This window comes from Bacillus sp. JK62 (assembly GCF_053663455.1).
This window is the reverse complement of sequence record NZ_JBSJQA010000006.1, coordinates 281,865-337,566: the sequence shown is the minus strand read 5'-3', so window position 1 is coordinate 337,566 and position 55,702 is coordinate 281,865. Positions and strand designations below refer to the sequence as shown.

At 42.5% G+C, this 55,702-nt stretch carries 66 protein-coding genes and 1 pseudogene (1 of these 67 running past the window's edge); 46 read left to right on the top strand and 21 right to left on the bottom strand.

Annotated elements, in window-relative coordinates; translation table 11 throughout:
- Positions 1-138: 138 nt before the first annotated feature.
- The 3 genes from ACWJJ4_RS15245 to ACWJJ4_RS15235 all read right to left on the bottom strand — a co-directional run bounded on the left by ACWJJ4_RS15245 (position 139) and on the right by ACWJJ4_RS15235 (position 3,699).
- A complete protein-coding gene (locus ACWJJ4_RS15245) occupies positions 139-675 on the bottom strand; it encodes a hypothetical protein (RefSeq protein ID WP_017417867.1) in 537 nt (178 codons plus the stop codon).
- Between the two features lie 285 nt (positions 676-960).
- The gene (locus ACWJJ4_RS15240) at positions 961-1,113 is read right to left on the bottom strand and encodes a hypothetical protein (protein WP_172614378.1); all 153 of its coding nucleotides are present in this window, start codon (positions 1,111-1,113) and stop codon (positions 961-963) included.
- 168 nt (positions 1,114-1,281) lie between these two features.
- Positions 1,282-3,699, bottom strand: a complete 2,418-nt coding sequence (locus tag ACWJJ4_RS15235; protein WP_102422680.1) for a peptidase G2 autoproteolytic cleavage domain-containing protein — start codon at positions 3,697-3,699, stop codon at positions 1,282-1,284.
- A gap of 376 nt (positions 3,700-4,075) precedes the next feature.
- Here ACWJJ4_RS15235 and ACWJJ4_RS15230 point away from each other — a divergent pair, with 376 nt between their 5' ends.
- From ACWJJ4_RS15230 to ACWJJ4_RS15215, 4 genes are all read left to right on the top strand, one after another.
- Positions 4,076-4,510: a dUTP diphosphatase gene (locus tag ACWJJ4_RS15230; protein ID WP_003154017.1), complete on the top strand. Its 435-nt coding sequence runs from the start codon at positions 4,076-4,078 to the stop codon at positions 4,508-4,510.
- A gap of 276 nt (positions 4,511-4,786) precedes the next feature.
- Positions 4,787-5,608 (top strand): poly-gamma-glutamate hydrolase family protein, encoded by an 822-nt coding sequence (locus ACWJJ4_RS15225; RefSeq protein WP_102422678.1) that lies wholly within the window; start codon positions 4,787-4,789, stop codon positions 5,606-5,608.
- Positions 5,609-5,716: 108 nt separating this feature from the next.
- Positions 5,717-5,866 carry a hypothetical protein gene (locus ACWJJ4_RS15220; protein WP_003154013.1) on the top strand — a complete coding sequence of 50 codons (150 nt, stop codon included), beginning with the start codon at positions 5,717-5,719 and terminating at the stop codon, positions 5,864-5,866.
- Positions 5,853-6,683 (top strand): prohibitin family protein, encoded by an 831-nt coding sequence (locus tag ACWJJ4_RS15215; RefSeq protein WP_003154011.1) that lies wholly within the window; start codon positions 5,853-5,855, stop codon positions 6,681-6,683. Before ACWJJ4_RS15220 ends, ACWJJ4_RS15215 begins: the two co-directional genes overlap by 14 nt.
- A gap of 27 nt (positions 6,684-6,710) precedes the next feature.
- On the opposite strand, the gene ACWJJ4_RS15210 is transcribed toward ACWJJ4_RS15215, so the two are convergent.
- Positions 6,711-7,160, bottom strand: a complete 450-nt coding sequence (locus ACWJJ4_RS15210) for a YndM family protein (RefSeq protein ID WP_003154009.1) — start codon at positions 7,158-7,160, stop codon at positions 6,711-6,713.
- A gap of 141 nt (positions 7,161-7,301) precedes the next feature.
- Between ACWJJ4_RS15210 and ACWJJ4_RS15205 the strand changes: the two genes are divergently transcribed.
- A complete protein-coding gene (locus ACWJJ4_RS15205; RefSeq protein ID WP_070081879.1) occupies positions 7,302-7,730 on the top strand; it encodes a hypothetical protein in 429 nt (142 codons plus the stop codon).
- 339 nt (positions 7,731-8,069) lie between these two features.
- Here ACWJJ4_RS15205 and lexA read toward each other — a convergent pair whose 3' ends face one another.
- A complete protein-coding gene (gene lexA, locus ACWJJ4_RS15200) occupies positions 8,070-8,690 on the bottom strand; it encodes a transcriptional repressor LexA (RefSeq protein ID WP_003154004.1) in 621 nt (206 codons plus the stop codon).
- 156 nt (positions 8,691-8,846) lie between these two features.
- On the opposite strand from lexA, the gene yneA reads away from it, so the two are divergent.
- The 6 genes from yneA to ACWJJ4_RS15170 all read left to right on the top strand — a co-directional run bounded on the left by yneA (position 8,847) and on the right by ACWJJ4_RS15170 (position 13,198).
- Positions 8,847-9,158: a cell division suppressor protein YneA gene (gene yneA, locus ACWJJ4_RS15195; RefSeq protein WP_003154001.1), complete on the top strand. Its 312-nt coding sequence runs from the start codon at positions 8,847-8,849 to the stop codon at positions 9,156-9,158.
- A gap of 15 nt (positions 9,159-9,173) precedes the next feature.
- Positions 9,174-9,824 (top strand): YneB family resolvase-like protein, encoded by a 651-nt coding sequence (locus ACWJJ4_RS15190; RefSeq protein ID WP_003153998.1) that lies wholly within the window; start codon positions 9,174-9,176, stop codon positions 9,822-9,824.
- Between the two features lie 68 nt (positions 9,825-9,892).
- Positions 9,893-10,126 (top strand): DUF896 domain-containing protein, encoded by a 234-nt coding sequence (locus ACWJJ4_RS15185; protein WP_003153997.1) that lies wholly within the window; start codon positions 9,893-9,895, stop codon positions 10,124-10,126.
- A gap of 166 nt (positions 10,127-10,292) precedes the next feature.
- Positions 10,293-12,296 (top strand): transketolase, encoded by a 2,004-nt coding sequence (tkt, locus tag ACWJJ4_RS15180; protein ID WP_101563055.1) that lies wholly within the window; start codon positions 10,293-10,295, stop codon positions 12,294-12,296.
- A 151-nt stretch (positions 12,297-12,447) separates the two neighbouring features.
- Positions 12,448-12,894, top strand: coding sequence for a sporulation inhibitor of replication protein SirA (gene sirA, locus ACWJJ4_RS15175; RefSeq protein WP_003153995.1), 447 nt, complete (start codon positions 12,448-12,450; stop codon positions 12,892-12,894).
- Between the two features lie 85 nt (positions 12,895-12,979).
- Positions 12,980-13,198: a YneF family protein gene (locus ACWJJ4_RS15170; protein ID WP_003153994.1), complete on the top strand. Its 219-nt coding sequence runs from the start codon at positions 12,980-12,982 to the stop codon at positions 13,196-13,198.
- Positions 13,199-13,271: 73 nt separating this feature from the next.
- Here the strand turns inward: ACWJJ4_RS15170 and ACWJJ4_RS15165 are convergent, their stop codons facing one another.
- Complete coding sequence (locus ACWJJ4_RS15165; RefSeq protein ID WP_012117647.1) at positions 13,272-13,445, bottom strand: aspartyl-phosphate phosphatase Spo0E family protein; 174 nt, start codon at positions 13,443-13,445, stop codon at positions 13,272-13,274.
- A 201-nt stretch (positions 13,446-13,646) separates the two neighbouring features.
- On the opposite strand from ACWJJ4_RS15165, the gene ACWJJ4_RS15160 reads away from it, so the two are divergent.
- From ACWJJ4_RS15160 to ACWJJ4_RS15150, 3 genes are all read left to right on the top strand, one after another.
- Entirely contained in the window at positions 13,647-14,354 is a 708-nt protein-coding gene (locus tag ACWJJ4_RS15160; protein ID WP_088056486.1) for a cytochrome c biogenesis protein CcdA, read from the top strand.
- Positions 14,355-14,438: 84 nt separating this feature from the next.
- Positions 14,439-14,801 (top strand): response regulator, encoded by a 363-nt coding sequence (locus ACWJJ4_RS15155; protein WP_007410327.1) that lies wholly within the window; start codon positions 14,439-14,441, stop codon positions 14,799-14,801.
- A 79-nt stretch (positions 14,802-14,880) separates the two neighbouring features.
- Positions 14,881-15,372 (top strand): CcdC family protein, encoded by a 492-nt coding sequence (locus ACWJJ4_RS15150; RefSeq protein ID WP_088005392.1) that lies wholly within the window; start codon positions 14,881-14,883, stop codon positions 15,370-15,372.
- Between the two features lie 27 nt (positions 15,373-15,399).
- Here the strand turns inward: ACWJJ4_RS15150 and ACWJJ4_RS15145 are convergent, their stop codons facing one another.
- From ACWJJ4_RS15145 to sspO, 4 genes are all read right to left on the bottom strand, one after another.
- Positions 15,400-15,828, bottom strand: a complete 429-nt coding sequence (locus ACWJJ4_RS15145; RefSeq protein ID WP_003153987.1) for a DUF2621 domain-containing protein — start codon at positions 15,826-15,828, stop codon at positions 15,400-15,402.
- A gap of 233 nt (positions 15,829-16,061) precedes the next feature.
- Positions 16,062-16,433: an Hsp20/alpha crystallin family protein gene (locus tag ACWJJ4_RS15140; RefSeq protein ID WP_102422677.1), complete on the bottom strand. Its 372-nt coding sequence runs from the start codon at positions 16,431-16,433 to the stop codon at positions 16,062-16,064.
- Positions 16,434-16,527: 94 nt separating this feature from the next.
- Positions 16,528-16,674, bottom strand: coding sequence for a small acid-soluble spore protein P (locus ACWJJ4_RS15135; protein WP_003153984.1), 147 nt, complete (start codon positions 16,672-16,674; stop codon positions 16,528-16,530).
- 29 nt (positions 16,675-16,703) lie between these two features.
- The gene (gene sspO / locus ACWJJ4_RS15130) at positions 16,704-16,850 is read right to left on the bottom strand and encodes an acid-soluble spore protein SspO (protein WP_003153982.1); all 147 of its coding nucleotides are present in this window, start codon (positions 16,848-16,850) and stop codon (positions 16,704-16,706) included.
- Between the two features lie 231 nt (positions 16,851-17,081).
- Between sspO and acnA the strand changes: the two genes are divergently transcribed.
- The 7 genes from acnA (at position 17,082) to ACWJJ4_RS15095 (ending at position 21,878) form a co-directional block, all read left to right on the top strand.
- On the top strand, positions 17,082-19,808 hold the full coding sequence (gene acnA, locus ACWJJ4_RS15125; protein ID WP_003153981.1) for an aconitate hydratase AcnA: 2,727 nt from the start codon (positions 17,082-17,084) through the stop codon (positions 19,806-19,808).
- A 61-nt stretch (positions 19,809-19,869) separates the two neighbouring features.
- Positions 19,870-20,379: a TlpA family protein disulfide reductase gene (locus tag ACWJJ4_RS15120; protein ID WP_003153980.1), complete on the top strand. Its 510-nt coding sequence runs from the start codon at positions 19,870-19,872 to the stop codon at positions 20,377-20,379.
- A gap of 78 nt (positions 20,380-20,457) precedes the next feature.
- A complete protein-coding gene (locus tag ACWJJ4_RS15115) occupies positions 20,458-20,583 on the top strand; it encodes an FbpB family small basic protein (protein WP_012117651.1) in 126 nt (41 codons plus the stop codon).
- Between the two features lie 63 nt (positions 20,584-20,646).
- A complete protein-coding gene (locus tag ACWJJ4_RS15110) occupies positions 20,647-20,793 on the top strand; it encodes an acid-soluble spore protein N (RefSeq protein WP_003153977.1) in 147 nt (48 codons plus the stop codon).
- A gap of 24 nt (positions 20,794-20,817) precedes the next feature.
- Entirely contained in the window at positions 20,818-21,060 is a 243-nt protein-coding gene (tlp, locus tag ACWJJ4_RS15105) for a small acid-soluble spore protein Tlp (protein ID WP_003153975.1), read from the top strand.
- Positions 21,061-21,146: 86 nt separating this feature from the next.
- Entirely contained in the window at positions 21,147-21,563 is a 417-nt protein-coding gene (locus ACWJJ4_RS15100) for a YbgC/FadM family acyl-CoA thioesterase (protein ID WP_077722385.1), read from the top strand.
- Between the two features lie 15 nt (positions 21,564-21,578).
- A complete protein-coding gene (locus tag ACWJJ4_RS15095) occupies positions 21,579-21,878 on the top strand; it encodes a hypothetical protein (protein WP_007611759.1) in 300 nt (99 codons plus the stop codon).
- Positions 21,879-21,908: 30 nt separating this feature from the next.
- Here the strand turns inward: ACWJJ4_RS15095 and ACWJJ4_RS15090 are convergent, their stop codons facing one another.
- Together ACWJJ4_RS15090 and plsY are read right to left on the bottom strand one after the other, a co-directional pair.
- A complete protein-coding gene (locus ACWJJ4_RS15090) occupies positions 21,909-22,196 on the bottom strand; it encodes a HesB/YadR/YfhF family protein (RefSeq protein ID WP_007410318.1) in 288 nt (95 codons plus the stop codon).
- A gap of 88 nt (positions 22,197-22,284) precedes the next feature.
- Positions 22,285-22,866, bottom strand: a complete 582-nt coding sequence (gene plsY / locus ACWJJ4_RS15085; protein ID WP_454021781.1) for a glycerol-3-phosphate 1-O-acyltransferase PlsY — start codon at positions 22,864-22,866, stop codon at positions 22,285-22,287.
- A 151-nt stretch (positions 22,867-23,017) separates the two neighbouring features.
- Here plsY and ACWJJ4_RS15080 point away from each other — a divergent pair, with 151 nt between their 5' ends.
- The 3 genes from ACWJJ4_RS15080 to parC all read left to right on the top strand — a co-directional run bounded on the left by ACWJJ4_RS15080 (position 23,018) and on the right by parC (position 28,243).
- On the top strand, positions 23,018-23,425 hold the full coding sequence (locus ACWJJ4_RS15080; protein WP_007410316.1) for a CoA-binding protein: 408 nt from the start codon (positions 23,018-23,020) through the stop codon (positions 23,423-23,425).
- A gap of 424 nt (positions 23,426-23,849) precedes the next feature.
- Positions 23,850-25,817, top strand: coding sequence for a DNA topoisomerase IV subunit B (gene parE, locus ACWJJ4_RS15075; protein ID WP_014305073.1), 1,968 nt, complete (start codon positions 23,850-23,852; stop codon positions 25,815-25,817).
- A 2-nt stretch (positions 25,818-25,819) separates the two neighbouring features.
- Entirely contained in the window at positions 25,820-28,243 is a 2,424-nt protein-coding gene (gene parC, locus ACWJJ4_RS15070; RefSeq protein ID WP_032858581.1) for a DNA topoisomerase IV subunit A, read from the top strand.
- A gap of 51 nt (positions 28,244-28,294) precedes the next feature.
- Here the strand turns inward: parC and ACWJJ4_RS15065 are convergent, their stop codons facing one another.
- A complete protein-coding gene (locus ACWJJ4_RS15065; protein WP_003153957.1) occupies positions 28,295-28,420 on the bottom strand; it encodes a hypothetical protein in 126 nt (41 codons plus the stop codon).
- Positions 28,421-28,444: 24 nt separating this feature from the next.
- Positions 28,445-28,798 carry a hypothetical protein gene (locus ACWJJ4_RS15060; protein ID WP_065180810.1) on the bottom strand — a complete coding sequence of 118 codons (354 nt, stop codon included), beginning with the start codon at positions 28,796-28,798 and terminating at the stop codon, positions 28,445-28,447.
- A 376-nt stretch (positions 28,799-29,174) separates the two neighbouring features.
- Between ACWJJ4_RS15060 and ACWJJ4_RS15055 the strand changes: the two genes are divergently transcribed.
- From ACWJJ4_RS15055 to ACWJJ4_RS15000, 12 genes and pseudogenes are all read left to right on the top strand, one after another.
- Positions 29,175-30,593, top strand: coding sequence for an alanine/glycine:cation symporter family protein (locus ACWJJ4_RS15055; RefSeq protein ID WP_071391774.1), 1,419 nt, complete (start codon positions 29,175-29,177; stop codon positions 30,591-30,593).
- A 203-nt stretch (positions 30,594-30,796) separates the two neighbouring features.
- On the top strand, positions 30,797-31,753 hold the full coding sequence (locus tag ACWJJ4_RS15050) for a sugar kinase (protein ID WP_076851240.1): 957 nt from the start codon (positions 30,797-30,799) through the stop codon (positions 31,751-31,753).
- Positions 31,754-31,782: 29 nt separating this feature from the next.
- The gene (locus ACWJJ4_RS15045; protein ID WP_454021780.1) at positions 31,783-32,802 is read left to right on the top strand and encodes a zinc-binding alcohol dehydrogenase family protein; all 1,020 of its coding nucleotides are present in this window, start codon (positions 31,783-31,785) and stop codon (positions 32,800-32,802) included.
- A gap of 13 nt (positions 32,803-32,815) precedes the next feature.
- Positions 32,816-33,451: a bifunctional 2-keto-4-hydroxyglutarate aldolase/2-keto-3-deoxy-6-phosphogluconate aldolase gene (locus ACWJJ4_RS15040; protein WP_454021779.1), complete on the top strand. Its 636-nt coding sequence runs from the start codon at positions 32,816-32,818 to the stop codon at positions 33,449-33,451.
- Between the two features lies 1 nt (position 33,452).
- On the top strand, positions 33,453-34,529 hold the full coding sequence (gene uxuA, locus ACWJJ4_RS15035) for a mannonate dehydratase (RefSeq protein WP_032858591.1): 1,077 nt from the start codon (positions 33,453-33,455) through the stop codon (positions 34,527-34,529).
- Positions 34,526-35,362 (top strand): SDR family oxidoreductase, encoded by an 837-nt coding sequence (locus tag ACWJJ4_RS15030; RefSeq protein WP_032858593.1) that lies wholly within the window; start codon positions 34,526-34,528, stop codon positions 35,360-35,362. The genes uxuA and ACWJJ4_RS15030 overlap by 4 nt, the downstream gene beginning before the upstream one ends.
- Before the next feature lie 83 nt (positions 35,363-35,445).
- Positions 35,446-36,447, top strand: coding sequence for a substrate-binding domain-containing protein (locus ACWJJ4_RS15025; RefSeq protein ID WP_454021778.1), 1,002 nt, complete (start codon positions 35,446-35,448; stop codon positions 36,445-36,447).
- A 66-nt stretch (positions 36,448-36,513) separates the two neighbouring features.
- On the top strand, positions 36,514-37,785 hold the full coding sequence (locus ACWJJ4_RS15020; RefSeq protein ID WP_441394750.1) for an MFS transporter: 1,272 nt from the start codon (positions 36,514-36,516) through the stop codon (positions 37,783-37,785).
- Between the two features lie 118 nt (positions 37,786-37,903).
- A complete protein-coding gene (locus ACWJJ4_RS15015) occupies positions 37,904-38,719 on the top strand; it encodes a hypothetical protein (protein WP_454021777.1) in 816 nt (271 codons plus the stop codon).
- A 34-nt stretch (positions 38,720-38,753) separates the two neighbouring features.
- Positions 38,754-39,131, top strand: a pseudogene (locus tag ACWJJ4_RS15010) (YndJ family protein); the annotation flags it as partial.
- Positions 39,132-39,657: 526 nt separating this feature from the next.
- A complete protein-coding gene (locus ACWJJ4_RS15005) occupies positions 39,658-39,945 on the top strand; it encodes an MFS transporter (RefSeq protein WP_454021821.1) in 288 nt (95 codons plus the stop codon).
- Between the two features lie 471 nt (positions 39,946-40,416).
- The gene (locus tag ACWJJ4_RS15000; RefSeq protein ID WP_060674251.1) at positions 40,417-41,019 is read left to right on the top strand and encodes a hypothetical protein; all 603 of its coding nucleotides are present in this window, start codon (positions 40,417-40,419) and stop codon (positions 41,017-41,019) included.
- A 121-nt stretch (positions 41,020-41,140) separates the two neighbouring features.
- On the opposite strand, the gene ACWJJ4_RS14995 is transcribed toward ACWJJ4_RS15000, so the two are convergent.
- Positions 41,141-41,476, bottom strand: coding sequence for a hypothetical protein (locus ACWJJ4_RS14995; RefSeq protein ID WP_156734966.1), 336 nt, complete (start codon positions 41,474-41,476; stop codon positions 41,141-41,143).
- A gap of 265 nt (positions 41,477-41,741) precedes the next feature.
- Here ACWJJ4_RS14995 and comI point away from each other — a divergent pair, with 265 nt between their 5' ends.
- The 5 genes from comI (at position 41,742) to ACWJJ4_RS14970 (ending at position 44,253) form a co-directional block, all read left to right on the top strand.
- Positions 41,742-41,885: a competence inhibitor ComI gene (comI, locus tag ACWJJ4_RS14990; RefSeq protein ID WP_219622380.1), complete on the top strand. Its 144-nt coding sequence runs from the start codon at positions 41,742-41,744 to the stop codon at positions 41,883-41,885.
- A gap of 363 nt (positions 41,886-42,248) precedes the next feature.
- Positions 42,249-43,346 carry a response regulator aspartate phosphatase gene (locus ACWJJ4_RS14985; RefSeq protein ID WP_454021776.1) on the top strand — a complete coding sequence of 366 codons (1,098 nt, stop codon included), beginning with the start codon at positions 42,249-42,251 and terminating at the stop codon, positions 43,344-43,346.
- On the top strand, positions 43,343-43,486 hold the full coding sequence (locus ACWJJ4_RS14980) for a hypothetical protein (RefSeq protein WP_197517094.1): 144 nt from the start codon (positions 43,343-43,345) through the stop codon (positions 43,484-43,486). Before ACWJJ4_RS14985 ends, ACWJJ4_RS14980 begins: the two co-directional genes overlap by 4 nt.
- Before the next feature lie 172 nt (positions 43,487-43,658).
- Positions 43,659-43,937, top strand: coding sequence for a hypothetical protein (locus ACWJJ4_RS14975; RefSeq protein ID WP_156734963.1), 279 nt, complete (start codon positions 43,659-43,661; stop codon positions 43,935-43,937).
- A 25-nt stretch (positions 43,938-43,962) separates the two neighbouring features.
- A complete protein-coding gene (locus ACWJJ4_RS14970; RefSeq protein WP_454021775.1) occupies positions 43,963-44,253 on the top strand; it encodes a hypothetical protein in 291 nt (96 codons plus the stop codon).
- Between the two features lie 74 nt (positions 44,254-44,327).
- Here ACWJJ4_RS14970 and ACWJJ4_RS14965 read toward each other — a convergent pair whose 3' ends face one another.
- Positions 44,328-45,086, bottom strand: a complete 759-nt coding sequence (locus ACWJJ4_RS14965) for a DUF2325 domain-containing protein (RefSeq protein WP_454021774.1) — start codon at positions 45,084-45,086, stop codon at positions 44,328-44,330.
- 314 nt (positions 45,087-45,400) lie between these two features.
- On the opposite strand from ACWJJ4_RS14965, the gene ACWJJ4_RS14960 reads away from it, so the two are divergent.
- The 4 genes from ACWJJ4_RS14960 (at position 45,401) to ACWJJ4_RS14945 (ending at position 48,859) form a co-directional block, all read left to right on the top strand.
- Entirely contained in the window at positions 45,401-45,757 is a 357-nt protein-coding gene (locus ACWJJ4_RS14960) for a lactococcin 972 family bacteriocin (RefSeq protein WP_454021773.1), read from the top strand.
- 96 nt (positions 45,758-45,853) lie between these two features.
- Positions 45,854-48,019, top strand: coding sequence for a DUF1430 domain-containing protein (locus ACWJJ4_RS14955; protein WP_454021772.1), 2,166 nt, complete (start codon positions 45,854-45,856; stop codon positions 48,017-48,019).
- Positions 48,016-48,636 (top strand): putative bacteriocin export ABC transporter, encoded by a 621-nt coding sequence (locus ACWJJ4_RS14950; protein ID WP_156734956.1) that lies wholly within the window; start codon positions 48,016-48,018, stop codon positions 48,634-48,636. Before ACWJJ4_RS14955 ends, ACWJJ4_RS14950 begins: the two co-directional genes overlap by 4 nt.
- A 13-nt stretch (positions 48,637-48,649) precedes the next feature.
- A complete protein-coding gene (locus ACWJJ4_RS14945) occupies positions 48,650-48,859 on the top strand; it encodes a bacteriocin-like WGxF protein (RefSeq protein ID WP_454021771.1) in 210 nt (69 codons plus the stop codon).
- 884 nt (positions 48,860-49,743) lie between these two features.
- On the opposite strand, the gene ACWJJ4_RS14940 is transcribed toward ACWJJ4_RS14945, so the two are convergent.
- Both ACWJJ4_RS14940 and ACWJJ4_RS14935 read right to left on the bottom strand, forming a co-directional pair.
- Positions 49,744-50,880 carry an alpha/beta hydrolase gene (locus tag ACWJJ4_RS14940; RefSeq protein ID WP_454021770.1) on the bottom strand — a complete coding sequence of 379 codons (1,137 nt, stop codon included), beginning with the start codon at positions 50,878-50,880 and terminating at the stop codon, positions 49,744-49,746.
- A gap of 195 nt (positions 50,881-51,075) precedes the next feature.
- Entirely contained in the window at positions 51,076-52,575 is a 1,500-nt protein-coding gene (locus tag ACWJJ4_RS14935; protein ID WP_454021769.1) for a cellulase family glycosylhydrolase, read from the bottom strand.
- Positions 52,576-53,035: 460 nt separating this feature from the next.
- Between ACWJJ4_RS14935 and ACWJJ4_RS14930 the strand changes: the two genes are divergently transcribed.
- On the top strand, positions 53,036-53,347 hold the full coding sequence (locus ACWJJ4_RS14930) for a DUF4870 domain-containing protein (RefSeq protein ID WP_070081898.1): 312 nt from the start codon (positions 53,036-53,038) through the stop codon (positions 53,345-53,347).
- Positions 53,348-53,396: 49 nt separating this feature from the next.
- Here ACWJJ4_RS14930 and ACWJJ4_RS14925 read toward each other — a convergent pair whose 3' ends face one another.
- The 3 genes from ACWJJ4_RS14925 to ACWJJ4_RS14915 form a co-directional block, all read right to left on the bottom strand.
- The gene (locus ACWJJ4_RS14925; protein WP_278071887.1) at positions 53,397-54,797 is read right to left on the bottom strand and encodes a sensor histidine kinase; all 1,401 of its coding nucleotides are present in this window, start codon (positions 54,795-54,797) and stop codon (positions 53,397-53,399) included.
- A gap of 2 nt (positions 54,798-54,799) precedes the next feature.
- Positions 54,800-55,507, bottom strand: a complete 708-nt coding sequence (locus tag ACWJJ4_RS14920; RefSeq protein WP_102422665.1) for a response regulator transcription factor — start codon at positions 55,505-55,507, stop codon at positions 54,800-54,802.
- A gap of 141 nt (positions 55,508-55,648) precedes the next feature.
- Positions 55,649-55,702, bottom strand: the 3' end of a protein-coding gene (locus ACWJJ4_RS14915) for a glycoside hydrolase (protein WP_146276874.1). The gene runs 1,218 nt beyond the window's last position; only the last 54 of its 1,272 coding nucleotides appear in the window; its start codon lies off the right edge, out of view — the gene reads right to left on this strand; its stop codon occupies positions 55,649-55,651.

Here is a 55,702-nt window from a genome sequence, read left to right as displayed (position 1 = left end):
ATACCCTCACTTTGAAAGACTTACCGGGGCTGCGATCGGAGCCCGCACTTCAAGTATAGTCGTTATAACGGTGAAAAATGTGCAGTATCCCGTTATTAAAATAAAAACTTGCGGGCGCTGCCGCAAGTTTTCTCTGTATTAAGGTCTGTGGAATTCAATATGCTGATTATCACGATCGAACCATCCTCTGAATGCCCAATTGATCCAGCCCCCGTCTCCTTTGTTATCAAAGGAACCGTCTTCGAAGACCCAGATTCCGTAAGTAATGCCGTCATAAACGGCTGATCCGTAAAATTGAACGCCGTTAAAGCGGTCTTCATATTCTTGATTTAAATTGAACACCATGACGTTGTACTTCTGTCCTGATGCGTAAAATGTTGTTTCCATGACATTTTTTACCCAGCCGGTTCGGTTTTGATCTGACTTAACCGCTTCAGCAATGCGATCTGAAATTCCGAGAACATCTACGTTTACGTTCAGCCCGGCATCAACACCTGCTGCTTTTACGTTTTGGCCTGCTGTTTGGGGTAATTTACTTTCTAACGGATTTGCAACGGGTGAAACGTGAGGCGCGTTTGCATGTTCAGACTGACTGGCTGCTGAGGCACTGGCTGTGAAAGGAATTGTTAGAGATAAAGCTAAGCATGATCCGACTATTGTTCTGGCGATTTTCATGTCTATGACCTCCTGAGGAAATTTTTAAAAATTGTTGCAAATTCATGGTATCGCAGAGAAATTGACCAAGCAAAGAGTAGATTTTCTCAAAAGTCATGTCGTTCTATTTGTGTTGTTTTCTGTAAATGAAATACTTTTCATTAGGCGAAAAGGGAAGAAAATAATAGAGTCTTTTTATGTATTGTGATAAGATGACCGGATTTTGGGTGAAAAAAGCCCGGAGAAACGCCATAATAAGAAAAACACCCGGGGTTTACCGGGTGTAAAAAGTGTTGATATATCAAGTCAGCAGCATTTTTTACATTTTTTGCATTTTCTTTTATAAACAACGATGTAATCATAATCAAGATGCTTTTTATCTTGTTTCTTCTTTTGTTTAGGCTGCTTTGGCTGGTGATCATAATGTCCGTTCATATCCATATCCATACCCATATCCATACTCATATTCCTCCTTTTTTCATCTGACGGTAGTATTCTATGACAGAAAGTATGGATGGCTTGGACAAATGAAACGGTATGCTGAAAAAGAGGCATCTTATTCGGTATAAAAAACAGGATCATACCCGCCCGATAGAAAAGAGAGGAGATGATCCTGATATTGAGACCCTATTTGATAACCGCAATTGCAATGCCGTACCCTTTTTCAGCACTGTATAAGGCCGTCAGTTTCAATACCTTCCAGCCTTCCGCGGCTTTAGTCCCGATTCCGTTATGAGCCGTGATATAATCTCCCGGGCTGACCGTACTGTCGACCCGTACGTAATGCCGGCCGTTGAGTCCGACAATATGCCATTCGTCTCTGGCCGCGCGTGCTTCATAGTCAGCTTCAAGAGCCGGACTGCAGTCCGGGTTTTGTTTCGGTACGCGTACCGTTTCTCCTGTTTCTTCGTCAGTCACATTTTCGTATATGAAACCGCCGAACTCATTTGTCAAAAAGCGGCTTTGCCATCCGAAGCTTGCGGCTCCTGAGATAAAAGCGGCTGTTTCTGAAATGACGCCGAGCATATAATCTCCGACGTGAGCCGGTTCAATTTTTTCGCCTTTCACTGTGACGATCGTCCCGGCGGGAATCGTCTGGCCGGTTACACTTTCAAAATATTCTCCGTACCCTGACAGGGAAGAGGTGACAGCTCCGGCGAACGTACCGTGGCCGCCCGCTGAATCCAGTTTCCATTTGATGGACTGATGCCCTCCGGCAACCGTGTATGGTTCTTCCAATGTAATGCTTTCTGATGACAGAATCGTTCTGGAGACTTTGCCGCCTGTAATATGGACATTGTTTGAAGCGGCGATAAATGCCCTTGAACCTTCAGAACTTGAACCTCCGGAAGAGCTGATGATCGCATTTCTGTCACCCCTAGCCGTAATATCGCCTGTTCCCGCAATAACGGCGCTTGTCGGGTTGAATGCAAAACCGGAGCTGGTCGCGAGCTGTGCGCCTCCCTTTAAATTGACGGGGATCTGCTCATAAGTCTGTCCTTTTATAGATGCGGCCGCGCTGTAACCTTCCGCTTGCACCCCGAGAATGACAGCCTGACTGTTAGGGGACGTAATTCCGACGGAACCGCCGTCTCCGATCATTGTACCGTTCATAATATTTACGTTATATTGGCCTCCGCCGATTGAGATGCCTTTAGGAGAAGACTTGTATATATCAAAATTTAAAATTTTAACATAATCGGTTTTATTAGATCCGCCGGATATATTGATGTCAACCCCGGCTTGTGTAAAGCCGCGTATTTTAATGCCGTTGATCGTAATATTTTGACTGCGGTATTGAAGAGCCACGACTGGATTCCCGCCATAGTCGTATGAGGGATCACCAATAGCTGTGAATCCGTTTACATTAACGTTTTTATAGGCAGAGATGACCAGCGCCCTCGGGGTCACACCGTCATAGAGAGCATTGAATACCGGTTCAATCGCGGTGCAATCGGTTAAAGTAACATCATAAGCCGTCGTGCTTTCGGGGTCTGAGGCCTGATGATGGCCGATATGACGAATATCAAATGAACGTACATCACGATACGAAACATGACCGATAATATGAACATTTTGAGAAGCCGGCCACAGGCTGTGCGCCTTTACCTCAATCCCGCGGATATTTCCGCTCGTATAGTTATTTAAAAGCCACACATGTTTAGAGCCGTCGTCAATTTCAATGCCGTTCGAGTTTGCGCTGCCCTCAGCATGCTCTGTGCCGCGGGGGTTTCCGGAATGGCAGTTGGAAATGAAAATATATTCGCTGTAATGGGTGGTTATGCCGTCGTCTCCGGCGCCGTATGCCACACAGTTATCAATCCATATATAACGGCAGCCGTCTTTCGTCCATTCTGTTTCAGGCAAATGATCGTAAGTCGGAGATGTAATATCTATACCATGAAGACCCGCGTTAACCGTTTCAACATTCTTAATCCAGCCGTATTGCACATTAGCAAACGTTAAACAGCTGGAAAACTGTCCTCCGGGGTTCCTGACTCCGCATTGACGATCAGGATTCCAGTCTAAAGTCATGTTCTGGACAAAAATATTACGGTTTCCATTTTCGTAATCATCGTTAGTAACGACCCATTCGTATGCGGGAGTGTCCTCATGAAGCTTAAGCACGGTAATCCCTTGTCCCTCACCGGAAATGGTAGTCCAGGAGGGGAGTTTTATCCCTTGAACCAAAAATTCTCCTGCGGGAACATTTACTTTGACCCGGCCGTTCCCGATCGCTCTCCGAAAGGCTTCCGTATTGTCCCGGCCGTCAGGGACCGCTCCGTAATCCTCCACATTTACTTCCCGGGTGATTTTATTCATAAGCATTTCGTATTCTGTATCAAGCCGTTCTTTTAAAAGTGAGGTGACCATTCCTTCCGCCGTCACCCGGGCATCTGCGACCTCAAGATTATCATCCGTTGCGGAATGCTTAATAAAATTCTGCATCCTTGCTTTGAGATGCTCCAATTCAGAGGGATGTGCAGGGCGAGACTGCAATGGGGCGTTTAAAGACGGATCAGGAAAGTTTTTAAATTGAACCATTCTAAAGACACCTCTTTCTTTTGATATAAGCGCCTGAGGCAGGGGACAGAAAAATCGCGCGCCCTTTAAGCGCTTATTCTTCAAATTCTTTATTCAGAACGAAATTCCTTTTGAAACCAAGGTGAAATTTAAAAAAAGCTCTGTTGAAAGAACGGATATAAAGCTTTACATTATTGTAATTGAAACTGTCATGTGAAAATGGAGGAAAAACTGATAGGAGGGGTCCTCATTTTAGGTCTATTCTCATTGTCTTCGCCGTGTTTCCTCTTCGGCTGCATATACACCAAAATCAACATTCTTATCAGTTAAATGGTATAATGGGGCACGGATTGGTCATCAATACGACTGAAATAGGGAAGCAAAAGGAGCAGCGAACATGACTTTACAAATCAAAATTAAATATTCAGATGATACGCAAACGAGAATCAGTAAAATTGAACAGGGCGATTGGATTGACCTGCGGGCAGCTGAAGATATAACAATCAAAAAAGGTGAATTCAAACTTATCCCGCTTGGAGTTGCGATGGAACTGCCGGAAGGATACGAGGCGCATGTCGTTCCGCGTTCAAGTACATATAAGCATTTCGGTATCATTCAGACAAATTCAATGGGAGTCATTGATGAATCATATAAAGGCGACAATGACTTCTGGTTTTTTCCTGCATTCGCGCTTCGGGATACCGACATTTCCAAGGGGGAGCGGATCTGCCAATTCAGAATCATGAAGAAAATGCCTGAAGTGGAGCTGATCGAAGTAGACAAGCTCGGAAACAATGACCGGGGCGGACTGGGATCAACAGGCACGAAATAAAACGAAAAAAAAGACTGCTTAACAGCAGTCTTTTTTTATGGAAACAACAGTTACATTCAATTTGTTTCGGGGATTCTTAAATTGGGAAATCAAACAAAACTAAGGAGAAGGGTTTCATTTTTATCATTTAAGCTTTCCGTCTCTTTGAACAGAAAGACTTTCTTAGGTTAAAGGATAGAGGTTGTTTTGATGTTTTTATTCTTCAAGATGAACGGAGGTTTTGTCCAACGTATATAATATTGTGACAAAAGTGTAAACAAAAGAAAGGATGATGTTATGGAAAAAAGGGTTAGAAGAGTAGACCGTAAAGCAGCTGGCAAAGAGGCAGAGCAGAAGAAACCGTCCAAAGTCACCCTGTTCTGCCGTTCGCTTCAAAGGCTGAAGCATTTGTATTGTAACATAAACATACAAATGCCATCAATAACCAAAAAAGGAATTTTAGTTTTAATTTTACCGTTTTTGCTTCTGCCGTTCTTTCGGGCTGATGCCGCTTCAGATATTTACGGCAGTTTCGAGGAATTAAAGCTGAATGAAGATCCTTCCGATTTTTCCATTTCAACGCGGGAGCATGACCCTTCTGTCCTCATATTAGCTATACACGGTGGAGGCATAGAGCCGGGGACCAGTGAGTTAGCCAGAGAAATTGCCGAAAACCGGAGTTTATATTTATTTGAAGGGTTAAAATCAGCCGGTAATGCGGCTCTGCATTTGACAAGTTCGCATTTCGATGAACCTAAGGCCGTGCAAATGGTGAAAGAGCACTCTAATGTCATTTCATTGCACGGTTACGGCAGTGATGATAAAAAGATAAAAATCGGCGGTACAGACAGAGAACGAGCCGAACTTTTGACCGATGTGCTGAAACGGCACGGGTATCCTGCCGTTCTTCTTGGTATAAATGATAAATATGCAGGCGTCAGTCCGAACAACCTTGCCAATCAATCTTCATCCGGATTGAGTATCCAAATCGAAATGAGCACCGGCTTCAGAACATCACTATTTGACACTTTTACGCTGAAAAGCAGAGCATCCACACAAAATAAGACCTTTTATCAATTCACAAAAACGATTTCTGATTTTATCAGTGACAATTATTAATAAGCACGCCTATTTTGTCGGCGGGGCTTTTTCTTTTGAAATTTATGAAACTTTAAGTTCTTAAGATCGTATACATAATTGACAGGATGAAAGAAAAGAGGTGGGCAAATGAAAGTGATGATCGGGTCTATCATTCTTCTTGTCATCATCGGATTCGGTTTATGGCTGATGCTTAGTCCAATCTTTAAACAAGTGGGAAGCGGAGCCAAAAAATTAAAAAAGTCATGGGAGGAAGAAGATCAGCATGAGCGAAAATAAGCGCGGAAACACAAAAAAAATTCTCGGCGGTGTGATTATAGGTGCAGCCCTTTTAATTGCGGGCGTCACAGCGTCACTATTCATTGAAAAAATACCGAACGGTTATGTCGGGGTTGTATACTCACCGAATGGCGGGGTAAAATCCGACACATTGGACCAAGGCTGGCACTTAGTCGGATTATTTAATAAAGTAACGGAATACCCGGTGCGTATGCAGACAGTGAATAATGAAAATATAAAAGTGGCAACCTCTGACGGTAAAAATATTGAAATGGATATCGCTTACAACTATGTCGTGCAGCCTGATAAAGTAGTCGATCTGTTTAACAAATTCGGGGCGGTAGATGTGGAAACGATCGAAAATACATATTTAAAAACAAGGCTGTGGGATGCGGCGCGAAAATCAATCAGCAAATACTCGGTTATTGACACATACGGGCAAAAATCTGCAGAAGCCGCTGCCGATGTTCAAAAGAGATTTGCTGATGATATGAAGAGTCTTGGATTTTTAATTGATGATCTGACGCTTGGCGTACCAAAGCCGGATAAAGCCACACAGGAAGCCATCGATGCAAGGGTGAAGTCTTCACAGGAACTTGAACGGACACAAACTGAAATTAAAATAGCCGAAGCCGAAGCGAAAAAGAAAAAAATTGAAGCGGAAGGGATCGCTGACTATAACGAAATCATAAAGAAATCAATGTCCGATGAAATGATCAAATATAAATGGATTGAAAAATGGGACGGAAAAACGCCGAAAGCGACAGGCACAGACTCACTGCTGCAGCTGCCGCTGGACGATCAGAAGCAAAAGTAAATAGAGAAGGAGGCGATTGCCTCCTTTTTATGTTTTTTCCTGAGGGTCTTTTTCCGGCACTAATTCTTCAGACGCCTCGGTTTGATAGCTCCATAGCGTGCTATCCGTCTCTGTTGTGTCCTGATAATCTTCGGGAAGTACATATTGCTGCAAATACCGGTGAAAAAATGCCTCAAAAACAGAAATGCAAAGTGCAGAGATAACCGATGCCGCGGCAGGAGAGACATTAAACCCGCCAATGTTCATCAGGAATATCCATAATATAATGAATGAAATTCCGAAATCAGCTGCAACGGCTGTGAAATTGCTTGTTCTCGGCAGAATCATGCAATCACCCGCAAAATAAGTGATTAAACTTAAGATCACTGTAATAAACAGAACGTTTAAAAAGGTTACTTGGTACATAAGATCCAGAACAATGTACAGTAAAGCAAGTGTGAGCGCCGTTTTAGAAGCGAAAGCAATTACGTGTTTCATTTGAACCACCTTCGTTATTTCGTTTAGTCTTCATTGTAAGCAATCCGCAAATTTTTAAACTGGTATATAGTGGTTATAAAGTAAAATGTGAATAGACATCACAGGATTCACAAGTTAAAATATGTAAAAAGGGGGATGCAAATGAAAAAATACTGGATATGTATTGCTGTTTTTTTATTATGTTTTAGCGGAATACACTCAGCTAAAGCGGCTACCACTGAATTCGGATCAAAAACAAGCTTCACTTTGGAGGGAAACGCAAAAGAGTTTCATATTGAAAATCCGGGGACTGTAGCTGCCGACGATTATTTTTTAGGCTATAAGTTCACCATAATGAACAACTCTTCGTGCGGTTTAAGCATGAAACTCCAGCGGATGGCGCTGAACGGAAATTTTTATACATTAAGTTCTAAAAACTACAGCGGCAGCTGGCTAAACCTCAGTGCCCAGGATAAAAAATCAATTGATCCGTATCACAAATACAGGATTCTGGTTGAAAGTTCTTCAAACGTCTGTGGTCCCGTCTATATTAAAGGGTTTTACGGTGTAGAATATTATCATTTTGATTGAAAATAGATACTCGCTAAAGGCAGCGGGTTTTTTTATATTTATATTTAACTTATTGCACTATGTACTAAATATTCATACATAAATTTTTGACGTACCCGCCCAAAGAAAAGATAAAAAAACAAATTCATCACGCACAAATATATAAAAAGTTGAAAAATGGATGAAAAGTTTCTTGAGGGAAACATTATTAGTTGACTTCAAAAGTGTGATGTCGGATAATAAGAATGTAAGTTTTTCCTCCTTAGCAGGTTCGTTTCTTAAGCCAGGGCGAATCTGCTTTTTTTATGCAAAAAAACCCCTCTGTAAGGGGTTTTTTACGATAAATGAAGTTTAATAGAATTAATGGACGGCTCTGAATACGCCGATCACTTTCCCCAAAATGCTTACGTTTTGCAGGATAATCGGCTCCATCGTCGGATTTTCCGGCTGCAGCCGCACATAATTGTCTTCTTTATAGAAGCGCTTAACCGTCGCTTCATCATCTTCGGTCATAGCTACGACGATTTCTCCGTTATTGGCCGTGTTCTGCTGTTTGACAATGACGTAATCTTTGTCAAAAATGCCGGCGTCAATCATACTTTCTCCCATGATTTCTAACATAAAGACATGTTCGCCCGGAGGAACCATCCGGTCAGGAAGCGGAAAATACTCGTCGATATTTTCAACAGCCGTAATCGGAATACCCGCCGTCACTTTCCCGATGACCGGAACGTTTACGACCTGGCTTTTCGGAATATGGACTTCTTCTTCATCCAATACCTCAATCGCCCTCGGTTTAGTAGGGTCCCGTCTGATCAGGCCTTTTGTCTCCAGCCGCGCCAAATGGCCGTGCACGGTTGAACTGGAAGCCAGTCCTACTGCTTCTCCTATCTCTCTTACAGAAGGCGGATATCCTTTCGTTTTTACCTCTTCTTTAATAAAACGCAGGATATCAAGCTGCCTTTTTGATAGCTTCGTCATATTTCGCACCTCAAAACGTCGATTTTAAGTAGATTATAGCATGATTTTCCTGACAGTACAAACATAGGTTCGAAAAAAACGATTGACAGAAACATTTGTTCGTATATACTGAAAGATATAAAAAGCGAACAAACATTCTTATCGGAGGTTATTTACATGGCGAAAGAATCTATCATATTTGTCGGGCTGTTTACTGCGATTTTAAGTGCCGCTATTTTACTTGTCTCATGTGCGGGAAATGATCAGTCCCTCAGCCAATATGTTAAAATAAAGGTTCAGGACGGCGATACACTCTGGTCACTTGCGGATCATGTAGCAGAAAAGAAACACATTAATAAAGAAGATTTCATTGAGTGGGTGACGGAGAATAATCATCTCCAAACTGCTGATATAAAGCCCGGAGACGAACTTATTCTTCCGGTTAAGAAGAAGCATCCGGCCGTATATCAGCTGGCCATTGTCAATTAGAGAGGAAAGAGAGAAATGAAGGCGCTCATTTATGCCCGCGTAAGCACAAACAAAGAACAGCAGCAAACGTCATTAAAAAGACAGGAAGAAGAGCTCAGTGAGATCGCTGCTGCAAACGGCATGGAAGTCGTGAAAGTCATTTCTGAGAAAGCCAGCGGTTATGAAATGGATCGCGACGGAGTATTTGAAATGCTTGATGAAATTAAAAAATCACATATTGACGCGATATTGGTGCAGGACGAAACGAGATTGGGAAGAGGAAACGCCAAGATTGCGCTTTTGCATTGTATTTACAGGGAGAACGTAAAGATATATACGACGGCTCATAAAGGTGAACTGGAGCTTTCCGAAGCTGATTCGATGGTACTTGAAATCGTCAGTATTGTTGAGGAATATCAAAGGAAAATTCACAATATGAAAATCCGGCGGGGAATGAAAAGAGCCGTGAAAAACGGCTACAAACCTGAACGGAATCTGAAAAACAGACATGAAAACAGCGGAAAAGAAAAAAAAGAGGTTCCGGTTTCGGAAATTATCAGGCTGAGAGCCAACAAGCTTACCTTTGCAGAAATCGCAGCGACCCTAAGAGGATTCGGCTATGACGTGTCCAAAGCCACGGTTCACCGGCGGTTTCAGGAATATACCGCAGACACAGAAGGCAGCTGACGCGCATCAGTTGTAAAAAAGACTGCGTTTTAGTAGTATATAATCAACACGCACCAAAGGAGCTTATTATGATTTCTAAAGAAAAAATCGCAAGAATTAACGAATTGGCTCAAAAAGCTAAATCAAACACGATAACGGATGAGGAAAAAGCTGAACAGCAAAAGCTTCGCCAGGAGTATTTGAAAGGATTCCGCTCCTCAATGAAAAATACGTTAAAGAGCGTAAAAGTGATTGATCCGGAAGGCAACGATGTCACCCCTGAAAAATTAAAAAGAGAACAACAGAAAAATAATCTTCACTAAACAGAAAGAATACGGCAATACGTATTCTTTTTTCGTATATACTAATATCAGGATGTGCTTTACGACAATTTTCAACAAGTTTATCTCAAATTTAAGCTGAAAGAGTTGAGAAAAAGTCAGCATCGCTTTATGATGAAAAGGTACAACAATAAGGAAGGGGATTATAATGGATACAATTGAAAAGAAATCAGTTGCCACCATTCGTACACTATCTATAGACGCAATTGAAAAAGCGAATTCCGGACACCCGGGCATGCCGATGGGAGCCGCTCCGATGGCATACACGCTGTGGACGAAATTTATGAATGTAAATCCGCAGAATCCGGGCTGGTTTAACCGCGACCGCTTTGTTTTATCAGCAGGCCACGGTTCAATGCTTTTATACAGCATGCTGCATTTAAGCGGATATGACCTCAGCATTGAAGACTTGAAACAGTTCCGTCAATGGGGAAGCAAAACACCGGGACATCCGGAGTTCGGGCATACAGCCGGAGTAGACGCAACGACCGGGCCGCTTGGACAGGGTATTGCAATGGCAGTGGGAATGGCAATTGCAGAACGCCATCTGGCTGAGACATATAACCGTGATTCATTCAACGTAGTTGATCATTATACATACAGTATTTGCGGAGACGGCGATTTAATGGAAGGCATTTCTTCCGAAGCCGCTTCTCTTGCAGGCCATCTTGAATTAGGCCGCCTGATCGTATTATACGATTCTAATGACATTTCCTTAGACGGCGATTTAGACCGCTCTTTCTCTGAAAATGTAAAGCAGCGTTTTGAAGCAATGAACTGGGAAGTTCTTTATGTTGAGGACGGAAACAACATCGCTGAATTGACGGCTGCCATTGAAAAAGCGCGCCAGAATGATAAAAAACCGACTTTGATTGAAGTGAAAACCACGATCGGTTTCGGTTCTCCAAACCGCGCGGGCACATCCGGCGTCCACGGTGCTCCGTTAGGACTAGAAGAGAGCAAGCTGACAAAAGAAGCGTATGCTTGGACGTTTGAAGAAGATTTTTATGTTCCGGAAGAAGTATACGGGCATTTCAATCAAGCTGTAAAAGAAGCCGGCTCGAAAAAAGAACAGGAATGGAATGAACTGTTCGCGGCTTATAAAGAAAAATATCCTGAACTTGCTGAACAGCTGTCACTCGGCATAAAAGGCGAGCTTCCTAAAGACTGGGATCAGGAAGTTCCCGTTTATGAAAAAGGCAGCAGCCTTGCTTCCCGCGCATCTTCAGGTGAGGTGCTGAACGGGATCGCCAAGAAAATTCCTTTCTTTGTCGGGGGATCTGCTGACCTTGCGGGTTCAAATAAAACGACAATCAAAAATGGAGGAGACTTCACGGCCAAAGACTACGCCGGGAAAAACTTCTGGTTCGGTGTCCGTGAATTTGCGATGGGCGCTGCATTAAACGGAATGGCGCTTCACGGCGGCCTCCGCGTATTTGGCGGCACATTCTTTGTATTCTCTGATTATTTAAGACCTGCCATTCGTCTGGCATCATTGATGGGACTCCCTGTCACTTATGTATTCACGCATGACAGTATTGCCGTAGGAGAAGACGGGCCGACTCACGAACCGATTGAGCAGCTTGCTTCTTTACGCGCACTTCCTAACCTATCTGTGATCAGACCTGCTGACGGAAATGAAACCGCAGCTGCATGGAAGGTTGCCGTTCAAAGCCAAGATCATCCGACAGCTCTTGTATTGACACGCCAAAACCTGCCGACGATTGATCAGCAGGCTGAAGAAGCGTATGCGGGCGTGGAAAAAGGGGCTTATATCGTTTCCAAAGCCCAAACGGAATCACCGGCCGCTCTTCTTTTAGCGACAGGTTCTGAAGTCGGACTTGCGATCGAAGCTCAAGCGAAACTGGCTGAAGAAAACATTCACGTATCTGTAGTCAGCATGCCGAGCTGGGACCGCTTTGAAAAACAATCGGCTGAGTACAAAAACAGCGTGCTTCCTCCGAATGTGACGAAACGTCTTGCGATCGAAATGGGTTCAAGCTTCGGATGGGGCAAATTTACCGGTCTTGAAGGAGACGTTCTCGCAATTGACCGTTTCGGTGCTTCAGCTCCGGGAGAAACAATTATGAAAGAATACGGGTTTACTGCAGAAAACGTAGTTGACCGCGTGAAAAAACTTCTAAACAAATAACGAGACAAAAGAGGATGAGTCAAATCATCCTCTTTTTCCTGTTTATGCGACAAAAATAGAAGGGGCGGCGTAACAGTAATAGACAATTCTTTCTTTTCTCCTTTTGTATAATAGAAAGCAATAACGAAGCGCTCTAAAAGGGGATGAGGAAATGGAACGTCATTACTATACGCACCTGATAAAGGATGAGTTTGCGAACCACTACTTCGGGCGGGAAACGGCTATGTTTGAGTTGTTTCGAGACTATCATTGGACAGATCTGACACCCCAGGAATATCAAATGACAGAAAAGCAAGTTCAATATATAACGGAACCGATTCCGGTGATACATATGCATCAGCGGCTCCAGCTGCATTTAAACCGAATGAGTTACAGCCGTTTGGATTCCATTTACCGGCTTACACTGCCCGGAGAAAAGGGCCGCGCCACCTTCATGATGAAAGACAGTTTAATTGAGATTGCGGCTTCGGGAGATTATGAGGCGGAAACGATTTTCTTTGAGATTCTGCGTAAAATCAGCCCCTGTTTTCTTGCAATGGATTTCAAGACACGGCGCTACGGGTGGTTAAATCCGGTCAGAGAAAGAAATTTTGTCTAAAAACGAGGAAAAAGAGATGTAAATGTTGTATAATAGCCTTTGGTTTAGTACACTTTAAACTAGACAACATGAAGGAGGAAATAAAATGACTTTATGGGTTGGCATCCTAGTGGGCGTTGTCGCATTGCTCATAGGTGTTGCACTCGGGTTTTTTATTGCTCGTAAATATATGATGAGCTATTTGAAAAAGAATCCGCCTATTAATGAACAAATGTTACGCATGATGATGATGCAAATGGGAATGAAACCTTCTCAAAAGAAAATTAATCAAATGATGAAAGCCATGAATAATCAAGCGAAATAATACGTACAGATTATGATATAGAGATACATGGTTATAAAAATAAAAAACCCGGAGAGGGTTTTTTATTTTGGCGTCATGTTTCACCCCAACTGCCGGTGTGCAGTTCTTTTTGGTATTGTATGAGAAGGTGGTCAAGCTCCTGGCTGAGTTCTATCGTAATGTTTGATGTCATTCCGTTTGTCATGACGATTTTAAGCAGCTCTGCCCGTTTTTTTTCAATTTCATTTAATAGATGCTCTCTAATCACAGGGATATATCCTTTCATACATAAATCTTTCACCTGAGTCGCTATTATTATATCCACATTTATACTGTTTTTCAAATAAGAAGGAGTATAATATCTCGATGTCAAATTAAATTATATAAGCTTTTTCTATAAAAAGTAATCCTTCTCGGGAAAGTGTTAAAAAAATGAAATGATTTTGTCATAACTCGAAGGGAGTGTGTCATCGTGAGTTTTAATTACTTTCTGACGTTTGGGGCCGGATTTCTGTCTTTCATTTCTCCATGCTGTCTGCCGCTGTACCCCGCCTTTTTATCTTACATAACTGGTGTCAGTATGGACGAGGTGAAAACAGAAAAGGTGATGCTGCAAAAGCGTGGCCTCGTGCATACACTTTGTTTTTTGCTTGGTTTCTCCGTGATTTTTATCGCATTGGGATATGGAACTTCGTTTATCGGCAGTTTTTTTACCCAATATCATGAAGCAATCCGCCAGTTTGGCGCTATCATGCTGATCCTTTTCGGGCTGATTACTGCTGGCGTGTTTCAGCCGAAATTCATGATGAAAGAGCGGCGCATTCACTTTAAGCGCCGTCCGGAGGGGTTTATCGGTTCGGTTCTGATCGGTCTTGCGTTTGCAGCCGGATGGTCGCCGTGCAGCGGGCCTATTTTAGGAGCCGTGTTTTCGCTGGCAAATACAAATCCTTCTTCAGCAGTGCCGTATATGTTTTTATATGTTCTCGGATTTGCGATTCCTTTTCTTGTTCTTTCATTTTTTATTACCAGAATGAATTGGATTCGCAAGCATCAGCTGCTGATCATGAAAATCGGCGGCATTCTTATGATTCTGATCGGAGTTATGCTGTTTTTTAACTGGATGAGCTACATTCTGATCGTTCTGTCAAATCTTTTCGGAGGATTTACGGGTCTGTAACGGATTAATAACTTTTGAACTATTATATACCCTTTCGTTTTTGGTACAATAAGACTAGTTAATGTTAAATATGTGGAGGGGAATATGACACGAGTTTTAGTTGTAGATGACGCCAAGTTCATGAGGGTGAAAATCAGAGAGATTCTGGAATCGGCAAATTACACAGTGGCCGGGGAAGCGGCTGACGGGGAGGAAGCCCTGGCAGTATATCAAAAAATCCGTCCCGACCTGGTGACAATGGATATTACCATGCCGGTCAAAAACGGTATACAGGCGCTGCAGGATATTTTAGCTTTTGACCCGAAAGCCCGGATCATCATGTGCACCGCCATGCGGCAGCAGCGGATCGTTCTGGAAGCGATTGAATTAGGCGCTAAAGACTTTATCGTTAAACCGTTTGAAGCATCTAAAGTGCTGGAGGCCGTAGGCCGGGTAACGGGAACGTAAACGTGTTCTCTTTTCAAATTGGTTTTTTTTATGTTTTTGGAGTATAGTATATAGTATCAAACTCCGTGCAAGCAAAGGAATGATAAAGATGATGATTATAATTTCATCCGTTATTGCAGCGGCCATGGCAATTTCCGTGATGATCGTCAGGATTAAAGCCTCCGACAAGCCCGCTTCACCTAAAAAAATAATTCTCCCGCCGATTTTCATGAGTACGGGAGCGCTTATGTTCCTTTTTCCGATTTTCAGAGTGACGGGCGAAGAATTTTTGGAGGCCATTACGCTGGGCGTGATCTTCTCTATTTTTCTGATTAAAACATCTAAATTTGAGATTAAAAATAATGAAATCTATTTAAAACGGTCAAAAGCGTTTGTGTTTATCCTGATTGGTTTGCTGGTTATCAGAATCGCTATGAAATCCATTTTGAGCACGACGATTGATTACGGAGCTTTAAGCGGAATGTTTTGGATTCTGGCTTTCGGAATGATTGTCCCGTGGCGCATCGCGATGTTTATGTCTTACCGCAAACTTTCTAATGAACTGAAGACCGCTGATATTCAGATGAATTAAAACCTTTCCGGCGGACGGAAAGGTTTTTTATTTGAGCAGGGCTTGATAAGGAGTAAGATCAATCTGTTTTTCGCGGAGATGCTTTTTTAAAAATTGATGATCACGCTTAGGAGTGGCGAGTATGTAACCCCTGATGATTAAATCACGGTTTATTTGTTCAGCTTCCTCCGCTAAGGAAAGTTCACCGATTTTTCCGGCGATTTTCGCTTTGGCTACATCCCGAAAGAGCTCCGGTACGGGAGCGACCAATTCATCCAAAAACGCCTTGTCACCCGCATTCCATAAGTGCCTGCTTTTTTCAATATAATAGTCCTGCCAATCCAGTTCTGACCGGCCGTCTTCTTTCGGTAAGCGTTTTAAAAATTTTCGAAACATAAAAAACCCGCCGATAGACAGCAATCCGATCATCACGATGACCCAAAATAAAATAAACCACATAAACCAGCCTTCTAGCATTGTTCTATCTCCTCCTTACTTTAACCATATTGTAAACGAAGACAGAATAGAAGAACACATGAAAAAAAGAATAGAAAAAATGATAGATGTCCAGTCATTCCGGTTGCTAGAACATATTCTATCGTATAGTGATTCTGCTATTTGGCCATGGGAGATTCACTTTTAGGGTATATGACTGATATGACCGGACAAAAAAGCCGCTTCCATTGAGGGATGAAAGCGGCTTTTTTATGTTATAGAGGAAATTGAAAGGAAAATGAGGAAGGAGTCTCATTTGGCTCCTTGTTCATGGAGACGGTCAGAATTTGGTTGGTGAAATCAGTGAAAATATGTTTGTCATTCAGATAAAAAGGAAGCACCATTTGTTTGTTTAACGTCCGTTCAAGCGTTTTAACAGAGAGCATAAACTCATTTCCCGAAAGAGTGACGGTGATCGCTTGCACCTGCTTCAGCGCCGTCAGGTCGGCTTCAATGATATATTGACGGCTTGTTTCATATAGATCGATCGGCAGCGTCTCGTCATACCAAGCATACGGGTCCTCGTAAAACTGCCGCAGCCATTCTTCCGTATCATCAAATTCTTCAGCGTTTTTTGAGTGATTCATGGAAGCATTCCTCCATATTAAAAAGCCTTGCTATAACGTATGCAGAAGCTTTAAATGGGTGAATGGCACAAAAAAACAGACACCGGGGTCTGTTTTACATATCGTGGCTTGTATTATGTTTTTGTCTTGTATGGTTGCGGTTTTTTACTTTTTTGCTTCCGCTCAGCGGTTCAGGCTGGCCGGGGTTATGGCCCTTCGGAGCATTTTTATGCATATCTTTACTTGTATTTTTATTTGTCATGTTAAAGCCTCCTTTTTAAGGTGTTCCGGCTATTGGTTTGTTTTTCTTTTTTTATTGTTCTGCCGTTCTTCTTCCGTCAGGACGAGCTGGTCATTTTCTATATATCCCGCGCCTTTGCCTTGGCTTTTCGCATCATTCATGCCGTTAATTACATGATTGGCTTTCCGTTTTACCATGATCATCACCTCAACATTAATATGGCTCTTTACAGCCCGTTGTATGAGGCGGAAAATCGGACAAAATTTACCGAAAATCATGCTGATAAGACGATCTTATTGTATTTAATAAAAACATTGATATTTACTTATGTATGATTTTATACTAAGATGAAATTGTGAGAAAATTGTGATGGAATGTGAACATTCATCTAAAGAACGATCTTGATCATTGAAGGGGGATTTTGGAGAATGACAAATCAGCAAAAAGTCGCAACACAAGACGTTTTCCAAGCAAGAAAAACATTTTCTTCAAATGGGAAAACATACAACTACTATTCATTAAAAGCATTGGAAGACGCAGGGGTCGGCAATGTTTCAAAACTTCCTTATTCTATTAAGGTTCTTTTGGAATCCGTTTTGCGTCAGGTAGACGGACGCGTCATTACAAAAGAACATGTTGAAAATTTAGCAAGATGGGGTACTGCTGAATTAAAAGATATCGATGTGCCGTTTAAACCGTCACGGGTTATTCTACAGGACTTTACCGGCGTTCCGGCCGTAGTTGACCTGGCATCTTTAAGAAAAGCCATGGCCTCTGTCGGCGGAGACCCTGATAAAATCAATCCTGAAATTCCGGTTGACCTGGTCATTGACCACTCCGTACAAGTCGACAAAGCCGGTACGGAAGACGCGTTAGCCATTAATATGGACTTAGAATTCGAAAGAAATGCAGAACGTTATAAATTTTTAAGCTGGGCAAAGAAAGCGTTTAACAATTATCAGGCCGTTCCGCCTGCAACAGGTATCGTTCACCAGGTAAACCTTGAGTTTTTGGCAAGTGTTGTCCATACGAAAGAGGAAGACGGAGAACTTGTGACATATCCTGATACTTTGGTGGGAACAGATTCCCATACAACAATGATTAACGGAATCGGCGTCCTCGGCTGGGGTGTCGGCGGTATTGAGGCGGAAGCGGGAATGCTCGGCCAGCCTTCATATTTCCCTGTTCCTGAGGTCATCGGCGCGAAACTTGTCGGAAAATTGCCTAACGGAACGACGGCGACTGACTTGGCGCTGAAAGTCACTCAAGTGCTGCGTGAAAAAGGCGTAGTCAATAAATTTGTTGAATTCTTCGGTCCTGGTGTTGCTGAGCTTCCGCTTGCGGATCGGGCGACTATTGCCAATATGGCGCCGGAATACGGAGCGACTTGCGGATTCTTCCCGGTTGACGAGGAAGCACTTTCTTACCTGCGTCTGACCGGCCGTGAAGAAGAGCAGATCGATATTGTGGAAGCATACTGCCGCAGCAACGGTTTATTCTATACGCCTGACGCGGAAGAGCCGATTTTTACAGACGTTGTGGAAATTGATCTGTCTAAAATCGAAGCGAACCTTTCAGGCCCGAAACGTCCGCAGGATTTAATCCCGCTTTCCGTTATGCAGGAAACGTTTAAAAAACATCTTGTCAGCCCGGCCGGAAACCAAGGATTCGGAGCGGATGCTGCTGAAGAGAACAAAGAAATTTCATTTAAACTTAACAGCGGTGAAGATGCGGTTATGAAAACAGGGGCGATTGCAATCGCCGCTATTACAAGCTGTACGAATACATCAAACCCTTATGTATTAATCGGTGCCGGATTGGTAGCCAAAAAAGCGGTAGAATTAGGATTGAAAGTGCCGAATTATGTGAAAACTTCACTTGCACCGGGGTCTAAGGTTGTTACTGGATACTTAGTCAACTCAGGCCTGCTTCCTTACATGAAGGAGCTCGGCTTTAACCTTGTAGGGTATGGCTGTACGACATGTATCGGGAACTCCGGCCCGCTTTCTCCAGAGATTGAAGAAGCGGTTGCTAAAAATGATCTCTTGATCACTTCTGTCCTGTCGGGTAACAGAAACTTTGAAGGCCGGATCCATCCGCTTGTCAAAGGAAACTACCTTGCGTCACCGCCGCTTGTTGTCGCATACGCATTGGCAGGAACTGTAAACATCAACCTGAAAACGGACCCGATCGGTGTCGGAAATGACGGACAAAATGTTTATTTCGATGACATCTGGCCGTCCATGGATGAAATCAATTCTCTCGTCAAACAGACTGTTACGCCGGAATTATTCCGCAAAGAGTATGAAACGGTATTTGACGACAACCAGCGCTGGAACGAAATCGAAACGACGGATGAAGCGCTGTATAAGTGGGACCAGGATTCCACTTACATTCAAAACCCGCCGTTCTTTGAGGAAATGTCTGTAGAGCCGGGAAAAGTTGAGCCTTTAAGAGGACTTCGCGTTGTCGGCAAATTCGGAGATTCCGTGACGACTGACCACATTTCTCCGGCCGGAGCGATCGGAAAAGACACACCGGCGGGCAAATACCTGCAGGAAAAAGGCGTTTCTCCTCGTGACTTTAACTCTTACGGCTCACGCCGCGGAAACCATGAAGTCATGATGAGAGGAACATTCGCCAATATCCGCATTAAAAACCAAATCGCACCGGGTACAGAAGGCGGATACACAACACATTGGCCTACCGGGGAAGTGACATCTATTTATGATGCCTGCATGCGGTATAAAGAAGATAAAACGGGTCTTGTCGTCCTGGCCGGAAAAGATTACGGAATGGGCTCTTCACGTGACTGGGCTGCAAAAGGAACAAATCTGCTCGGCATCAGAACAGTTATTGCCGAAAGCTTTGAAAGAATTCACAGAAGCAACCTCGTCTTCATGGGTGTGCTGCCGCTCCAGTTCAAACAGGGTGAAAACGCGGATACACTCGGCTTAACCGGTAAGGAAGTCATTGAGGTGGATGTTGATGAATCTGTACGTCCGCGCGACTTGCTGACTGTCAGAGCAATCAGTGAAGACGGTACGGTAAAAACGTTTGAAGTCGTTGTCCGTTTTGACAGTGAAGTGGAAATTGATTACTATCGCCACGGCGGCATTTTACAAATGGTGCTTCGCGATAAAATGAAACAGTAGCAGAATGAACAAAGGAGAGAAAGCAGTCTGCTTTCTCTCTTTTTATGCGGGAGGCCTTAAGATGCTTGCGAAATGGCTGGGCGGAATGTTACTTATCGGGTTGTTAGTGTATGCGGGCTGGAATATTTATTCTGTGCAAAAAAGTCCGAAAGAAGGGACAGAAGAAGGGATGAAAGCCCCTGACTTTACACTTGATACATTGTCAGGAAAAAGTATCTCCCTTTCTGATTATAAAGGAAAAAAAGTGCTCCTCAATTTCTGGGCGACGTGGTGCAAGCCGTGCAGAATGGAAATGCCCGATATGCAGGAGCTGCAGAAAGAATATCCTGATATTGCGGTAGCAGCCGTTAATTTTACATCCTCTGAAAAAAATATACAGGCTGTGAAATCATTTGCTGATCATTATCAGCTGACCTTTCCTATTCTGATTGACAAAAGCGGAATTAACGGGGATTTCAACGTGCTTTCTTATCCGACAACATACATATTAGACGAAAAAGGAACCATTCAGCACATTCGCGTAGGCACGATGACAAAAAAAGAAATGAAAGAAAAACTGGATCTCAAATAGAGGTTCAGTTTTTTTATTGTAAAGGGCTTAGGTTTTGAAAAATTGGAAAAAATGAATGAAAACACGGAGGTGAGAAGATTGAAAAAAATGCGAAAACGTTCTTTTCATGAATTGGTTATGGAAAATAAACGTGAGCTGATGACCAATACGGAATATTTGAATCAGCTTGAAGAAAAGCTGGAGCAGCGGTTCAAACAAAAATAACCTTTAATTTGCAGTCATGTTTACACCTCCTTTTGCAAAATATACTCTTAAGGAGGGATGAACATGGGCATAAACAAGAAAGACGGCCAGCCGCAATACGCTCCGAGCCACTTAGGGACAAAACCCGTTAAATATAAACGCAATAAAGGGGAAAAGTTTCATGACAAGTCAAACGGACATCCGATTGTCATGCAGACGAAAGGCGAATAACATCATCAAAGGAGAGCAGACATTATGACAAACAATGATCAAAAACCGAATCCGGATGACCGTTCCGATAACGTTGAAAAGCTGCAGGATATGGTGCAGAATACAATTGAAAATATAGAAGAAGCGAAAGAATCAATGGAATTTGCGACAGATGAGGAAAAACAGCGCATTCAAGAGAAGAATGCCAGACGCAATGAAAGCATTGAATCGTTCCGCAGTGAAATTCAGGATGAATCGGCTGCAAGAGAAAACGGCTATCAATCATAATAAAAACCAGGGAAACCTGGTTTTTTTCTCTTTCCGGCTCGTTGTGATAAAATGGGGCTAATCTGATAAAAAGGGAGCAGAGAACGTTGCGTGTGTCAAAAAAAGAAATAGAAGTGCGTTATGCGGAAACAGATCAAATGGGTATCGTCTATCATGCCAATTACTTAGTCTGGATGGAGGTCGGCAGAACGGCGCTGATTAAGGAACTCGGATTCCTTTACAAAGATATGGAAGATAGAGGAGTGCTGTCCCCTGTATTGGATATCAGCATTTCTTATAAAAAGCCGCTCCGCTACGGAGAAACGGCTGTCGTACATACTTGGATTGAAGAATATAACGGATTTAAAACCGTTTACGGCTACCACATCTATAATCCGGATCAAGAACTTGCCATCAAAGCGACATCCTCTCATATATGCGTTGATAAAGAGAGCTTCAAACCGATTCAGTTTCGCAAGGCTTTTCCTGATTGGCATGCCGCTTACGAAAAGGCAAAAAAATAAGGAGCGGCTGCAGTTATGGCATTTGGAATTACGCGTAAGGAACTGGAAAGATGGAAGCGGGATGTATCGGAAGGTAAAATCGCTTTTTTAACGCATTACTGGCTGGACGACCGCTTTCCGGAGGCTAAGACCGTGACGAAGGCCGGTTCAAGCGATCTCAATAAACTGATCAGATGGGGAGCGGAGTACGGGCTGAAGCCGGAGTGGATTCACCATAAAAATGAATTTCCCCACTTTGACCTGCTCGGTGATACGCAAAGAAGCATATTAGAAAAAGAACGTCTGACTGATCATCTCAAAAGGTTCAGGCTGTAAAAAAAGAACGCATCCGCTGCGTTCTTTTTTTTACACGTAATCAAATACCGGCTCTTCTGCCTGATCTGAATATGTGACTGACAAATCGTGATTATCAAAGTACCATAAGTCGCTTTCTTCAATAAAAAAGGTAATGCCTTCAACTTCCGTGCTGGTGCCGATGTTCATCGGCCGGTCTTTTAAAATGCCGAGAGAAAAGCCTTTCTGAACGTTGCTGCATCCCCCGTAACGGACAAAGAAACGGACATGGTCGCCTGTTTCCAGATCGAGCTCTTCTTTGTACCAATCCAGCGCGCCTTTCGTTACTTTCATGTTCATCCGGAACACTCCCTTTTTGTTTCTCATATAAAGAAATTATCTCTATTATAAACGCATATGGCATTTTGATGTCAAAATTGAAGTTTCATCAAAACCATTTGATCTTCGGTTCTGTTTTGTTTATAATCCGTTTGATGTTTGCCCTGTGTCTGTAGATAACAAACGCGGTCAAGAGCGTCACTACGATTAATAAATAAGGGTCTTTTACAAACAGACAGTAAATAATCGTATAAATCCCTGTTAACATTGAAGACAGAGAAACAAATTTCGTAAGGAATAAAAATACGAAAAATACTGCAACCATCGTAACGAATAACAGCGGAGCATAAAACAGCAGGACGCCCCCTGATGTGGCTACGGCTTTGCCTCCTTTAAACTTTGCGAACACCGGGAATACATGGCCGACCACTGCTGCCACCCCTGCGAGAAGAGGATGAATGGGGACGTGCAGTAAATATGGGAGCGCCGCGGCCAGGGTGCCTTTTAAAATATCGGCTGCGACGACGACAGATCCCGCTTTAACGCCAAGCGTGCGAAAAGCATTTGTAGCGCCCAAATTGCCGCTTCCGTGTTCTCTAATATCGATCCCTTTCGCAAGTTTGCCTACGACTAAACCTGACGGGATGCTGCCTATTACATAGGCCAAAATAATCAATAAAGCAATCAACATCTACATTTCTCCTTTTCAATGTCCCTTCACTCTATTTTAACACGAGTTGTTACCGTCTGATGACAAGTTTTTTGAGAATTAAGCTGACAAAGCGCTTTTTTTGATTCCGGCGAAGCGGTCATGTACAATATATCAAAAGGAGATGGTAAAGATGCAAAATCCTTCAAAATCAGAGATTAAAGAAATTCTGGACCGGAGCAAACGGATCGCAGTCGTCGGGCTGTCAGACCGTCCCGACCGGACTTCTTACATGGTTTCCAAAGCGATGCAGGATGAAGGGTATGAAATTATTCCCGTCAACCCAACGATTGATGAGGCGCTTGGCGTTAAAGCCGTTGCTTCGTTAAAAGACGTGGAGGGACCGATTGATATCGTGAATGTGTTCAGACGCTCTGAGCAGCTTCCCGGCGTTGCTGAAGAATTTTTACAGACGGACGCTCCCGTTTTTTGGGCGCAGCAGGGCCTTGCAAATGAAGAAGCGTATCGCATGATTACAGACAAAGGACGGACGGCTGTTATGGATTTATGTATAAAAGTCGCCCGCGCTGTTATAAAATAGGAACAAAAAAGGCAAAAATCCTTGGCAAATCAGGGGTTTTTGCTTTTTTATTGAAAGAATACTCTTTGCGTATGATGATGAAACAGATACAATAAAGCATGAACAGCTTTTTTAGAAACCCCTTTATACAGGGGTTTGCAGTCTGTTTGCGATGGCCGGCATAAAGCTATATAATAGAAAGCGAACTCATGTTCTTATCTGCCGAAAAGGGCACCAAAAAGATGAAAAGCCGTTCGAATGTATGTCTTGCGGCCTAAAAAAACGAGCCATTCGCTTAAATATGTTGCGAAATCAAGCATATTGGTTATAATTGTGAGTCCGAGGAGAATTGGACCGAAGCTTGCGCATACTGAAAAACAAAGACATGAAAACATTTAAAAAAGAGAATGATTAAGAGCAGGTTTTTTGAAAGGGGTTTGTACGTTTGGCTAGAAAACAGCAATTTGATTACAACGAAGATGCCATACAGGTGCTTGAAGGCCTGGAAGCCGTCAGAAAACGACCGGGAATGTACATCGGTTCGACGGACGCACGCGGCCTGCACCATCTGGTATATGAGATCGTCGACAATTCCGTCGATGAAGTTCTTGCCGGCTACGGAGATCATATTATCGTAACGATACATAAGGACAACAGCATCTCTGTACAGGACAGAGGACGCGGAATGCCGACCGGGATGCATAAGCTCGGAAAGCCGACGCCGGAAGTTATTTTCACCGTGCTGCATGCCGGGGGGAAATTCGGACAGGGCGGCTATAAAACAAGCGGCGGTCTGCATGGTGTCGGCGCATCTGTCGTAAACGCATTATCGGAGTGGCTGACAGTTACTATTGAGCGTGACGGATATGTTTATAAACAGCGGTTTGAAAACGGCGGCAAGCCCGTGACTTCACTTGAAAAAATCGGAACGACCAAAAAAACGGGAACGCTTACCCATTTTAAACCTGATCCGTCAATGTTCAGCGCAACGGTTTATAATTTTGACACGCTGTCAGAACGTCTGCGCGAATCGGCTTTCTTGTTAAAAGGTTTGAAAATAGAATTAATTGATGAACGGAACGGCGTAAAAGAAGTATTTTATTATGAGAACGGAATTGAAGCATTTGTCGCTTATTTAAACGAGGAAAAAGACGCTTTATGCGAAGTGGTGTCCTTTGAAGGCGAGCATCATGACATTGAAGTCGATTTCGCGTTTCAGTTTAATGACGGGTATTCAGAAAATATGCTGTCATTCGTTAATAACGTCAGAACAAAGGACGGCGGCACCCACGAATCAGGAGCCAAAACGGCAATGACAAGAGCGTTTAACGAGTATGCGCGAAAGGTCGCCCTTTTAAAAGAGAAAGACAAGAATCTTGAAGGCGCCGATATCAGGGAAGGTTTGTCCGCAATCATTTCCGTCCGTATCCCGGAGGAACTGCTGCAATTTGAAGGCCAGACGAAAGGGAAGCTCGGCACAAGTGAGGCGAGATCCGCCGCGGATGCCGTCATTTCCGAGAATCTTGCTTATTTCTTGGAAGAAAACCGCGATACGGCAACCCTGCTTGTCAAAAAAGCGATTAAAGCAAGCCAGGCCCGTGAAGCGGCCCGTAAAGCGAGAGAAGAAGCGAGAAGCGGCAAAAAGCGCAAAAAATCAGAAGCGACGCTGAGCGGAAAACTCACACCGGCCGGTTCCAGAAATCCGGCGAAGAATGAATTGTATCTGGTGGAGGGAGACTCTGCGGGAGGTTCTGCAAAACAGGGAAGAGACCGGAAATTCCAAGCCGTGCTGCCCCTTCGCGGAAAGGTCATCAATACAGAGAAAGCAAAGCTTGCAGACATCTTCAAAAATGAAGAAATCAATACGATTATTCATGCGATCGGCGGCGGTGTCGGCGCAGATTTTGATATAGACGACATCAACTATGACAAGATCATCATCATGACGGACGCAGATACCGACGGCGCGCACATTCAAGTCTTGCTGTTAACGTTTTTCTACCGCTATATGAAACCTTTAATCGAGCATGGAAAAGTCTTCATCGCCCTTCCGCCTCTTTACAAAGTGAGCAAAGGAAGCGGCAAGAAAGAGATTATTGAATATGCTTGGTCCGACGAAGAAATGGACGGCGTTTTAAAGAAAGTCGGCAAAGGGTATACCATCCAGCGCTATAAAGGTCTGGGAGAAATGAACGCAGACCAGCTCTGGGAAACGACGATGAATCCCGAATCGCGAACGCTCGTCAGAGTCAAGATCGACGATGCGGCACGGGTAGAGCGCCGTGTAACGACATTAATGGGAGACAAAGTAGAACCGAGAAGAAAATGGATTGAAAAGAATGTTGCCTTCGGATTAGATGAGGAAAGCAATATTTTAGAAAATGAAAACTTGTCGGTCGCTGAGGAGGTTTAATAGTGGCACAGCCAGAATTATTTCATGATTTACCGTTAGAAGAAGTAATCGGCGACCGTTTCGGACGCTACAGTAAATACATTATTCAAGACAGGGCGCTGCCCGACGCTCGTGACGGTTTAAAGCCGGTGCAGCGGAGAATTTTATACGCCATGCACGCAGACGGAAATACATTCGATAAAAATTTCCGTAAAGCGGCGAAAACGGTCGGAAACGTTATCGGTAATTATCATCCGCACGGTGACAGCTCTGTTTATGAAGCGATGGTGCGGATGAGCCAGGATTGGAAAGTGCGGAATGTGCTGATTGAGATGCACGGCAATAACGGAAGCATTGACGGTGATCCGCCGGCTGCCATGCGTTATACGGAAGCGAGATTATCTTCTATCGCGTCAGAGCTTTTGCGTGATATTGATAAAAATACGGTTGAATTCGTTCCGAACTTTGATGACACCAGTAAAGAGCCGGTTGTTTTGCCCGCCATGTTCCCTAACTTGCTTGTCAACGGATCAACCGGGATTTCAGCGGGCTATGCGACTGATATTCCCCCTCATCATCTGGGTGAGGTCATTGATGCCGTCATTAAACGGATTGAATCTCCGGATTGCACCGTCGATGACTTGATGCAGGTGATTAAAGGGCCTGACTTTCCGACAGGAGGCATTATTCAAGGAGTCGACGGCATTCGGAAGGCTTATGAAACCGGTAAAGGCAAAATTATTATCCGCGGCAAGGCTGAAGTGGAATCCGTAAGAGGCGGACGGGAGCAGATCGTCATTACAGAAATTCCGTTTGAAGTAAACAAAGCCAATCTCGTTAAGAAAATGGACGAATACCGCATAGACAAAAAAGTCGAAGGCATTTCTGAAGTCAGGGATGAAACTGACCGCACGGGGCTCCGGGTGGTCGTTGAGTTAAAGAAAGAAGCCGATGCAAAAGGCATCCTGAATTTCTTATATAAAAACACTGATCTGCAGACAACATATAACTTTAATATGGTCGCCATACATAACCGCCGGCCGATGCTGATGAGTCTTACGGCCATCCTGGATGCGTATATTTCCCATCAGAAGGAAGTGGTGACAAACCGCTCCGTCTTTGAATTGCAAAAAGCAAAAGAGCGGCATCACATCGTTGAAGGACTGATGAAGGCGCTGTCTGTGTTAGATGAGGTCATAGCGGTCATCCGGGCAAGCAGCGACAAGAAAGATGCGAAACAAAACTTAATTTCTAAATTCGCATTTACGGAGCCGCAGGCCGAAGCGATCGTATCCTTGCAGCTGTATCGTCTGACAAACACGGATATTACGGCGCTAAAAGAGGAAGCGGAAGAGCTCAGCAAGAAAATTCAGGAGCTCGAAGCCATTTTAAGTCATGATAAAAAGCTGTTAAAAGTCATTACAAGCAGCCTGAAAAAATTGAAAAAGACCTATGCTGACAGCAGACGGTCTGTCATTGAAGAAAAGATTGAGGAAATTAAAATCAATCTTGAAGTCATGGTTGCCTCTGAGGACGTATATGTGACAGTCACAAAAGACGGCTATGTAAAACGAACAAGCCAGCGGTCATTTGCCGCTTCTAACGGCCAGGATTTCGGTATGAAGGATACTGACAGGCTGATTCACCAATTTGAAATGAATACAACGGATGTTCTTCTGCTCTTTACCAATAAGGGAAGCTATGTTTATTGTCCGGTTCACCAGCTTCCCGATATCAGGTGGAAAGACATGGGACAGCACGTAACGAACATCATCACGATTGACCGTGATGAAACCATCGTGAAAGCTATACCGGTAAAAGAATTTGATCCATCTTCATATTTATTGTTCATGACGAAAAACGGTATGGTGAAGAGAACTGAAATGACGCATTACAAAGCGCAGCGTTACTCGAAAGCGCTTGTTGCCCTTAACCTTAAAGGGGATGATGAGCTGATTGATGTTCATGTCACAGACGGCGGCAGCCAGCTGTTTATCGCCACCCGCCTCGGGTACGGTTTATGGTTCGGTGAAGATGAAGTAAATGTAGTCGGTGCCCGTGCGGCCGGCGTAAAGGGCATAAATTTAAAAGACGGTGATACTGTCGTATCAGGGCAAATTCTGCATGAGACAGATTCACTTGTCCTCGTCACACAGCGGGGAGCAATCAAACGGATGAACCTATCTGAATTCGAAAAAACATCCAGGGCGAAACGCGGTGTCATCATGCTGCGTGAGCTAAAAAAGAACCCGCATCGGGCAGTCGGCGTATTTGCGTGCGCTTTAGCCGACATGATCGCTGCGGAAACAGAAAAAGGCGAGAGAATCGAAATCGCCGTGAAGTCCTTGCGGGCGAATGACCGATACAGCAATGGCTCCTTCTTTACCGATGAAGATGAGACAGGGCCGGTAACAGATGTATGGCGTATCCCTGCATACGATGTTTAAGAGTAAAATTAAAATAAAAAACCTCCGCTCATTGAGCGGAGGTTTTACTATTTAGCTTTCATGGCTGCCGAATAAGTCAGTGATAGCGTGAATGACTTCGATTCCCTGCCATACAAATAAATTCAACGCAGTGAATGAAAACAACCCTAAAATCACCATTCGTAAGATAAACAACATGTTTAACAACCTCCTCATTTTATGTTACATAGATAGGCGATGTTGAACATGAAGCTCATCGAAATACGAGGACTGATAAAATTTAGCGATTAAAAAGCTTTTCTTTCGCTGTCTTCTCCGGGAAGCGGGGAGTCTCCTGTCTGATATCACGATCAGTGAGACAGAAGCGGCAAAAAGCGCCGTCAAGATATATGAGCCCGTCAGCGATTTTTTCTCATCATCAGCATTTTGGCCGGCCTTCATTTCGTGCATTTCCTGCTGGTCGGCTACCGCTTTAAAATGATGAGCGGTATCAAACGCATGGGGAATGGAGAGCAAATGAAAGCTTGCAATCGCTAAAAATAAAATAGAAGCTTTTAAAAACAAGATTTTTTTCAAATGTTCTCCCCCCTTCATAAGTCTGAATATTTTTATTATAATACCCTAATTTAAATGTAAAGTAAACACATTTATTAAATTTAAAAAATTATTATCCTGGTTAAGTATATACCATTCCATCCATCTTTTCATCTCTTTTTTCTTAAAGACCTATTTGTTATGATATGCACGCATTCCTTATGACGTGACAACATTTTTCGGGCTGTAAGATAAAAAACCGGGCATGACAGCAAAAGATGTGATGAAGAAACCGAAACATTTTCTTAAAAAAACTTCTCAACCACTGTTGTTGTGATATAATAATACCCGTTGTGTTAAAAGATCTAACATATGCAGCAAAAATGACAGTAAAAGATATGTAAAAGGGAGGTTAAACATGGAGGCTTTCATCAGTGAAATCATAAATGTTCCAAATGATTTTATTTGGAAGTATCTTGTTTATATTTTAGTCGGGATCGGATTGTACTTTACGTTCCGTTTTCGCTTTATTCAATTCCAGTACTTTTTTGAAATGTTCAGAATCGTCGGGGAGAAGCCGCAAGGAAATAAAGGAGTGTCTTCAATGCAGGCATTCTTTATCTCAGCCGCTTCTCGTGTCGGAACCGGAAACTTGACCGGCGTCGCGCTGGCGATTGCAACAGGCGGTCCCGGCGCAGTATTTTGGATGTGGATCGTAGCGATTGTCGGTATGGCTTCCAGCTTTGTGGAAAGCACTTTGGCGCAGCTGTATAAAGTGCGTTCCGGTGACGAATTCCGCGGCGGTCCGGCATATTACATGGCAAAGGGTCTGGGCGCCCGCTGGCTCGGTATTTTATTCGCCGTATTGATTACCGTTTCTTTCGGACTTATCTTTAACGCCGTGCAGTCAAATACGATTTCTGTGGCGTTTGACGAAGCATTCCATGTGAATAAAACAGTTATCGCAATCATTTTAGCTGTATTAACGGCTTTCATTATATTCGGCGGTCTGAAGCGTGTTGTATCTGTCTCGCAATTAATCGTTCCGGTTATGGCGGGAATGTATATTCTGATCGCGCTGTATGTCGTGATTGTAAATATCTCGGCGGTACCTGAGCTGCTTGTTACCATTGTGAAAAATGCGTTCGGTTTTGAGCAGATCGTCGGCGGAAGCTTAGGAAGCATCATTATTATCGGAGCGCAGCGCGGCCTGTTTTCAAACGAAGCGGGAATGGGAAGCGCGCCGAATGCGGCAGCAGCTGCACATGTGTCGCATCCGGCTAAGCAGGGATTAATTCAGACCCTCGGCGTGTTCTTTGATACGTTTATCGTTTGTACATCGACTGCTTTTATCATTTTATTGTACAGCTTTACACCTAAAGGCGACGGCATCCAAGTGACGCAAGCCGCACTGCAGCACCATCTCGGCGGATGGGCGCCGACATTTATTGCGATTGCGATGTTTTTATTCGCATTCAGCTCAGTCGTCGGCAACTATTACTATGGTGAAACGAATATTGAATTTATTAAAACAAGCAAAACATGGCTTAATATTTACCGCGTATTCGTCGTAGTGATGGTGGTATACGGATGTTTGGCTGACTTCCAGATCGTCTGGGACATGGCAAACTTGTTTATGGGACTTTTGGCTCTCATTAACTTAGTGGCAATCTTACTGCTGAGTAATGTAGCCTACAAGATCTATAAGGATTATGCCGCTCAGCGCAAAAAAGGTCTTGATCCTGTATTCAAAGCCGAGAATACCCCGGAGCTCCAGCATATTGAAACATGGGCGGAAGAAGAAGGTACAAGCCCTGAACGTAAGACTGCTAACTGAGGAAACATGCATACAATTTTCAAAAAAACCCCTTACATTTTGTTGTGAGGGGTTTTTTATGTGAAAAACCGGGTTATTTTTACTGAAAACAGATTTTTTTGAATTTATTGTATTTTTCTCTTGTGTATGTAAGGGCTTTCATATAAAGTTTAACTAAACCGGTTTACCAAACCGATTTAGTCTTAAAGGAAAGGAGTATTGATGTGGCTTCTGATTATGGCATTTTTACGATCGGTGATGCGATGATCACCTTAAATCCCGCAAGCACAGGACCTTTGCGTTTTGTTACCCATTTTGAACGAAAAGCAGGAGGAGCTGAACTGAATTTTGCGATTGCATGCGCCAGATTGAACCTGCACTCAAAGTGGGTCAGCAGACTGGGGAAGGATGAGTTCGGCAGGGTGATTTATCAGTTTGCCAAAGGAGAAGGAATTGATGTGACTGACGTCTCCTATGTTGAAGGCTTTCCTACATCTTTAAATGTCAAAGAGATCAGAAATGACGGTTCAGGCAAGACGTTTTACTATCGTTTCAATTCACCAATTCTGACTCTTGCACCGGAAGATATAACAGAGAATATGTTTGCCGGCATTCACATCGTTCATCTTACCGGTGTGTTCCTCGCGCTTGATAAGAAAAATCTTGAAATTGCTGAAAGAGTGCTTTCCATCGCCAAAGCAAGAAAGATTCCCGTATCTTTTGATCCGAATATCAGGCTGAAGCTGTGGACGATTGAGGAGGCTCGTGCGGCATTTCATCAAATCTTTCCGCATACTGATATTCTTCTGGCGGGCCGGGACGAAATGAAACAGCTGACAGGTATAGGAGAAAATGAAGCATTAGCCCGGTTTGCAGAGAGCTATTCAATCAGTCAGCTAGTCATAAAAGACGGTGAAGCAGGTTCTGCGCTGTATCATGATCATAAGTGGGTTCACAAAGAGGCTTTCCCGGTTGCGCCTGTTGACACGGTAGGAGCGGGTGACGGCTTTAATGCCGGCTACCTGTACAGTTATCTGCATGGTTTTGAACCGGAAAAACGTCTGGAGTTTGCAAATGCAGTCGGTGCGCTCGTCACCACAGTTTCCGGTGACAATGAAGGGCTTCCCTACCTAGAAGAGGTTCTGTCATTTGTAAACAAAGAGACTGTGATTGAACGGTAGCAAGCACAACTTAAAAAGCGGGTGAAAAAATGAAAGCGGTTCAAGTACGGAAAGCATTTGATCTGATGGTGACGGAATGTGAGAAACCGTCAGTTGTCCACGCGGATGATGTTCTTGTCAAGGTGAAGCGGGTCGGAATTTGCGGATCAGATTTGCATATTTATCATGGGACAAATCCGTTAGCGTCCCTGCCGAGAGTAATCGGACATGAAGTCACAGGGGAAGTCGCAAAGACCGGTTCTCATGTCCGGCGTTTCAAGCCGGGTGACCGGGTAGTGATTGAACCGATATCTTATTGCGGAACATGCTATGCCTGCCGGAAAGGACGTCCAAACGTCTGCAAAGCGCTTTCGGTGTTCGGCGTTCATGAAGATGGCGGGATGCGGGAATATATCGTGCTTCCGGAAAAGCAGCTGCATGCTGTTTCGCCCGATCTGCCCTGGGAGGAAGCGGTCATGGCAGAACCATATACGATCGGCGCCCAGGCTGTTTGGAGAGGCAGCGTCGAGAAGGAAGATACCGTTTTGATTCAAGGAGCGGGGCCAATCGGAATCTGCATATTAAAAATGGCAAAGTTCAAAGGCGCTTCCGTCATGATAACCGACTTGAATGATGAACGCTTAGCATTCGCTGAAAAAAACGGTGCGGACGTTACTGTCAACGCGCAAAAAGAAGATCCCGTTTTGCGGGTGAACGAATGGACAAAAAACGAAGGCGCCAATGTCGTCATTGATGCTGTCTGTCTCCCCTCAACGTTTGAAACGTCAATTGACGCGGTGTCTCTGGCCGGTCATGTGGTTGTGCTAGGTTTTGATGAGAGGACTGCCGGCATTTCTCAGCTTCCGATCACAAAAAAGGAAGTCACGATCACCGGTTCAAGATTGCAGACGAATCAGTTCCCGTACATTACAGACTTACTGAATAAAGGCCTGTTAACGCACGGCGGTCTTATTACACATACATTTTCAGCAGATGACGTCCATCAAGCATTTCAGTTGATCGAACAGCACCCGGACAAGGTGGGAAAAGCAATCATTACGTTTGATTAAAGGAGGAGCGAGAATGCTGCCTAAGTACGCCATTTACGAAAAACTTCTGCATGCACAAGTGGTGGCTGTCATAAGGGGACAAAACAGCCAAGAGGCGCTTGAAGTTTCAAAAGCGGCCATTTCAGGAGGCATCAGCGCCATTGAGCTTACATACACAACTCCTGAAGTGGAAGATGTCTTTAAGGAACTCCGGCATCAAGATATTCTTCTTGGAGCCGGTTCTGTAATGGATACAGAAACGGCGAGACACGCCATTTTATCAGGCGCCTCATTTATCGTCAGCTCTCATTTTGTAAAAGAGATAGCATCTCTATGCAACCAGTACAGCGTACCGTATCTGCCGGGATGCATGAGCGTGTCTGATATGGCTTTGGCGCTCGAAGCCGGATGTGATGTGGTAAAGCTGTTCCCCGCTAATTCGTTTAATCCCTCATTTATCAAGTCGGTCAACGGCCCTCTGCCGAATGTCCGCATTATGCCGACCGGGGGTATCTCATTAAACAGTATGAATGACTGGCTTTCTGCCGGAGCGGTCGCGGTCGGAGTGGGAAGCGACTTGACAAGAGCATATCAAAAGGGCGGCTATGAAGCTGCCGTATCCCTCAGCAAAGAATACGTCTGCCGAAAAAACGAATATACGGGGGTGTAACATGAATATCACGTTTCGCTGGTACGGCCAAGGTAATGATACGGTGACGCTTGAACATGTCAGACAAATTCCCGGGGTCAAAGGCATCGTCTGGGCTCTTCACCAGAAGCCCGCGGGCGAAGTATGGGAAAAGGAGGACATTGAAGCCGAAGTCAGATTCATTCAATCCTATGGGTTTCATGCAGAGGTCGTGGAAAGCGTGAATGTTCATGAAGCCATTAAACTCGGCCATGAAGAACGCGGACAATATATTGAGCACTATAAACAGACCATTCGCAATCTGTCCGAATTCGGCGTGAAAGTCATCTGTTACAATTTCATGCCGATTTTTGACTGGACGCGTACTGATATGTTCCGCGCACTGGAGGATGGGTCAACTGCTTTGTTTTTTGAAAAAGCGAAAGTGGAAAGTCTCCCTCCGGAAGAACTGATCCGCACGGTTGAAGAATCTTCTGATTTGACGCTTCCCGGGTGGGAGCCGGAGAAAATGGCCCGGATCAAGGAACTGTTTGAAGCCTATCAAACGGTCGGTGAAAAACAGCTTTGGGCCAATCTAGAATTCTTTTTACATGAAATCCTTCCTGTAGCGGAGGAACACGGCATTCAAATGGCCATTCATCCGGATGATCCGCCTTGGTCAATTTTTGGCCTGCCCCGTATTATCACCGGTGAGAAAAGTTATGAAAAGCTGCGAGAGATTTCAGATTCACCCGCCAACTGTATTACGTTGTGCACGGGTTCGATGGGAGCGGATCCCGCCAATGATATGGTGAAGATCGCCAAACACTATGCGGGAGCTGCGCCGTTTGCCCATATACGAAATGTGAAAATCTGCGATAACGGTGATTTTACGGAAACTTCGCATCTTACCAGTGATGGGTCCATTGATATTATCGGTGTGGTAAAAGAATTGCACGGCCAAGGCTACAAAGGATATGTACGGCCTGATCACGGCCGTCATATCTGGGGCGAACAATGCCGGCCGGGCTATGGTTTATATGATCGTGCCTTAGGAATTATGTACTTGAGCGGACTGTGGGATGCGTTCTCGTCTCATGAGAAAGAGGTGAAGAGATGAGACCGATTCATGGACGTTTATCAGGAAGAACCGCTGTCATAACAGGCGGGAGCGGTGTTCTCTGTTCAGCAATGGCAAAGGAGCTTTCACGGCAGGGGATGAAAATTGCGATCGTCAGCCGGAATGCTGATAAAGCAGAGCGTGCGGCGGGCGAGATTGCTGATGCTGGAGGAACCGCGGTTTCTGTACCGGCTGATGTTTCAGCCCGTGATTCGCTCGAAAAGGCAAAAGACGAGATTATCAGCCGGTTCGGCTCTGTCAATCTTTTAATTAACGGAGCCGGGGGAAACCACGCTGATGCGATCACTGCCAATGAGACGTATGAAGAGGATGAGCAGAGCCCATCATTTTTTGATATGGACGAAACGGGATTTTCCAGCGTATTTTCAAGCAACTTTACCGGTGCATTTCTGGCATCGCAAGTGTTTGGAAAAGACCTTTTGAAGGCGGAATGTCCCGCGATTATTAATATTTCTTCTATGAGCGCGTATACACCGATGACAAAGGTGCCTGCCTACAGTGCGGCTAAGGCGGCGGTTCAGAATTTTACGATGTGGATGGCTGTTCATTTCGCGAAAAAAGGGCTGCGGGTGAATGCCATCGCTCCGGGTTTCTTTTTGACTGCGCAAAACCGTGAGTTGTTATTACAGGAAGATGGAAGTCTGACAGACCGATCCAATAAGATTATGGCACATACACCGATGAAACGTTTCGGGAAACCGGAAGACCTTCTGGGAACGCTCCTGTGGCTTTCGGATGATTCATACTCAGGCTTTATCACCGGGGTCACCGTTCCCGTCGACGGAGGTTTTATGGCTTATTCGGGAGTGTGACAGAATCCAGTTCCCTGTCAGATTGTAAACGATTTACTTCTGACTTATACTAGTGAAAAATGAAGACAGACGGGGATGAGTCTATGAAAACCATTACAATTTCTGATGTGGCGAAATATGCAAACGTATCTAAAAGCACCGTATCTCAATTTTTAAATCAGCGCTATGACTATATGAGCGAGAAAACGAAACAAAAAATAGAAGCGGCCATTCATGAGCTGAACTATCAGCCGAATTTCGTCGCCCGCAGCTTAAAACAGAAATCAACATTTACGGTAGGTGTGGTGGTGGCTAATATTCTTCACACCTTTTCCACTCAGGTCATCAGGGCGGTGGAAGACTATTTTCATGAACAAGGATTTCATATTATTGTCTGCAATGCGGATGATGAACCGGAAAAAGAAAAGAAATATATTGAAATGCTCAGGGCCAAGCAGGTGGACGGAATTATTATTTTTCCGACGGGCGAAAATCTCTCCTTATATGAAAAGATGAAACGCGATACGTTTCCGGTCGTGTTTATGGACAGAACCATTGAAGAACTCGGGATTCCGACAGTGATGCTTGATAACCATCATGCAGCCGGTCTTGCTGTTGACCGGTTTATCGAGAGCGGCATTAAGAGAATCGCGATTATTACGACGTCCATTATTCGGGAAATCAGTCCGAGGGTAGAGCGGATTGAAGGGTATAAAAAGGCGCTTGACCGCCACGGAATGATGGTGCGGAACGAATATATCAAAACAGCCGATGCGGCTGATATATCCAATGTTTTGTCAGAGCTGTTCTCCCTTCAGGAGCCTCCGAAAGCGATATTGGCGGCAAACGATATCGTTCTTGTTGAGGTACTGAAGTATATGAAGGAGCATGATATGACAATTCCTGATAAGGCAGCCGTCATCGGAATTGATGAAGTTCCTTTTGCGGGTTTTTTTACTCCTCCGATTACGACGATCGTCCAGCCTGCGGCAGAAATGGCGCGAAAAGCGGGAAGCCTTCTTCTTCGCCAGATACAAGAAAAAGATAGCGGTGAAAAACGGATTCACCGCTATAAACCGGCGCTTATCGCAAGGCAATCCGGATAACCGGTTTCATTGCATAAACCGGTTTACTCCGGCAATTTAAATTATGAAATAAGAGGGAGGGATTTTATGTTCTCAAAGGATAGATTCCCTATTATTCTTCTTTTATTTTCAGCCGGGGTGATTAACTATTTAGACCGCTCAGCGCTGTCTATTGCAGCGCCGTTCATACAGCAGGATCTCACATTGTCTGCAACCCAAATGGGGCTGATTTTCAGCAGTTTTTCTGTCGGATACGCTGTGTTTAACTTTCTCGGCGGTGTTGCATCTGACCGGTACGGGGCTAAATTGACATTGTGTACGGCGATGATCGTTTGGTCTCTTTTCAGCGGGGCGGTTGCGCTTGCTTTCGGATTTGTAAGTCTTTTGATTATCCGTGTTTTATTCGGTATGGGAGAGGGGCCGCTGTCGGCTGCCATAAGCAAAATGGTCAACAATTGGTTTCCTCCGTCTCAGCGCGCCACGGTCATCGGCCTGACAAACAGCGGCACGCCGCTCGGCGGAGCGATTTCCGGCCCGATTGTCGGGATGATTGCTGTGGCGTTCAGCTGGAAGGTTTCCTTTGTCCTGATCATGATCGTCGGTTTAGTCTGGGCGTTTATCTGGTTTAAATTTGTCAAAGAACGGCCGGCGCCGACGGAAGACGCCCCGGCAATGAAAGCGGCGATTCAATCGCATGAGCAGCATATCCCGATGACCTTCTATTTGAAACAAAAAACGGTTCTCTTCACGGCTTTTGCCTTTTTCGCCTACAATTACATCTTATTTTTCTTCTTAACATGGTTTCCGAGCTATCTGGTGAAAGAACGCGGTTTAAGTGTTGAATTTATGAGCGTGGTGACTGTTATTCCCTGGATTCTTGGATTTATCGGTTTGGCGGCAGGCGGAATGATTTCTGATTATGTATACAAAAAAACCGCCGGAAAAGGGGTTTTGTTCTCACGGAAAGTCATTCTTGTCACTTGCCTGTTCGCTTCCGCTGTACTGATCGGATTTGCCGGACTTGTTACCACTACCGTAAGTGCCGTTATTCTCGTTGCTTTATCAGTCTTCTTTTTATATATAACGGGCTCTATCTATTGGGCGGTCATTCATGATGTGATTGATCAAAGGAATGTCGGGTCAGTCGGCGGCTTTATGCATTTTCTTGCAAACACGGCCGGTATTATCGGGCCTGCTTTAACCGGCTTTATCGCGGATAAAAGCGGATCATTCTCGGGGGCGTTTTTGCTTGCAGGCGGATTAGCTGTTTTGGCCTCGGCTGCGGTAATCCGTTTCGTGCGTCCGATAATCATTCAAACAGTTTCTGAAGATAAAAAAGACACGATACCTTATTCATAAGTCATCAAAGCCACTGAGGCTGTCCTGCCGATAACGGGATGGCCTTTTCGTTCTCCTGCTTGATCTGTTCCTATGATAATATAGGAATTGTTTACAAAAGAAGGGAAGAGGAGGGGGCATGAAACAGAAGCCGATATATGTCGAAATCAATATTGCATCTGATATAGAAACGCTTTGGGAATATACGCAAAACCCGCATCTTCATAAGGAATGGGATCTGCGTTTTTCTGACATTACATATCTTCATAGGCTGCCAGATGAACCGCAGAGATTTCTATATGAAACACGAATCGGTTTTGGGCTGAAGGTATCCGGCACAGGCGAATCAATAGGTGACATAAGGCCTCGCTCGTCAGAAAGAGTGTCTTCGCTCGCTTTTGTCTCTGATCATCCGCTGTCACTTATAAAAGAAGGCAGGGGCTACTGGAAGTATATAGAGCGGGATAACGGACAAGCCTCATTTTTGACTCAATATCAATATGAAACGGCCCGCGGTCTGCCGGGAAGTTGGATAGACAGGTTTTTATTTCGTCCTCTGCTAAGCTGGGCTACCGCATGGAGCTTTGATGCGTTGCGGCTTTGGATAGAACAAAACAGACATCCGAAGATATCAGTCCGTTTCGGATTTGTCTATGTCTGTATGTGTCTCGTATTCAGTCTGTATTGGTTTTTTCAAGGATTTCATGATGGCTGTGCCGATGCAGAGATCGTGAGGGGAGCGCTGGAGACAGGGTTAGGGGTATTATGGCTGCTTCCTATGCGGAGAAAGTGGCTGATTCACGCCGGGCAGTCAGTCTTCTTTTGTGTAACGGCTCTGTTATATTCCGGCGGCGGATTCTTGATCTCATTAGGAGTACTTACAATAGCCGGTATGATTCTTAAGCTCAAGCTGCCGAGCGCCTGGCATACAAAACGAAAGAGAGAAGTGAAATGACGGATTCAATGTATGAAGCGGGGCAGATTCATTTGCGTGGATCAGAACAAATGAAAAGCAGGAAACCGTTTTTACTGCGCTGTATTCAGCGTACAGGGCAAAAGGGGAAGGATACATGAATATCTCTCTTCCGCTGCCGTACGGCCAAATGACGGGCATTTTAAAGCCTTATGCGCATAAGCAGAATCTTGTTTTGACAAGCAGACGGCGAAAAAGCGGAGCGGGTGATGAAGGGATTTATCTCCAGACAAAATGGGGAACGTGTCATCTTCCGCTGGCAGAGACATTTCTTATTTCAGCCCAGAGCGAAACAAGCCTGAAGGCCGTTCATCATATGTGGCTGTTCGGACTGAAATTTTTAACTGTACATTATCGGATCACTCACGCTTCCGCAGGTAACCGAAGCAAATAACAAGCTGCAGAGCCGTCTGTTCATCACGCGGCTTTTTCTCATCTACATGGGTTATATTCACCATTTTATTTGCGAGCTATTTTGCGGCGGATGACACGAAAGGAGTCATCCGCTGGATCTCATTTATTCTCGTGTTAGCAGCTGTCAGGAATGTGCATGAGCGGTTATGTTGTCAGTGAATGAGGATGGGACGCGGCATTTTTGGATCGGGAGCGGCCCGGGAGCGGCCTCGGTCTTTGCCTGTCTTTCATGATTCGCGAAATGAAAACGACCGCAATGTTTGGCTTCACAACGGCGAGAAAGAAATCAGCTTGTTGTCTTTTCGTTTATGACTCTGCACGCACTGACTCCGCTAGTGATAGGAACATTAGTTCGCAGGTGCGGAAACGGGTAACATTAAAGCTGTTTTATTTACTCGCAGCCTTTTTATTTTTATCATTCCTTTTACCGTCAGCTCGATGGCGCTTTATGTGGTTCAGGTTTTAATAGGTTTTTCACTCGGCATTATTTTCCTTTGCTGCTTGGAATGTCGATTGAGTCTGTTCCGGAAGACATGAGAGCAACATCGATGGGGGCATACCAGGCGCTTTATGCACTCGGTATTTTCGGAGGACCTTTGGCCGAGGGATTTTTTAATGATTGGCTGGGGCTCAGAGCCGGATTTTATTTCGCGGCAGTGCTCGGGCTGGCGGCTGTCATACTTGCTCAGCTCATATGTGGGGAGCCGATGCGAAAAAATCGTCGGAAAAAAGCAGGGAAGATGCGGCAAAGTATTATCAGACCTGATTTTTTATATGCTTGCCTAAAGAAATGATCTCATTGCGAATAAATTTCCCTTCTGTCTCAATAACTAAAGTACACTTAGTTATTGAGACAATAATTCATTCCGTCAAATCATATCACCAAGCACATTGATACATAGATTATAAAATTAAAAACAGCATTTACAGGAGAGAATACCTCTCAAGATAAATAATTAATGGATTAATTGTTTTATTTTGGATAATAATAGGGTAAATTGGTAGTGGAAGAACAAACATAAGGAGGGGTGATTTGATGATAAAGCTTAATTCAAGAAACGCAACATGAGTCCAATGGCATCTTTGACAAAATTCTGACTCTAACAGTTCGTAGCTGGCCCGTAATAGGGCACAGGAAGAAACTCTCCTAAAAATAACTGGCCTCAAACATTTAGACACCACGAAATAGCTATCAAGCTTAAAATCTAACTTCATCAATAAGAACAAACATAAATAACCCGAAAATGGAAGGAGTATGTTTAAATATGAAGGTGCATTTTAAGTTCTGGTCAATTGCGTTTGTTTTAAGTATTGTTCTTTATGGAATTATCGGGACAGGCCAAGCACATGCCGCCCAAAAAGACAATGCAACCACAGATATCACACTCGATGCTAAGAAAGAAGAGGTAGCTTCTCAAATAAAAATCTATAATGAAGAAAATAATCAGATTCATCCTTACACGTTGAAGGAATTAAAAGATATGATCAAGCTACAGGAAGAAATGCCGTTGGATGGCTCATTTCATGTTTTATATTCAACCTATACAAGCAAAGCCTTTAGTTTCAAATATAACTTTTCAATTGGTGGAGGAACATACGGGAAAGCATTTAAAAACCCTGGTACTTTGTTGATTACCCCGCAAGGGACTGCGAAAAAGTTCTCGGTAGCAGCAAAGTATGACAATGGGAAAGGTGGAGTAGGGGGCCAAGCAGGGAAAGTATCATTACCCGGCGGATGGACAGGCCAGATTCATATGAACTGGACTCATTTGAAAAGAGGAAAAAGCTATCACTTTAACTTTATTAATGACAGCAGCAGTGATGTAACTGTGAAAATTAAGGAAGTAATTGTATGGTATAACTGGTAAAGAAGAGCAGGCCCTAAAAGGGCCTGCTTTAATTATAGGAGGCTAATAAGCTTCACAGGAAACCTCTGAATACAAAAAAAGAAACCCTTTTGCCTTGTCGGGTTTCGGAACACACAGTTTTTTATTGCTTTGTATCATTTAAATATTTTTGATGTTCCTTTTCCAAGACTTTTCTATCCTCTTTAATAACTTCGATTTTGTATTTCTCTTTTACGTCTTCAGACAAATTGTCATTTAAATATTCTCGCAACTTCGTCTCGCTTTTGGTTTTATCCATTCCAATTGAAATAACCGGATCTGTTTCTCCGATTCCGTAGCTGACCAATCCGAATTTCTCCCAAGCATTGTCTAACACTTCATCTGGTGTTTTTTGATTACCGTTTACTGCATATAGAGCAATACTAAACATGAATAAAGAAGAGACTACAACCAAGATTCCAACTACTGTTTTTTTCATCTGTTCCTCCTTTTTCTTGAAAAGTAAATATATCTCTCTTAATCCAAAGTATATCATAGGTTATTTTGATGGCAAAGTCACACCGTACCTCAAAATGTTAAAGTACTGAAACGGTGGGACGAAGAAGTTGCTATAATAGAAGAAAGAGTACAAAGTCATACGTTGTTTTTTTAGTCAATTCAGATAAAGTGGAGTTAGCAATAGATCGGCTTTTCGTAGTGGCGTTCGGCTCACCTCCATATCTGGAAAGAAGGGAGGTGAGAATATGGCAGTAGAAAGCGCACTTGGATTGATGTTTCAATTCGGAATCCTCATTGTAGGGATTCTAACGCTTGCCTATAGTTTCTCAAACAAAAAAAGTAAGAACGCCCCAGACTCCTACATCTTGGCGTTCCCACTCATAAACTAGACTTTTGGAAAAAAGCCGACTCCCTTGCAGGAGCTATTCTATTGCCGATCGGAGATGTTACCAGCATCTTCGATCTTTTTTATTGTATGCTCTTTCTGTGTATTATATTCACAATATCATCAGAAAGGAGAAATATAATCATGTAATGCTTATTGAATATATACTGATTGTATCTTTTCGTTGACCGAAAATCAACCGCAAAGATGTGAAGAATACGTTTCCATTAATTAGAATTGTGATAAAATATTAGGTAGTGACAAATGAATATGACGCACATCTGATTGGGACTTCTGAAAAAGATTATGAAATAGTACGCATAATCTAAAATCAAAATTCTGAATATTTAAAGAAAGGATGAGGAAGGTGGAAACCAAAAAGATAGAGTTTGAAAAGGTTGCCCAAAGTCTTAATGAATGGTATACAGTTATCAAGCAAAACAATATCCCTAAAGCAACAGAAATGAGGGAGAAAATTGTTAAAGCTTTACCTGACATGGAAGAAAATCAGAATGTGCTGCTGTACTTCAATCTCATAGATTCACGATTTAAACGCATGACTGAAAACTATAGGGAATCAGGTCATCTACTCGGAAAAGCAGATTATGAAACATGTACAGATGACATGATTCAATATTATTTTTATCTCTTTAATGGCCTGTATAACTTCTATCAGAAGGATTTTATAGAAGCAATTAACTTTTACAAAATCGCTGAAAGCAGACTCAGCAAAGTACCCGACGAAATAGAGAGGGCAGAATTCCATTATCAAACTGCGATTGCCTACTATGAAATTCGCCAGAACTTTTTCTCGCTCAACCATGCTGAAAAAGCGCTAGAAAGTTTCAGAGCAGTCGATAATTACACCAATCGTGTAATCAAATGCACCATGCTCTTTGCCATGAATAAAGTTGACCTTCAGCAATGGGAGCAAGCGATCAGTTTGTATAAAAACGCAATACATATCGCTCAAAAAGTTAAAGACGGGCTTTCAGAAGGTTTAGGGCATTTCAATCTAGGTGTATGCTATGAAAGACAGGAACGCCTTGAATTAGCTAAGGAAAGCTTTTTAAGGGCTTTGGATATTCCTGAACATTGCGATTCCGTCTATTCCATTCGCTCAATGTACATGTTGAGTCGTGTTTTTTACAAATTAGGATCAATTGAATCAGCGCGGGTATGGAGAAGTAAAGCACTTGCATATGCTGATAAAGTAAACGAAGAAGTATACAGGGCAAAATTGAACCTCATATATTTTGTATACGATGCGACTGATCATGAGTCCTTTGATTTGAATATGAATGTACTGAAGGGGAAAAACTTGTGGTCGGATGTCGCTGACTTGTCTCTAAATGCAGCATTGTATTACAAAAAGCAGGAAAACGCTGATCTGTCATCTAAATACTTTGAGGAAGCTTGTACTGCTAAGGATCAAATAATAAAGTTTACGGAGGCGTTGTCATGAAAAAACGTACTGTTTTAATTACTGCTGCTATTCTCGGACTGCTTCTTGTGTCCAGCGGACATGATTTCGGAACAAAAGAGAATGGATATTTCGGCATATCAAACGATTTCCAAACAGCCGAAAATGGAGCACTGGGATAAGAAGAAAAATGGATAAAAAGATCGCTGATAAAAGTATTTTAAGCCGGCCAAAGTGCCGGTTTTTTAATGAGAGAATGTCAGTTGCCAACCTTTATGTTAAAAGCCTTAATTAAGGGCTTATTTTTTGGACACTGATGAGTGAAAACTGCGAACATGAAAGGAGAGCTTATAAATGAGTGCATCTAAAGAGCTTTATGCTTCTATGGGATGGAGTGAGCCGAAAAAGAAAGAAGACCCAATTTTTAAAGTCGGCCAACGGTTTACAATAAATTACGGATTTCAAAAAAATCTGAAAGGCACTTGGGAAATCGTAAGTGTCAATGACTCTCCACACTATGAATGTGTTAAAATTTTAAAAAACGGCAAGCTTTCAAAAGGAGAAAACTTAAACTGCAAAAGACACTTTTATGTATCATGCATAAAACAAGCACTCGAACATTCAAAACTTTAAACAAGCATAAGAGGAGAGAAAAACAATGATTCAAGAACAAAGATATGTAGACACATTAAACGAGCTATATGGTGAAGGAAAATACGAGTTTGAATACATCGCACAAGGAAAAGATGCTTGTTTATGCCTGGTATCAACTCAAAATCGATTTGAGCTAGTTCGGCTGCATAATCAAAAGGCAGAAATACAAGTAAGCATAGATGCCAGATTCAATCTTGAGAAAATCAGGACAGAGTTTCATCGACTTGCTTTATTGGCGAAAAACCTATACGTTACTGACTACAAAAGATTAATAGAGGAAAATGAAATGCTTTAAAAACCGCGCATAATTAAGTTGCCTGCTAACGATAGGTAATTAGCAGGCAACAAATCAAATGATCTTAAATTGGCTTATTCAATCATTTCTTTTATCAAGTTAGTTATTGTTTTCACTCCATATGTTTTTGATTGCCTAAAAGGGACGTTGTACTCTTTACAATATTTATTTGCTTGTTGGCTTCCTGCATGTCTTTCAGTGAAAGGCGTAATAACTATAACAGCATCACTTTTCCTTACAGCAGAACTAATCTTCACTCCACTTTCATCACCTCTTAATAACTGATGATTGATGCCGGCTGAACCGAATAATTTTTTTAAATTTTCCTGTGTTTCGGTTGCGCCCATTATTGTCACAGTTTTATCCTTTAGTTTCCCCTCAAAAGGATCTGAAGCAGCAGTCTGTTCAGCAGATTCTTTCTTTGCAGATCTTGAAGACGAAGTAGGGCTGGTGACAAACGAATGCGAAGAATGGTTATGATTATGTCTCCATGCAATCTGTAATTTCTTTTCAGACATAAGGTAGGCTACATCTACGATTGAACCCTCAGCCAAATTAAATTTTTCTTTTGTGTAATCGTTAATAAATAGGCTTTTCTCCTGACCGTCTATGTGAATAGGGCCATCCAATGCGCTTTGTTGTACAATTAGTTGATCATTCACAGCTTCTACAATGCAGTATCTAAATTCTCTTCTATCTGGTTCAATTCCATCTATATTGACTTTTTTGTAAAGCGAAAAATCATATCTTCCATCAACCTCTGTAGGATCAACTTGAATGATATCACCTGAAGCTATTTCAAGATCCCGAATTACGGTTTCTGGAATAAACAAAGAGGGGTGTGACTCTGAAAGTGATTGAAGTTCTCCACCAACTGCTTTTCTTTGAAATTCATAAAGTGATTGGTTAACTATTTCATCAGTTTATGATTATACTTATATCATATAGGAAGTTGATTTAACCCTCAAATAGCTATAAGACACGGTTTGGAAAGAGGAGAAGGTTTTGGGCTATTACGATTAAACATCTTGTATTCTATCAGTACATGTTAACAAGAATTATGAGTCTATCAAGCTCTGATTTGTCCATTATCTATATCCATTTTCCGAATAAATGCAAATATATTGTAAGATTATTAAGATTCTCATTGAAGAAGGTTCTTGCTTCAATTGTATTAGGTATAGGTTTACTAGGAGGACAAGCTGCTTTTGCCAGTCAGTCGAACGATGTCAATCATGGGGAAGTTAATTTGGACGAATCAAGAGATTTAATGAGCGCCATGAAGCTTACTAAATCAACTCCGGGCGGCGGTACTTGGTATCACGGCTTCGAAAAAGGCCAAGTTCATTCCAATTACAATCATAAGAAAAAGACTCACAAATCAAGTGCTGCGGCTGGATCAAGATTCTATGAGTCTAAATGGAAGAAAAAAGATGAAGGGTATACCTACGCTTCCGTGTATCAAACCCTTTTCGGAAACAAGGCTTTTTGGGATACAAAATAAAGAAAACGATAGCAAAGTGATTTTTAAATTTTTCTTCCGGTGTGGTCAAACTTGAATACAAGTCAGCACCGGATTTCTTTTTATGGAGGCTGTCCAATGAAGAAAACAATCTACATATTGTTCATTTTGGTTTTGCTCTCAATGAATATGTCAAGCTATCATTATACTCTTAACAAACAAATCTATTACACTTTATTCTCCAATAAAGAAGCATTGATAATCGATTATACCTCAGAAATTAAAAGTGAGGACTTTATAAAGAGATTGGTCGCCTTCTCCAAAGAAAACAGAGTGAATATTTCTCAATACAATTTCTTAGATGAGAAGAGCTTAAACATCTATTCTACAAACCCTGAAAATGAACCATCAATACATAACGGCAATAAGCTTGTGTCAAATTTTCTAAGAGATCATTCAAATCAGAAGATGATCGGCAGCATTTCTTTTCCACTCTCGACATGGAAAATCAGATATTTTGATTTTAACCAAATAAAGAATATAGGCATAGGAAGCAAATTTTATATTTCATCTAACGATGACATGGTATTGGAGAAAGCGCAAAACCTTTTTGCCGACTATGGTGAAGTAAGTTTTGAAAACATCACTGAGAATACTGCTTTTATGTTTAACAAAACTTTGCTTATGCTAGTGTTGCTTTCTATGTTGATTTTGTTTATTGGTGTCCTCTATTTTATAATTAAAAATCGCAAACGGCTTCTGCTGCAAAAGTTATGGGGGTATTCCAAGGTTAAAACATTGCTTTCTTACCCAGCAATGTTTTTGAAGCCTCTAATTATAATCATGTTTTGCGGCGCAATTATTGTAGCTTTGCTAGCCTTTTCTTTCAATTTAAATGACTGGTTAGCTGTATATCTTAGAATTTACATAAGAAACGCGATGATTGGTGCGCTTATCATGATGGTATACACCATCATTGTTACCCTCGTCTTGTATAACAACAGCGACATTAGTGGTTCGATCAAAGGCAGCACACCAATTAAAAAATTCCAATGGTTATCTGTAGGCTTTAAAATTGTTGTCACGATATTGCTTTTCAATATTGTTGCGTTTTCTCTTTCTAACTTATTCGATCTCAAACAGCGGCTTGATAATCAATCGTACTGGAAAAAGACACAAAACACTTACAAGACAAGCTTTGCAAATACCGGCATAGACTATAGTGATTTAAAATTAGACAGGGAGAAAAATGTTAAAGTTCGCGCGTTGTATCATCAATTAGAGACGCATAAGAACGCGTTCATCATTGATGCACAAAACTATGCGTTACTAAGGAAAGATGGAAAAAAACCTGTTTTCTTTTACACCTTAAATACGACAAAGAAGAATGAAATTTATTCTCCCTCTGGACGTAGCATTACAATCAGCCCTAATTATTTAAAGGTAAATCCCATTATCGGCGCTAATGGGGAAGCCATAAGCCAAAAGTCATTAAGGATTGATTCGAATACATTGAACCTGCTTGTTCCACAAAAGTACGAAAAATATAAAGAAAAAATAATAGCTGCATACAGGGATCACTTTTTCTTTGAAAAAGTTGAATTAGATAATATGTATAACAAGGAGATGAAGCAACCTTTAAACACCCTCAAAAAAGATGAATTGAAAATCAACATCATTTATACTAAAAATAGGCAGGAGTATTTCACCTTTAATAGTGAGCTTGGTGATGCCGGCAATAAAAATAACATTGTTGATCCAATAGCTGCAATTTTCACGGACAACGTTGATCCATCTGTTATAGGGGCTTACTCAACCTCATGTTTATTCTTTTCAGATTTTTCAAAAGGCATGGCGTATGACCGCATAGTTCCTTATTTGGAGAAAACCAATACGAGAGATCTAATTGATTCATCAATTTCGGTTTATCAAGAACTAAGCGACGGTATAGCAAGAATTCAGAATCAATTCTTGCAGAATTTAATTGGACTAACAATAACAGTTATCCTCTCCATAGCCTTTCTTGTTGCTTATATTTGGTCGTATTACAGCGCAAGTGCATATCGGCTGTACCTTAAAGAGCTTTTTGGATATTCATATTGGGCCAGAAATAAAAATTTAATCATCTTTTCCCTTTTAACCAATTGCCTTATAGGTTTAGGATGCAGTATTTATTACAAAATCTTTGAATTAACAATTTTCATCGCGCTGTTTATTGTAATCGAACTGCTTATTCTTTATTTTCTGAGTGTCTATTTAAACAGGAGAAACATGAATAGGATCTTAAAAGGAGATAGAATATGATTACACTCAACAACATATCAAAGACGTTTGATGAAAAACCTGTTCTTTTGAATTTCTCTCTTCAGATAAAAGAAAATGAATTTGTTTCAATTGTTGGTAAGAGCGGTTCAGGAAAGACAACCCTTCTAAATATAATAGGCCTTCTTGATACTCCACACTCAGGAGATGTTGAAATTTTAGGTTCTCGAAACCCTAAATCTAATGACGTGATGAAACTACGGAGAGAGAACTTAGGGTATATCTTTCAAAATTATGTGCTTATGGACAATGAAACAGTATTAACAAATTTACAGCTTTCGATGGCTTATGCAAAAGACTTCAAGAAAGAAAAGTTGACAGAAGCTTTAGAAATGGTTGGTCTGGATAAAAGCTTTTTAAAGAAAAAGGTTTATCAACTGAGTGGCGGAGAGCAACAACGTGTGGCCATCGCAAGAATTATTTTGAAGCCTTGTGATATTATCCTGGCTGATGAACCTACAGGAAACTTAGACGAATATAACAAAAACATTATCTTGTCTTTATTCCATCAGTTAAAAGATATGGGGAAAACAATTATTTGTGTTACTCACGATCAAGAAATCGCCAATGGGTCTGACAGAGTTATTAATCTTTCATAAGGAGAGGGTTAAATTGAAACACATTATTTTTGCATTATCAGCAAGTATTCTGGTCATTATTGCCGGAGTGATCCAAAGAATAATTTTTAGAATGTTTGGTTTACCTTTTGATCAAGCAGTAATCTTCTGGGGCGGATTTGTAGTTGTTTATTTTGTGCTAGCTCTGATTTCTTCTTTACTCTTTAGGAATTTAGGTTCAAACAGCAGAAATTACGAGGCTTAATAAGGGTTCTAGTGCCTTTCTCTGTTTATTGAAGCAACCAAGAGACGTATAGTTATATGGAACAAAAAACCGGCCAGCGCGCCGGTTTTTTTATGTCAGTACGTATGCATAGAGGGATTGCTGACATAAGTCCTCGAACAGTTTTAGGTGGTCACGATTGCCAGCTATCATAAATAAAAGAAATAATCTGCCTAGAAAGAGTGCAGAGAAGGAATACCTAAAAATTTGTATTTTTTCTGACAATAATCCATCAGTCTACAAAATATGACAATTTTCCCTTGAGCAAGTAGCAGGCAAACAAATCAAAAGGGGGCAATAAAAATGTTAAAAAGTAAATTCAAGAAGATAGCAGGAGCTACAGCACTGGTGGGGGCCTTACTAGTATCAGGAGTACAAGCAAGCAGCTGATGCAGCAACTAAACCAGGAAATTTAATCCCAATTTGAAACAAACAATTTGATGATAAGGTTGAAGAATACAGATGGCTTGGTAATGATAATGTAAGAATTTTCTTTAGAGACAGTGAAGGAAAATATTATTGGGAAGATTTTGAGTGTGTAACTACAGAAGGCGGAGTTTGTTATACATATGAATGAAGATGTCTTATTCATAATATATACTGAAGATAAATCGTAATATGTCCTATTTTTCTTATTCTGTCTCAATATCTAAGTATACTTAAGATAACGAGACAGAATTCCCATTAAAGATTTAACTTCCTAGAATATATATTATGTAAACTAGAAATTGTGAAGAGAATATAAAAGTGGATACATATTCTAACAGCATCCCCTTTTTGTAAGGTAATATTAAAAAACCTCTACGTCCTTAATAAATTAAATTCGTCATAAAGGTTTTTCAGTTTGAGTATTTTCATCGGTTATGTCACTTGTTGCTGGTCTTCTTGATCAAGTTCACGCCATCGTATGCCAGACTTTCCACACTTGCAGCTTTCTGCAGGATGTAATGATCAAAAAAGTTCTTCGTATAGTCTGTAACAAGATTTCGCATCTCCGTGGCATCCCGTTCGCCTCTAAGTTCCTCATTCACACTGGTAAACACGATGTCGCAGTAATCTAAATGCGCAGCACGATCAACAGAGAAATAATAGGTATCCATGCTATTGTTAGCGCCAATGATCGCATTCATGTTATAGTTCGGTTCAGAAAACAGCAGCAAAAAGGGTTTCTTAAGGTCGCTGCCCTGAAGGCCGAACGCTCCGCTGTCCAATCCAATCCCGCAGGCAAACCGGTCGTCGTCCCGGCAAACAATCGCCGTCGTAGCCCCGCCATAAGAATGTCCGACTATGCCCATGCCGATGTCAAGCCACAATCTGTCCTTAAAGATGGAATTCAGCTCTCCAGAGTCCAGTTTGACAAGATAATCGGCTGCATACCTTACATCTTCCGCCTGCAATTCACAATACTTTGTTAACTTGCCAAGAATCGGCAGTGTAAACACGTTATGGCACATCTCAATGGCAGTTTCATCGTCAGGACGCATCTCCATCTTACCAGCCAACGCCAGCATCTCCGGATCTTCAGAAAACGCCAAAATGGCAGCAGAAAAATCCTTTGATACATTAAACAGGCGCCCATCTTTACGCTTATACATCGTGCTATTCTGATGGCCGATGCTTACCGCCACATATCCCATGCTTGCCAAGTCTGTACAGATCACTGTGCCCCATTCTGGAGAACCGCCTCCGCCGCAAACATAGAATAACACCGGATAACGCTTTTCTTTCCCGGAGAGAGCAAGGTCGTCGTAACATTGGGTCTTGATATCTATAGAGTAAGCATCCTTCAACGCAGTGAGAAGCGGCTGCTCATCAAGCATTTCGCAGACTTCAGGAAACATGTACGTTGATGTAGTCTTCCCTTCGCTGCTGTCGGACGGATAGTACACAAACGCCGTCAGTTCTCTTTTTGTATGATCTGATGCCGTGTACTCAAAATCCATTTGGGTGCGGCCGACAGTATAGCCGCCAATTGGCTCTGGAAATGCGTCATACCTTTTCATTCTCTTGTTCCCCCTTAAGTAATAAAAGTGGCGGATGTGAAATACATACATTGCGCGACAAACGCTTTTCAAAACTGTGAAACGATTACATTATATGTTCAGTGAATCATATCTACTCCTTCACGTAAACCTCCATGTATTGCTGTTTAAGATGATAAAAGCGGACATCGTTGCTGATGTCCGCCTAAAGCTTAACTAATGGGGTTCTGTTCCCCAAATCAGTTTTCCTTGATGATATAATGTAATTTTTTTCGTTGTTTTAAACGTATTTGATTGAAAAAAGGAATAATCGCCGCTTTGTGCATAATTACTCCAGTCATCATTGTGAAGACGAAGCTGAATATTCCCTGTGCTTGCTCCCGGTGACAGCGTTCCTGTTTTAAACCCCAGTTCCAGATAGGAATCTGCACCTTGCTTAGGTTTATGCAGCGTCACAAATTTGTGGGTCAGATTGCCGCATCCAATCTGCGCGTAGTCACAGTCAAAGTTTTGGCCCTTGTTTTTCGCGTTATACCAGTAACGGGCAGTGACATCTTTTAAATCAACCGTCGCATTGCCGTTATTTTTTATGTGAAGCTGCGGGCGGATTTGGTTGCTGTTCACACCCCCATCCCCTGCTTTGTATTGTACAGAAATGCCGTTTTCCTGTGCGGGGTTATCTTGTGCTGGCGTTTCAGGGCGTTCTTTCGTTGAATCTTTGCTGCCGTGAATGTTTTCTCTTACGAATGTTCCTGAAGCAGTTAAATCTGTAAGCGGCCAGCCGCCTGTTTTAGATGCTCCCGGCTTTAACGCTGAGGATGATTCCTGCTTATCAGAAAGATTCCAGTTCACCCAGCTGATGTTCTTGCTGTCGAGATAATTCAGCCATTCCCGCGACTGGTCAAGGAATACACCGCCATTTCCAGACGCGTCGCTTGTTCCCCATTCCGTCACGAAAATAGGCGCTCCTTTACTGAGTGCATAGTTTGCTTTATCCCGTAAAGATTGGCCGTGTGTGCCGGCATAAAAATGAAGCGCGTACATGACGTTTGCATCTTTTAGCTGATCATCGGCTGCATCATTCACATCTTGGCTCCATGTACCGGTTCCGACAATGATGATGTTGTCTGGATCATTTTTGCGGATAACGGAAATCACTTCTTCCGCATACGGTTTAATATCACGCTTCCAGTTCACATCACCGTTTGGTTCGTTTGCAATTTCATAAATGACGTTTGGCGTGTTTCCGTAAAGACTTGACATTTCCTTAAAAAATTCTTTTGCCTTCTCTTTATGTTGGTTTGGGTTGCCGTCATTTAAGACATGCCAGTCAATGATGACATATATCCCAAGTTCTTTTGCCGCTTCAACCGCTTCTTTTACTTTATTTTTCACGGACGGATTATCAATATAACCGCCATCTGCCGTATACATCGCCGCGCGGAAAACGGTTATGCCCCAATCGTCTCTCAGCCATTTTAAGCTGTCTTTATTGACGAAATCGCCATACCATTGCAGTCCATGTGAACTGATCCCTTTCAATTGTACCGCTTTGCCGTCTCGGTTTACGAGCTGTGTCCCTTTTATGCTAAGCTGACCATTCTTGGCTGCTGGCGTTTTTGTCCCTGCTGCAGATGCCGGCGAAGCCGGCAAGCCGCCCATTGTCAATACCGTAATCAATAAACACGTAATAAAAATAGAAATTGACCGTTTCATATCTGATCTTTTCCTCCTTCGCATCATTTTGGCTCTTCACTTCTTATGAGCTCGAACTCATTGTAAAAATCTTTCTCATGATTGTCTATCAACCTAATTTCTTGTTTTTGGGAGGTTTAAAAGCCTGTCAATTTGCTCTAACTCTATTGAATAAGACACACCTGACACATATAGAACAAAGAAAACTGGACTGAATCGGGACTTTACACGTTATTTTTCAATCGAATCGAAAAATTAAATGTATTTCCGACGTAGACGCGCTAAATGTGATGAGTCTCAATATGGCATTGAATCTTATGATTGTAATAAGACGAGCCCTTGCCCGTCCTTGTTAATTTAAGGTTGATGTAAGGTTCGGATTAATACGGGTTAAGGTTGGAGTTGTACAATAAGATTGTACTTCAGTGTGGGATTCAGCCAGAAGAATTCCCCCTTCAATAAATCATAGAGGTGAAAAGGTTTGAGAGAAAATAAAATTTTGTCTTCATTATGTTACTTCAGTATATTTTTTGCGCCGTTTCTGTTTCCGATTATCGTCTATTTCTTAAGCCAGGACGATGTGAAAGATCATGCGAAAAAATCTTTATGGACGCATCTGATTCCTTATTTGATTTTTGGAATTGGCATCATCGCTTCAGGTTTACTTGGTATGAATGATATCAGACATGCCGGGCCTTTCCTGCTTGCGACTTATGCTGTTACATTCCTTGTGGCGATCTATTTTTTCATTTGGAACATTGTCAAAGGAATCAAAGTGTTTTCGGAACAATAGGAAAAAACGGTTCTGTTATTAATCAGCAGAACCGTTTTTTGTATAGCCATTATGATAATTGTATATCTATCGTTGTCCCTTCTCCCGCGGTGCTGTGAATGGTGATGTCCCCTCCGTGCTTTTGGATAATATCCTTTGCTATGGCCATTCCAAGACCAGAGCCTGCATGCGTCGTTCCTGTATTTGTCCCCCTGTAATAGCGATCAAACACTTTTTCCAGCTCCTCTTCTTCTATCCCTTTGCCGTTGTCCCTAATTGTCACATGAGTTCGTTCTTTTTGTTCAAGCTGTACAACGATCTTCACATCGGGATCATTGTGAACGAGGGCATTTAAAATGAGATTCGTGACCGCTCTCCGAATCAATATCGCATCAAGGTTCAGCATCAGCTTTTCCAGGTTCGTTTGAAGCTCAATGGACTTATCCGCATATCTGGAATCGTTTAAAATATCAATTAACGTTTCCCGCAGCAGCGATACAAGGTTTACCCGTTCTTTATTTAACATCACATCGTTGTTTTTCAGCCTTGTCGTTAAATTTAAATCTTCCATCACATCTTTCATATAGAGGGATTTACTCTCAATGATCCGGGCGTAATCTCTGATCTGTTCGACTGTGAGATGATAATTCGGATCTTTGATGATTTCTGCATAGCCTTGAATAGATGCTAATGGTGTTTTAATGTCATGAGAAATATGACTGATCCACTCTTCACGCATTTGCTCTAATTTATCTTTTTCTTTTTTGCTTAAAGATAGTTGTTCCGATAAGTGATTGACATTATAGAACACATCTTTATAAATGCCTTTGGATTTCATTTTGATCGTATAATCTCCATTAGCTAACCGCTGGATTCCTTGAATGACACGGCCGAGCGGTTTTGTGAGCTGCCGGCTGAATAGATAGCCAATGAGTAACGCGATTAATGCATCTATTGATAATAATATGATGGTTCCTGCATTGAACTTCGTCACAAATTCCTTGGTATCATATGAGAGGACAAATTTTCCGAGAGAGGGATTTTTAAACCCTATAAAGTAACTGTACTCCTTGCCGTTTACTTTTTTTCCGCCGGCGTAAATGGTTGATAATAATTGTTCATCCTTATATTTATGTAAATTTACAATTTCAATAGGCGTATATTTTTTCTTCAGTCCTTTAGGTTCTCTATCATGATAAACATCCTGTCCGTTTTCATCTAATATTTGAATCCATGCATTCTGCTCTTTTAAAGCTTTTTGGCCCTCTTTGTTTACTGTGATACCATTGTTCGATAACGTGACATATTGCCGGAATGATCTTGTGAAAGTTTCCGGTGTACTTTCTTCATCATGTTGGGTGTTCGCCTGGAAAACGAGCCAAAACATAAAAATAAATAAATTAATGAAGACTGTAATGATGGTCACTATGATGACAGATACCATGTATCTGCCTGTTAATCGCCAATTCATCCTTACGCATCCTTTACAACAAATTTGTAGCCTAACCCTTTCACAGTGACGAGAAAGACTGGTTTTGATGGGATGTTTTCTATTTTCTCACGGAGCCTGCGTATATGAACCATCACCGTGTTGTCAGAACCGAAAAAGTCTTCTCCCCATACAGCTTGATAGAGTGTTTCTTTACTGATCACCCGATTGGGATGCTGCAGAAAATAGGTCATAAGCATAAGCTCTTTAGGTGTTAACTCAATAGCCGCTCCATTTTTGGTGAGCTCGGCTTGTTGTTGGTTTAATTCAAATGGCCCTTTTTTTATCACGGTTCCGGTTTGAGAAGGCTGTAAGTAAGAGACCCGTCTCAGCTGCGCTTTGACCCGGTATGCGACTTCTTTAGGGCTGAAAGGTTTTGTAATGTAGTCGTCCCCGCCGATGGCAAGTCCTACAATTTTATCCGTTTCCTCCCCCTTTGCAGACAAAAAGATAATAGGAATGTGTGAAATGTCCCTTATTTGCTTGCAGATATCATAGCCTTCACCGTCTGGCAGCATGATATCCAATATCACAAGATCGGGATTTTCTTGATGAAATTGAGCCAATCCGTCACGGGCAGTTGAAGCAGTCACTACGCGATCAATGCCTTCTCTTATTAATACGGTTTTGATCAGTTCCAAAATTTCTTTTTCATCGTCTATGATTAATACTTTGCTGTGAAGCCGTGACATATATTGATCACTCCTTGAAGTCATTGTCATTATTATACCCAATGTCCGTGTATCGTTAAAAAATCAACATTCTCTCCCACAGAAAATAAGCCAATTTTCTTTTTCAAGTAAGAAAATTGGCTTATTGCGATGCTGATGTCTCTAACGCTTTACAACAAATGTTGTCACGCTTTGAGCCGGCAGATGGGCCCAAAA

Excerpts from the sequence above, each read along its gene's own strand:
- ACWJJ4_RS15245 (WP_017417867.1), bottom strand. The coding sequence starts at position 675 with ATGAAAATCGCCAGAACAATAGTCGGATCATGCTTAGCTTTATCTCTA.
- ACWJJ4_RS15240 (WP_172614378.1), bottom strand. The coding sequence starts at position 1,113 with ATGGATATGGGTATGGATATGGATATGAACGGACATTATGATCACCAG.
- ACWJJ4_RS15235 (WP_102422680.1), bottom strand. The coding sequence starts at position 3,699 with ATGGTTCAATTTAAAAACTTTCCTGATCCGTCTTTAAACGCCCCATTG.
- ACWJJ4_RS15230 (WP_003154017.1), top strand. The coding sequence starts at position 4,076 with ATGACTTTACAAATCAAAATTAAATATTCAGATGATACGCAAACGAGA.
- ACWJJ4_RS15225 (WP_102422678.1), top strand. The coding sequence starts at position 4,787 with ATGGAAAAAAGGGTTAGAAGAGTAGACCGTAAAGCAGCTGGCAAAGAG.
- ACWJJ4_RS15220 (WP_003154013.1), top strand. The coding sequence starts at position 5,717 with ATGAAAGTGATGATCGGGTCTATCATTCTTCTTGTCATCATCGGATTC.
- ACWJJ4_RS15215 (WP_003154011.1), top strand. The coding sequence starts at position 5,853 with ATGAGCGAAAATAAGCGCGGAAACACAAAAAAAATTCTCGGCGGTGTG.
- ACWJJ4_RS15210 (WP_003154009.1), bottom strand. The coding sequence starts at position 7,160 with ATGAAACACGTAATTGCTTTCGCTTCTAAAACGGCGCTCACACTTGCT.
- ACWJJ4_RS15205 (WP_070081879.1), top strand. The coding sequence starts at position 7,302 with ATGAAAAAATACTGGATATGTATTGCTGTTTTTTTATTATGTTTTAGC.
- lexA (WP_003154004.1), bottom strand. The coding sequence starts at position 8,690 with ATGACGAAGCTATCAAAAAGGCAGCTTGATATCCTGCGTTTTATTAAA.
- yneA (WP_003154001.1), top strand. The coding sequence starts at position 8,847 with ATGGCGAAAGAATCTATCATATTTGTCGGGCTGTTTACTGCGATTTTA.
- ACWJJ4_RS15190 (WP_003153998.1), top strand. The coding sequence starts at position 9,174 with ATGAAGGCGCTCATTTATGCCCGCGTAAGCACAAACAAAGAACAGCAG.
- ACWJJ4_RS15185 (WP_003153997.1), top strand. The coding sequence starts at position 9,893 with ATGATTTCTAAAGAAAAAATCGCAAGAATTAACGAATTGGCTCAAAAA.
- tkt (WP_101563055.1), top strand. The coding sequence starts at position 10,293 with ATGGATACAATTGAAAAGAAATCAGTTGCCACCATTCGTACACTATCT.
- sirA (WP_003153995.1), top strand. The coding sequence starts at position 12,448 with ATGGAACGTCATTACTATACGCACCTGATAAAGGATGAGTTTGCGAAC.
- ACWJJ4_RS15170 (WP_003153994.1), top strand. The coding sequence starts at position 12,980 with ATGACTTTATGGGTTGGCATCCTAGTGGGCGTTGTCGCATTGCTCATA.
- ACWJJ4_RS15155 (WP_007410327.1), top strand. The coding sequence starts at position 14,439 with ATGACACGAGTTTTAGTTGTAGATGACGCCAAGTTCATGAGGGTGAAA.
- ACWJJ4_RS15150 (WP_088005392.1), top strand. The coding sequence starts at position 14,881 with ATGATAAAGATGATGATTATAATTTCATCCGTTATTGCAGCGGCCATG.
- ACWJJ4_RS15145 (WP_003153987.1), bottom strand. The coding sequence starts at position 15,828 with ATGCTAGAAGGCTGGTTTATGTGGTTTATTTTATTTTGGGTCATCGTG.
- ACWJJ4_RS15140 (WP_102422677.1), bottom strand. The coding sequence starts at position 16,433 with ATGAATCACTCAAAAAACGCTGAAGAATTTGATGATACGGAAGAATGG.
- ACWJJ4_RS15135 (WP_003153984.1), bottom strand. The coding sequence starts at position 16,674 with ATGACAAATAAAAATACAAGTAAAGATATGCATAAAAATGCTCCGAAG.
- sspO (WP_003153982.1), bottom strand. The coding sequence starts at position 16,850 with ATGGTAAAACGGAAAGCCAATCATGTAATTAACGGCATGAATGATGCG.
- acnA (WP_003153981.1), top strand. The coding sequence starts at position 17,082 with ATGACAAATCAGCAAAAAGTCGCAACACAAGACGTTTTCCAAGCAAGA.
- ACWJJ4_RS15120 (WP_003153980.1), top strand. The coding sequence starts at position 19,870 with ATGCTTGCGAAATGGCTGGGCGGAATGTTACTTATCGGGTTGTTAGTG.
- ACWJJ4_RS15110 (WP_003153977.1), top strand. The coding sequence starts at position 20,647 with ATGGGCATAAACAAGAAAGACGGCCAGCCGCAATACGCTCCGAGCCAC.
- tlp (WP_003153975.1), top strand. The coding sequence starts at position 20,818 with ATGACAAACAATGATCAAAAACCGAATCCGGATGACCGTTCCGATAAC.
- ACWJJ4_RS15095 (WP_007611759.1), top strand. The coding sequence starts at position 21,579 with ATGGCATTTGGAATTACGCGTAAGGAACTGGAAAGATGGAAGCGGGAT.
- ACWJJ4_RS15090 (WP_007410318.1), bottom strand. The coding sequence starts at position 22,196 with ATGAACATGAAAGTAACGAAAGGCGCGCTGGATTGGTACAAAGAAGAG.
- plsY (WP_454021781.1), bottom strand. The coding sequence starts at position 22,866 with ATGTTGATTGCTTTATTGATTATTTTGGCCTATGTAATAGGCAGCATC.
- ACWJJ4_RS15080 (WP_007410316.1), top strand. The coding sequence starts at position 23,018 with ATGCAAAATCCTTCAAAATCAGAGATTAAAGAAATTCTGGACCGGAGC.
- ACWJJ4_RS15065 (WP_003153957.1), bottom strand. The coding sequence starts at position 28,420 with ATGTTGTTTATCTTACGAATGGTGATTTTAGGGTTGTTTTCATTCACT.
- ACWJJ4_RS15055 (WP_071391774.1), top strand. The coding sequence starts at position 29,175 with ATGGAGGCTTTCATCAGTGAAATCATAAATGTTCCAAATGATTTTATT.
- ACWJJ4_RS15045 (WP_454021780.1), top strand. The coding sequence starts at position 31,783 with ATGAAAGCGGTTCAAGTACGGAAAGCATTTGATCTGATGGTGACGGAA.
- ACWJJ4_RS15040 (WP_454021779.1), top strand. The coding sequence starts at position 32,816 with ATGCTGCCTAAGTACGCCATTTACGAAAAACTTCTGCATGCACAAGTG.
- uxuA (WP_032858591.1), top strand. The coding sequence starts at position 33,453 with ATGAATATCACGTTTCGCTGGTACGGCCAAGGTAATGATACGGTGACG.
- ACWJJ4_RS15030 (WP_032858593.1), top strand. The coding sequence starts at position 34,526 with ATGAGACCGATTCATGGACGTTTATCAGGAAGAACCGCTGTCATAACA.
- ACWJJ4_RS15025 (WP_454021778.1), top strand. The coding sequence starts at position 35,446 with ATGAAAACCATTACAATTTCTGATGTGGCGAAATATGCAAACGTATCT.
- ACWJJ4_RS15020 (WP_441394750.1), top strand. The coding sequence starts at position 36,514 with ATGTTCTCAAAGGATAGATTCCCTATTATTCTTCTTTTATTTTCAGCC.
- ACWJJ4_RS15015 (WP_454021777.1), top strand. The coding sequence starts at position 37,904 with ATGAAACAGAAGCCGATATATGTCGAAATCAATATTGCATCTGATATA.
- ACWJJ4_RS15005 (WP_454021821.1), top strand. The coding sequence starts at position 39,658 with ATGTCGATTGAGTCTGTTCCGGAAGACATGAGAGCAACATCGATGGGG.
- ACWJJ4_RS15000 (WP_060674251.1), top strand. The coding sequence starts at position 40,417 with ATGAAGGTGCATTTTAAGTTCTGGTCAATTGCGTTTGTTTTAAGTATT.
- ACWJJ4_RS14995 (WP_156734966.1), bottom strand. The coding sequence starts at position 41,476 with ATGAAAAAAACAGTAGTTGGAATCTTGGTTGTAGTCTCTTCTTTATTC.
- comI (WP_219622380.1), top strand. The coding sequence starts at position 41,742 with ATGGCAGTAGAAAGCGCACTTGGATTGATGTTTCAATTCGGAATCCTC.
- ACWJJ4_RS14980 (WP_197517094.1), top strand. The coding sequence starts at position 43,343 with ATGAAAAAACGTACTGTTTTAATTACTGCTGCTATTCTCGGACTGCTT.
- ACWJJ4_RS14975 (WP_156734963.1), top strand. The coding sequence starts at position 43,659 with ATGAGTGCATCTAAAGAGCTTTATGCTTCTATGGGATGGAGTGAGCCG.
- ACWJJ4_RS14970 (WP_454021775.1), top strand. The coding sequence starts at position 43,963 with ATGATTCAAGAACAAAGATATGTAGACACATTAAACGAGCTATATGGT.
- ACWJJ4_RS14955 (WP_454021772.1), top strand. The coding sequence starts at position 45,854 with ATGAAGAAAACAATCTACATATTGTTCATTTTGGTTTTGCTCTCAATG.
- ACWJJ4_RS14950 (WP_156734956.1), top strand. The coding sequence starts at position 48,016 with ATGATTACACTCAACAACATATCAAAGACGTTTGATGAAAAACCTGTT.
- ACWJJ4_RS14940 (WP_454021770.1), bottom strand. The coding sequence starts at position 50,880 with ATGAAAAGGTATGACGCATTTCCAGAGCCAATTGGCGGCTATACTGTC.
- ACWJJ4_RS14935 (WP_454021769.1), bottom strand. The coding sequence starts at position 52,575 with ATGAAACGGTCAATTTCTATTTTTATTACGTGTTTATTGATTACGGTA.
- ACWJJ4_RS14925 (WP_278071887.1), bottom strand. The coding sequence starts at position 54,797 with ATGAATTGGCGATTAACAGGCAGATACATGGTATCTGTCATCATAGTG.
- ACWJJ4_RS14920 (WP_102422665.1), bottom strand. The coding sequence starts at position 55,507 with ATGTCACGGCTTCACAGCAAAGTATTAATCATAGACGATGAAAAAGAA.